Below are 46,209 nucleotides of genomic sequence, written 5' to 3'. Positions count from 1 at the left end.
TTTTTCATTTTCAGTTTCGTCTTTCTTGTCAGTAGAAGACTCTTCTTTAGCGGCATTTTTAAATTCTTTAATACCGCTTCCTAATCCTTTCATTAATTCTGGAATTTTCTTACCTCCAAAAAGTAATAAAACAACTGCTAATATAACTAGGATTTCTGTAACACCAAATCTTCCCATGATTGAATAGTTTATGCCGAAGCAAATTTGTAATAAATCTTATGACAAAGGTAAATAGAATAACTTAAACTGAATTTAATTTAACTATTATTTAATTCAGTTTAAGCAAAAAATGTATTAAATGACACCGACGACAGGATTTAAGTTGAACTAAGAGACCAAAGCACTTTGGTTGACATTAATTATTATATTTGTAGCATAAAGAAAATGTATGTCAGGAAAAAGATTGAAAAGAAAAAAACTGCACCGTAAATTATTCACAAAAAACCGCTTGGTTATTTTAAATGAGGATACTTTTGAAGAAATATTTTCTTTAAAATTAACCTTAATGAATGTTTTTGTTGTGGCGACAGTTGGCGCTATTTTTTTGATTTCAGTCACCACTTTTATAATTGCTTTTACCCCTTTAAGAGAATTTATTCCAGGGTATTCTTCTTCTAAATTAAAAAGGGATGCTACTGAATTAGCTTTAAAGTCAGATTCATTAACCATCGCATTAAAGAAGAACGAGATCTATATTCAATCCATTCAAAAAGTGCTCACCGGAGAATTAGAATACGCAAAATTTAACAAAGATTCCATACTTTCATCCAGTGAAGAAGTTGTGCCGCAATTAAAATTATCGGCATCAGAGGAAGAATTGGAACTAAGAAAAGAAGTTGCAAAAGAAGAAAAAGCCACACTTTCTAAAAAATCGAAATAAATAATAGTACATTGTTATTTTATAAAGAAACAAAAATGTCAATAAAATCTATAGCAGCAAAATTATTTGCACAAAAAATCTATACGAAAACGCAAGCTTGGGCTACCAATCCTGTTAGCAGTCAAAAAGCTGTTTTTGCATCATTAATTAAGGAAGCGAAGAAGACCCAATTTGGACTAGACCATCATTTTGATCAAATAAAAACTTTTGAAGACTTTGCTAAACATGTTCCAGTTCGGGATTATGAAGACTTAAAACCTTATATTGAAAAAGTGGTGAAAGGAGAAGAAAACATTCTTTGGAAAGGAAAACCGCTTTATTTCGCTAAAACATCAGGGACGACTTCTGGAGCAAAATACATCCCGCTTACTAAGGAATCCATGCCCTATCATATCGAAGCGGCTCGAAATGCCATTCTATTGTACATACATGAAACAGGTAAGGCTAATTTTGTGGACGGAAAAATGATTTTTCTGCAAGGAAGCCCGGTTTTAGAGGAAAAACATGGAATAAAATTTGGGCGATTGTCAGGAATTGTAGCTCATTTTATCCCTAAATATTTGCAAAAAAACAGAATGCCTTCTTGGGAAACCAATTGTATTGAAGATTGGGAAACCAAGATAGATGCCATTGTCGAAGAAACCTTTGATGAAAACATGACCGTAATTTCAGGAATTCCTTCTTGGGTACAAATGTACTTTGAGCGTTTGCAACAAAAAGGAGGGAAGACCGTAGGCGAAATATTTAAAAATTTCAATCTCTTTATTTATGGTGGGGTCAATTTTGAGCCTTACAGAGCCAAATTTGAAAATTTAATAGGTAGGAAAGTGGATAGCATTGAGCTATTTCCAGCCTCGGAGGGATTTTTTGCCTACCAAGATTCTCAGAAGGAAAAAGGAATGTTGTTGTTGTTGAATGCTGGAATATTTTATGAATTTGTCAAAAGCGATGAATTTTATTCTGATCCCGAAGGCCCGGGACCTAGACGGTATACCATTGGAGAAGTAGAATTAGGAGTCAATTATGTTTTGATAATTTCCACTAATGCCGGACTTTGGGGTTATAACATCGGGGATACCGTTCAGTTTACTTCATTAAAACCATATCGAATTATCGTTTCAGGAAGAATCAAACATTACATATCCGCTTTTGGGGAACACGTGATTGGGAAGGAAGTAGAATGTGCCTTAAAAGAAGCTATGGAAGGAACTGATGCACGGGTAAATGAGTTTACGGTTGCTCCGCAAATAAGTCCTTTAAGTGGATTGCCTTATCATGAATGGTTTATTGAATTTGAAAATGAACCGAAGGATGACGCCGCTTTTAAAGAAGCGTTAGACAATGCCATGAGAAAGCAAAACATGTATTATGATGACTTGATTGTAGGCAATATTCTGCAAAAAGCGGTGATAACAAAAGTAGTCAAAAACGGCTTTCAAGAGTACATGAAATCGATAGGAAAATTAGGAGGGCAAAATAAGATCCCGCGCCTTTCAGATAACAGAGCTATTGTTGATGTATTAAACATAAAATAAAAAAAGTATATTCGTAAGTTAGAAACTATATAATAATGAAAGAAAATAAAAATATATCTAGATCCCGAGCACAAGAATCATCGGCAGCCATTGAAAAAATGTACATTACAATGCGCCATTTATTCAACAGGGGGTTTTATAAACCAATGGGTATCTCTGGAGATACGTTACGTGAAGCCTTATTAGCGTTACGTCCAGAAATATATGGAAACATTGCAGAAGAAAAAGTAGAGTTAAACGGACTATTGTATGTTATTGAGCGACTGCCTGTAGGAATTGAAGAATGTAGATTTATTAACCTTACTTCTGATGAAGGGTATTCTAAATCTCATTTTCAGGCAATTATTCCCCCTAAGAGGAAAAGAAATTGTTACCGCATAGATGAAGAACAAATGAACGTGGAGATCACGAGAGGCCGTTCAGATATCTATGATATTTTGACCCATTTGACCTTTATTTTCATTGAATCACATAAAATACGAAGTCGAGTTTTGCTTGACGATGCTGGTGAAGTATCGCGTGACTGGATGAAACTGCAGCTGGCCGTTTCGCAGAATAAAAAATTGACGCTTATAGAAAAAGAAAAGGCGATTTCACATGCGGCTAATATCCTTGGAAGAACTTTTGAAGATGTGTTAGACATATATGACGCATTTGGATCAGATGCGGCACCAGATCGTTTTTTACATGTGATTTTTTGGTTAGGAAAATTAGCGATAGAAGAAAGTCTCGACAATCACAAACGTACCATTACGTTCAGTCCTATTTTAAGAGAGCGTTTAGGGCACCACATACATGGTGAAATATGGGCTACAAATATAAAGGAAGTTTTGAAAGCAAATCAGTTATTAGACCGCCCTATTCATGTTATCAGTGCCAATATGCACAGTGTAATGAATTCTATTTTTGCCACCACGGTATTAAAAACCAAGTTTAAAGAAAAATCAGATTTCTTTATTTACGAAGAGTTGAGTAGATCTGGCGCGCATGAAGTGCGAAACAAAGTGGAAGAAGTGGCCCTGAAACACGGGATGATTTCGATACCTGATAAGTCTGGGACTAATATTGACGTGCAAATTTTTGATACTGCAAAAATTAATTGGGCTAACAGCTCTTTTCCATCGGCTAAATTAGGGGATAAAAAACCGGTATTAATTGTAATGGATTATGCTTTTGGAGAGCAAGCCTATGAAACGATTGACGAGTTATTAAAACCATTCAAAAAAGATATTTTATTGAATGTAGAATCGGTTTCTATTATGGGAAAAGCGGGAATTCTTGAAGGAGGGAAAGGAGACATCATGATTCCGAATGCCCATATCAATGAAGGAACAGCCGATAATTATTTTTTCCATAATGAATTAACGGCAAAGATGTTTGAAGGCAATGATATTGCTGTTTTTGCAGGACCTATGGTTACTGTTCTTGGAACCTCACTTCAAAACAGAGATTTATTGAAGTTTTTCCATGAATCAACTTGGGGGGTAATTGGTTTAGAAATGGAAGGATCTTATTATCAAAAAGCCATTCAATCAGCCTCTAAAATAAGAAAAAGTGTTCCCCATGATCTCAAAGTGAGATATGCTTATTATGCTTCAGACAACCCTTTGGAAACCGGAAGCACATTAGCTTCAGGGGGACTGGGAACAACGGGTGTAAAACCTACTTATTTGATTACCATAAAAATATTGGAACAGATTTTCAACGTAAAATAAATTTTTAGGATGAGTACAAACGTACCCCAGAATCAAGAAGATCAGGAAATAGACTTATCACAAATTTTTAAAAAAATAGGCGTGTTTTTTGAAGGGATTGCTACAACAATTTTCAAAGGAATCTTATTTATTAAGAATAACATTTTGACATTTTTACTCTTGTTCGTTATAGGTTTTGGATTGGGTTTTTATTTAGACTGCAACCACAAAAGTTATGAAAGTGAAATTATTGTAATGCCAAACTTTAATTCGAATGACTATTTATACTCTAAAATTAATTTATTAAACTCTAAAATAAAGGAAAATGATACCGTTTTCTTGAAGAAATTGGGATTTGAAGATGTGAATCAAATTAACAGCGTCGAGATTAAACCGATTCTAGACATTTATAAATTTGCCAGTAGCAATGTGCGAAATTTTGAACTTATAAAGTTAATGTCAGAAAAAGGGGATTTAAATAAAATTGTAGAAGCTAATTTGACCAGTAAAAATTACCCTTTTCATGCTGTTAATATTTCTACTTCTAGCATGATAACTTCCGAAGGGCTTATAAATCCTGTGCTTGCTTATTTGAATTCATCAGAGTATTATTCGAAAATTAAGACAGAAAACAGGAATAACATTGAGATTAAAATTAAACAAAGCGACTTAATAATAAATCAAATCGATGGGTTTTTAGCTGCTGCCCAGAACAATACAAGAGGAACAAGTAATAATTTGGTTTATTACAATGAAAACTCGCAATTGAATAATATTATCAAAACTAAAGACTCTTTGATAACAGGACAGGGATATCAAAGAATAGAAAGAATAAATTCTGATAAAGTAATCAAAGATGTCAGCATTGTTACCAATTTAAAGAATACGAAAGGTATTAATGGAAAGCTAAAACTAATTTTGCCGTTGGTTTTAATTTCTTTATTTCTAATTTTTTCAATTTTTATCCGATTTTATAAGAGACAGAAAGTCAAGTTTGAAAATAATATATAATTAGAGGATGAACGTTTTTGCAACTGTTTAGCTCATTACTCTGAAATATTCGAACACAATATCTCAAAAATGCCTGTAAAACTTAACGGATATTATGAAAGAAAAAATTAAGTACAACCTTGAAAGAGCGCTTGCTAATAAAGATCTTGTACAAAGTTTTAAAACGATGTTTTTGCGTGTTTTAGGGGTAGTTGTTCTTTTTGGATTTACTCTTTTTCTAACAAATACTTACGATCCCAAAATAATTGGTCAATATGATTTTATCAGAACTTTTTTGCTCATTACTGGAAGTATCTGCATATTAGGGACTGATCAATCTATTCTGTACTTTACTGGAATGCTGAAGAATCGTCAGCAATTAAGCGATTTAAAGGGGGTGTATATTAAAATGATCTTCTTTATTTTAGGAATGTCATTATTAACGCTGTCGTTACTCTATATTATCGGGCAAGAATTCATTAGTTTTTATTTAAATGACAATAAAATTTACTACGCTATCCTAAAAGCGACATCTGTGTTGTTTTTTTATAGTCTAACGCTATTTAACACAGAGGTTTTAAGGGCTTTAGAGCAGGTCTATATTGCCGAATTATATAGAAACACCTTTAAGTATTTATCAGTTATCATAGGTGCGGTGCTTTTGTTTTACATTAATGAAGAAACCTATTTAGTAGATGCATTTTTGATAGGCTTTGTATTTTTATCCATTTTTTCTACTTTCAGAATTCTTACAGTTTTTGATAAGAGTGCTATCTATAAAAAACCAATATCAAGTTATCAAATATCATATCGCTATATCTTTTCTAAGTCTTATCCGATTGCGATTAGTACGTTAGCTATTTTTTTATTGATGAGTTTTGATGTTATATTTTTAAAAAAATATAAAGGAAACGAGACAGTGGCTTTTTATGCTTTGGCGGTGAAATTAATGACATTACTGCTGGTCGTTATGAATTCAGTGAACATTACTATTTCGCCAAAAATAGCAGAACTTTTCTTCGCTCAAAACATAACAGATTTAAGAAAAACGATGCGTAATAGCGCAAGAATGATTTTTGGTCTTTCTTTACCTATAGTAATTTTATTTTGTTTGTTGTCAAAACAGATTTTAATGCTTTTTGGTAAAGAATACCTAGCCGCAAGAGACCCTTTGTTGATATTATTGATTGGTCAGGGAATTTGCTCTTTTTTTGGGGGAGTTCAAGTGTATATGAATATGACAGGAAGACAAAATATTTTTCAGGTTATCCTCATTTTTGCAGTAGTGTTAAACTTTTTTTTAAACCAAATACTGATACCGATTTATGGTATGAGTGGAGCTGCATTTTCATATGTGATAAGTATGTTTTTTTGGAATTTGATAGCAGCAATCATAATCTTTAAAAAAGATAAAATAGTAGTATTTTTAACATAAAACACATGAGATGCAAAAAGTAATTAAAAAGAACAAGTTTTGGTTTCTGCTACTGTTTAGCGTTTTCTTAGTACTATCAACATTGACTGTTTTTTTATTGCCGGAACGATATTTTAATGATACTTTAATTATAGTATATGATAAGTATAATGAAATTGGTTGGGTAGGTAGTTATCCTTTTGCAATCATGTTCTACAAGATTACAGGTTTGAAGTACTTGCCCTTTTTTCTAATAGCCGTGATTCAGTTTTCAATAACAACTTATATCCTGTACCGAATAGGAATTCCATCTAATTTTCATATTATTAGTGTAAAAAATATAGTTTTTTATATTGCTTTTTTGCTGTTAGGGATATATATGTCAATGCCTACAAAAGAGTTTATTACGTTCCTGATGTTTTCAACAATTCCCTTTATCTTTTTATCCAAAAAATCCAATAGGGAAAAGGTCATTTATGCGTTATTGTTGACCGTTTCTTTTTCTTTTTTCCGAGTGTATTATTTGATAATTCCAATATTTGCTGTAGGGATGTATTTAATTTCTTTTATCCGTTTTAAAAAGAAGGCGTTTACGACTATTTTTACAGGGATTTTGATAGCTGTTTTTGTGTCATTTAGCCATGGTATAGTGAAAGGAGAATTTTTATCAAAATTAACACGTCAAGATTATGCTGAAGAAAAAGCGAACACAGTCAACACGATAATTATGTCTCCAATATCACAAGAAACATGGTATGGTGAAGCATTTGGTATTTTTTATGGCTATTTAGCAGTTAATATCCCGATAGTTCAAGCATTAAAACACTTACTTTCTCCTCAAGTTTTAGCTTTTGTCGCTTGGGAACTGACACTTTTTTATATTTTATTTATTAAGTTAGCGAGATGTTTGAAAGATAGAAAAAAACATTTTTTAGAATTTTGGACTCTACTTATTTTATTTTCCTATTTTTTAGTTCAAGGAATATTCGAGCCTGATTTAGGGACTTCTATTCGCCATAAAATAGGTTTTTTGCCAATTATATATTTTGCGTTATATTATGAAAACTTTAAAAGATAAGCATAGTTTTATAGTTAATTCCTTCCTTTTTTTAATTGCGATTACAATCATATTTCGAAAGCCATGTACGATCATTATAATTGGCTTTTCTTTATACAGTTTGTTTTTTTTAAAAAAAAATGGAATTTCCCAGAAAAGCAATTTATTCGCTGTTGATAATTGCAATTCCTCTCCTATTAGAGATTCTCTTTTTCTGGAATAATGATAGTTTCATTTTAGGAATCAAGTCATTAGAGAAATCACTTTCATTATTGTTATTCCCAATTTTTATTATTGGAAACTACAAGTACATACAATTTTATAATTTGCTCAAGGCATATGCTATTACTACAACAGTAGTGCTATTGTTTTTTTTGATTCGGTATTATTTTGAATTCAACCAGTTTTTCTTGAGTTTTTATTATGGGATGAACATGTGGCAAATGGGATATCATTTTTCGCAGACCATTGGTATGCATGCGCCAGCACTGAATATGCACGTTGCTTTCGTTTCGATATGTAATTTATACTTTTTGATTAGTAATGTAAAAACATCAAAATTCATTCTTTGCAAACTATTGTTTTTGGTTTTGTTTCTTTTATCATTTATTTTTTTGTTGATTATCAATACTAGGATTGCTCTATTAGTAAGTTTACTCTCGTATAGTGTAGTTTTACTATTTCAATTTAGCAAAACACAAGATTTTTCAAAAATGATTAAGACCGCTGTGGTTGTTATTTTGGCGATGCTTTTAATAGTAGCAGTTTTTGTAAAGAACAATCAATTTATGGAAGAAAAATACAATAGATTGATTTTTGACAAGCTCGAAATGGTTGGAAAGTTAGACCAAATAGAAAGGCCGGAGGTAGAGATTTATAGTTCATTAGTCACTCGATTAACGATATGGAAAACAACAATAGATTTAACTAAGGAGCACCTATTTTTTGGTGTTGGTTCGTCAGACAGCAAAAACGAATTGTTTAAATATTACAAACAGACCAATCAATTGTTTTTAACAAAATACCAGCTTCCTGTTCACAACCAGTATCTCGATTTTTTACTCAAGTTCGGCGTTTTAGGACTATTAGGTGTTGTACTTTATATTGGATATATTGGATACATTGGATTTAAGTTAAAAAACAGCATGGTCATTTCATTCTTCATGCTTTTCTTTATTGCTAATCTAACAGATGATTATTTGATTCGGTTTGACGGAATAGCATTTAGTGGTTTTTGGATGTCTGTATTTACGGCATTTTATTTTAGAATAAAGACACAAAAAAAATCCTCCTAATTATTGGGCGATACTACGTTCATCTTTTTTAAAATTTAAACCAGGTAATAATTCACCTACTTCTGGAAACTGTTGTAAAATCTCCACAGCCACATTTTCATCGACATAATCAGGCCCAACGGGTAGCTTTTTTAAATAATTATCTGTGGCTTCAATAGAATTAGTCCTCCATCTACATCCTTCTTTAATTAAATACCATTGCCCTGTTGTAGATTTTACAATTTTACCTTCATAACGATCAACATCTGAAACTTCCACAGTTACAGCCTTTGAGCCTTCTGCAGCTGTTAATTCTTTGTCATTCTTTTTGGAGTCTTTTTTTTCACCACAAGAAACTAATGACATCATAATAAAAGCGGCTGTTAAAAACGATAATTTTTTCATGTTGAATGAGTATGATTATAATATAATAAGCACAAATATCGTTTTTTTCCACATAAAATTATGATGCTCAAACAGAAAAGATATATAAGTCAGAAAATGTAGTACCTATATTTATAATGGCTACTTTAGCAAATATTGAAAATTAGACTAATGAAAAGAATCAAAATTGCTCACATAGCCCACTCTATTGGAGGAGTAGACGTTTATATGAGATTAATTTTAGACAACATTGACAATAATAGATTTTCTAGTATTGTCATTCATGGTTATCACGACACGAATCAATTTTTTTTCGATAAGAATAAAAACAGGGTACAGTCATACAACACTTCTATAGTTAGAGATATTTCACCGGTACACGATTTAAAAGCAATTGTTTCTATATGTAGAGTTTTAAAAAAAGAAAAACCAGACTTAATTCATGCACATAGTGCAAAGGGAGGAATCATAGGACGAATAGTTGGAATGTTACTTGGTATAAAAGTTATATATACACCACATGCTTTTTCCTATTTAAGTACAGAGTCGAAAGCGAAAAGAATGCTTTTTCTTTTTATTGAATGGCTGTTTTCTAAAGGCAATGTTGAACTGTTAGCCACTTCTAAGTCTGAGATGGACCGGGCGATAAAGGAAGTAGGATATAATGAAGTACAGGCATGTAGTATAGATAATTCAATTAATGCAATAGAAGAAATAGCAGAATTAACAATTTCTAAAACGTGGCCTGAAATATATATCTGTACTGTTGGTAGGCCTTCCTATCAAAAGAATATTGAACTGATGATTCAGGTTTTGTATGAAGTGAATAAAAGTCAAAAAATACATTTAGTAGTTATGGGAGTTGGGCCCGTATCTGGACAATTAGAATCTGTGAAAAAGACTATTGATTCCTTAGGAATGGGCGTTAATGTTACACTCCTAAATTGGACGGAAAGATCAGATGTTTTTAATATTATTAGCAAATGCAAATTCTATATTTCTACTGCAAGGTACGAAGGGATGCCTTATTCGATAATCGAAAGTTTAGCGCTTTCAAAGCCTTCTATAGTTACGGATTGTGATGGAAACAGAGACTTGATTGAAGACGGTTATAATGGTTTTGTGGTACAAAATAATGATGTAACTAATTTTAAGAATAAAATCCTAAAGCTATTAATGGATAAAGAACTACTTGATGAGTTTTCTAAAAATGCCTATCAATCATTCGTCGAAAATTATAATATTCAAAATAGTGTTTCTAAATTAGAATCTCTTTATCTAAAACAGGCCAAAAGTTTTTAAATCCGAAAAAAGTCTAATGCTAAAAAAAATAATTCAAAAGGAAAAATTCCACCCGGGAATTTTAAGTTTTTTTATAAATTATAATTTTCTAATAAGGAAATCAATTAATGCTGCAATTAAGAAATATGCTAATCAATTGAGTGGCTCTCTATTGGATTTTGGATGTGGAACAAAACCCTACAAAGCATTATTTTTTAATGTGAACGAATATATTGGAATTGATTATAAAATGGAGGGAAGAAATGACGACTATAGTGCAGTTGATCAATTTTATGACGGGAAAGTAATTCCCTTTGAAAACAATAGATTTGACTCCGTACTATGTACGGAAGTTTTAGAACATGTTTTTAACATTGAAGAGGTTTTAAAGGAGTTTAACAGAGTTTTAAAAATGAATGGAAAAGCATTAATCACAACACCTTTTATGTGGGAAGAACATGAAATGCCATATGATTTTGCCAGATATACAACGCCAGCCTTACTGTTTATATATCAAAAAAATGGTTTTAAAATAAATGATAATTTTAAAACAGGAAACTATATTGAAGTGATATTTCAGTTTTGTCTAAATTATGTCAAGAATATACTACCGAGTAATAAATACATCAGACAAGTTTTTTTAGTTCCATTTATAATTTTCTTTAATTTTTTTGCTACTCTTTTTAGTTTCTTATTACCCGTTGATCAAACGGCCTATTTCAACAACGTTTTTGTTTTAGAAAAAATAGAGGATGTATAATAACGCTCAACTCCCTTTTTTCAAGGAAAGAATATATTTTTATAATACAAATATTGCTGGTTTATTATACCTTGCAATGATAAAATTGAGGTATGAAAAGAATACTTATTACCGGAGCAGCCGGATTTTTAGGATCGCATCTATGTGACCGTTTTATTAAAGAAGGTTATTTCGTAATGGGAATGGATAATCTCATTACTGGAGATTTAAAAAACATAGAACACCTGTTCAAACTCGAAAATTTTGAATTTTATCATCATGATATCACAAAATTTGTCCATGTTCCAGGTCAGTTGGATTATATCTTGCATTTTGCCTCACCAGCTAGTCCCATCGATTATTTAAAAATTCCAATTCAAACACTAAAAGTGGGTTCTTTAGGAACACATAATCTTTTAGGTCTGGCACGAGTTAAAAAAGCCAGAATTCTTATTGCTTCTACTTCTGAAGTCTATGGGGATCCCTTAGTTCACCCACAAACGGAGGAATACTATGGTAATGTAAACACAATAGGACCTAGAGGGGTTTACGACGAGGCTAAGCGATTCCAGGAATCCATAACGATGGCCTATCATACTTTTCACGGAGTAGAGACCAGAATTGTACGCATATTCAACACCTACGGTCCAAGAATGCGACTCAATGACGGAAGAGTTATTCCTGCATTTATCGGTCAGGCGCTGCGTGGTGAAGATCTTACGATTTTTGGTGACGGTAACCAGACACGTTCCTTCTGTTATGTAGACGATCAGGTGGAAGGTATTTTTAGATTGTTGCATTCAGACTATGTCTATCCCGTTAATATTGGAAATCCAGACGAAATAACAATCAAAGATTTTGCAAATGAAATTATAAAGCTGACTGGCACTAACCAAAAAGTGGTTTATTTCCCTTTACCAATTAACGATCCTTTGCAACGCCAACCAGACATTACAAAAGCAAAAGAAATATTAGGATGGGACGCCAAAGTAAGCCGAGGAGAAGGAATGAAAATTACCTATGATTATTTCAGATCAATGTCTAAAGAAGAACTTTCCAAAGAAGAACACAAAGACTTTTCAAAGTATATAAGTTAATGGGCGTACTATCGACTTCGAAAAAAGGTAAATGAGTACAATAGTTTTACTTTATCTAGGACGAGTATTAGTATACAGCGTTTTAAGTAAAATTTGATAGTTGAATTTTATACTATTAGAATTTATAGTGCATTTTGTCTTTTGTATAGTTTTATTATACTATAATTATATTTTAGATATAAAAATTAATAGCATATTTACTATATGATATTTCTACTAGTTATTTTACCCTGAGAAGTTTTTAGTTATTAGAAAGCAAGTTTTAATTAAAGTAGTGCAATCATTATGGTTCTAGTATAGGTAATCGATTAAAATAATTGCAAGCAGTTTACGATGCAATCAAGTGATGACAGGTAGTTTTTTAAAAGTTAATTAGTCAAAAAATAGTATGGAACACAATAGCTAATCATGACAGCATCTAGTATAGGAAGATATTCAAAATACATCAGACCCATTAGTATCTTAGTGGACTTAATGGTTATTTCTATAGTAAGCTTTTATTTATTTGAAAATCAAATTTTTAATATTGGGTTTTATATTATCTATCTCATAATAGGTTGGTGCGTTGTTGCTGTCTTTATCCATTTTTATGATGTGTATCGTTTTACAGCTCCAACTGAAATTATTGCTAAAATAAGTAAGCAAGGCGTTTTATTTCTTTTAATAGTTCTTGCCTTTTTTCCATTTTCAAAGCAGTACGCTTTTAATGAGAAAAATGTAATTTTCTTTATAATTGTCAGTATTGCTCTAATTTCAATTTCGAAATTCGTTCTGTTTTATCTTTTAAAAAAATACAGAATAATAACTGGTAGCAATTTTCGGAATGTCATTATCATTGGATATAGTCCAGAAGCAATTCGGCTAAAAAAAACTTTTTGAATCAAGAAGTGATTATGGCTATCATTTTTTTGGATTTTTTTCAGATCAACAAGATAATATGGAAATCAAAGGAAAGTTGGAAAAGCTGAAATCCTTTGTCATAGAAAATGAAATCGATGAAATTTACTGTTCCTTGAAAGAAGTTTCTAATGTGCAGTTAAACAAAATAATCGCTTTTTCTGATGAGTATAAAAAAACAATTAAATTTATTCCAGACTCGAAAGAGATTTTTTCAAAGCATCTACAAATTGATTATTATGATTCTTTTCCAGTTCTCTCTTTAAAGAAAACAGTCTTAAATGATCCTACAATAAAGATCTTTAAACGTTTATTTGATGTTGTTTTTTCGATTATTGTTATCATTGGGCTATTGTCCTGGTTGATGCCAATTTTGGCAATTTTAATAAAACTGGAATCAAAAGGCCCCGTGTTTTTTAGACAAGGCCGACCTGGGATCGATGAAAATGAATTTTATTGTTACAAGTTTCGATCCATGAGAATTAATGAAATGACAGAAACGGAAGCATCTAAAAATGATCCTAGAGTTACTAAAATAGGAAAGTTAATGCGGAAAAGCAGCATAGACGAAATGCCTCAGTTTTTTAACGTACTCCTTGGTGACATGTCTGTAGTAGGACCGCGTCCTCACCTGTGGTCGCAAAACCTCTCCTATGCAAACAAAATTAAAAAGTATGCAACGCGGCATTGTGTTAAACCCGGCATTACTGGTTTAGCTCAGGTTAGGGGGTTCAGAGGGGAAATTGAAACAGAGCGAGACATGATCAATAGAATAAAATTTGATGTTTTTTATATCGAAAACTGGACATTGATTCTGGATCTAAAAATAATACACCAAACGATAGTTAATATTTATAAAGGAGAAGAAAAAGCATATTAAAAATGGCAACATCCTTAGTATCGATAATAATTCCGACCTTTAATTCTGAAAAGTTTATCTTAGAAACGATCTGTTCTGTTCAAAAACAAACCTACGAAAAATGGGAAATTATTTTGGTTGACGATTGTTCGTCAGACAACACGGTAGCTATCATTTTAGAAATGGTCGAAAAGGATGACCGAATACATTTTTTCCAGCTTGAAAAAAATTCGGGCACTGGTGTTGCCAGAAATAAAGGACTTTCTAATGCTAATGGAAGGTATATTTCTTTTTTGGATGCAGATGATTTATGGCAACCAACTAAGCTGCAAAAACAAATGGAATTCATGAGGTTGAATAATGTACCGTTTACCTTTTCTTTTTATGATTGCATAGACGAAGAGGGGACATCATTAGAAAAACGGGTAGAAGCTCCACTAAACCTGTCATACATACAATTGGTTTTCTGTAATTATGTTGGGAACTTGACTGGCATCTATGATGTCAATTACTTTGGTAAAATACCTATTTCGTCTGTTCGGAAAAGACAAGATTGGATGCTTTGGCTTACAATTCTGAAAAAAATAAAAGTCGCTAAGCCGGTTCCTGAAAGCTTGGCTTTTTACAGGATTCGGGAAAACTCAATTTCCACTTCTAAATTTGATTTGATAAAGTATAATTTTGCAGTTTACAGAAGGTTTCATGGCTTTAACTTCGCGCTGGCGGCTCTTTATATGGCGGTTTTTTTATGCGCACAATTGGCTTTAAAACCACATTATATCAAGAAAATTAAACCATCGACTTAAATTGCTTCAATTTGCCTCGTTTGTTTCTTTTTAAAAAATCTTTTCGGATAAAACGGAATGTTAAATTAGGTTCCAGATACAAGGCGATTGCACTTTCTATTTTTTTAATTTGAGACTGACTTAAAACAGTATCACTTACATATTTAATTTCAAAAGTATCTGTTTTGAGTTGCTTGATTGTGAACTCTTTTACATTTCCATCATCCTCAATAATACTTTTTGTGATGTAATAAAAGGTTAAACCAGGCGCTTTTTTACCGCTGGGTAAAACAGCAATATCATTGCTGCGCCCAATTAATTGCTTCAAAATAGGTTTTTGTACCGTACTTTTTTTATCTAAAACTCCGATATCTCCAATATCATACCGAATAAACGGATGGGCTTTATTAAACAAAGAAGTGATTACAATGCGCCCTCTCGTACCGTAGGGTAGAACAGCACCATCATCATCCAGAATTTCCACAAATAAAGTTTCAGCATTGACTTGCCATTCTTCTTCTGGGTTCTGAAAAGCGATTAAATCTAGTTCTGACGCACCGTATTCGTTGATGATGCGAATTCCCAGCTGTTTTTGTAAAAGTATTTTATCCTCTTCAAAAAGCATTTCAGAGGTAACCATACAGGCTTTTAATGATGGGCATACGTCTTTTAAAACAATGTTTTTTTGCTGTAAAAATTTAGCGAACAAAACGATTGAACTAGTATAACCATTGATGTAATCGAATTTTTTAGTTCGAAAATGTTTTAAGAAACGCTCCAAAATTGGATCAGATAAGTCAAAGATTGGTAATCGAAACCGGTTGCTCAAAAAATCCTTAATCCGTTCTTTTTGGTAACCAATAAAATTCATAGGGATTCCGTAAAAACGAGCTTGATAGGACGTGTTTAAATCAATTCCGAACCCACCATAACGGTAAGCGGTAGAAGCCCAAAATAAGGCATGAGTGTATTTGTCTCTTGCGAAGATAAAAGGATCTCCGCTGGAGCCAGAGGTTGTACCAACATAAATATTTTTAAGAGAATAACCGTGGGAAAGTCTTTCATTTAAAGGCTGCTGTAGATTTTGCTTGTTTAAAATAGGCAGGTCGTTCCAATTGGCAAATGATTTTGCACCAACTAATTTCTGGTAAAAAGGATTGTTGTTTAAATGAAAGCTTACAATTTCTTTTTTCTTATTTTCGATGAAATTCTCTTTTTCGCTTGCTGTAAAAGCGGTGATTTTTTGCAGTTCAGCTTTAGCCTCCTCAATCGGGTAGCCATTAAATTGAAGCGATAAGTCAAAAAGAGGGAGCATTTGTAGTTTTTGTTTATTCAAAAATAAGGCATAAGAACAACTAAACGGGTAGAAGCGACAACTTTTTGGGAATTAATTATTTATTACGTGTAAAAGCAATTATTTTTGCTTCATCCGCTAAAAGGCGGACGAGAAACTAAACAACACAACAGATGACAATTTTACTTTTAGGTTCAGGCGGAAGAGAACATGCATTTGCATGGAAAATGATTCAAAGCCCACTTTGCGATACACTTTTTGTTGCGCCAGGGAATGCTGGAACCGCAGCAATAGCAACAAATGTCAACGTCAGTATCACTGATTTTGACGCCATAAAAGCATTTGTTCTGGCCGAGAAGGTTGAAATGGTTGTTGTGGGGCCCGAAGATCCTTTGGTAAAAGGAATCTATGATTTTTTTATAAACGATGAAGAGTTGAGTCATATCCCGGTTATTGGACCTTCTAAAGTTGGAGCCCAGCTTGAAGGAAGTAAAGAATTTGCTAAAGAATTTTTAGTGAGACATAAGATACCAACTGCCGCTTACGACAGTTTTACTGTCGATACAGTAGAAGAAGGATGTAAATTTCTTGCCACTTTAAAACCTCCTTATGTATTGAAGGCAGACGGATTAGCAGCAGGGAAAGGGGTGTTGATAATTCATGATTTGGCAGAAGCCAAAAAAGAATTAAGAAATATGCTAGTACACCAAAAATTTGGCGCAGCTAGTGCTAAAGTAGTTATTGAAGAATTCCTTGACGGTATAGAATTGAGTTGTTTTGTTCTTACTGATGGGAAAAGTTATAAAATACTTCCAACGGCCAAAGATTACAAACGCATTGGCGAAGGCGATACGGGATTGAATACAGGCGGAATGGGAGCGGTTTCTCCAGTTCCTTATGTTGACGCCGTATTAATGGAAAAAATAGAAACACGCATCGTTAAACCTACAATTGATGGGTTCCAGAAAGACGGTATTCCATACAAAGGTTTTGTGTTTATAGGTTTGATTAACGTAAATAACGAACCCATTGTTATTGAATATAATGTAAGAATGGGAGATCCGGAGACAGAAGTGGTTGTTCCAAGATTAAAAACTGATTTGGTAGAATTATTTTTGGCAGTGGCCAATGAAAAGCTCGACGAAATCACACTTGAAATTGACGAGAGAAGCGCGACAACGGTGATGGTCGTATCTGGAGGATACCCTGAAGATTATGAAAAAGGAAAGATGATCTCTGGACTTGATAAAATTACGGATTCTATTGTTTTTCATGCCGGGACGAAACTACATAATGGAGCTGTTGTCACTAGCGGAGGAAGAGTGTTAGCTATAACGTCTTACGGGAATGACTTTCAAGAGGCCATAAAAAAATCTTATCAAAATATAGACAAGCTACATTTTGATAAGATGAATTTTAGAAAAGATATTGGCAACGATTTATTATAAATAAGTGAAGTGTTGTTTAACCCTAAATTTTATTTGGGGTTAATACTGCCTTCTATTTAAAAAAAGAGTGCGCTGTAGTATCTTGGTTTTCTTCACCATTGTCATCGTGTAATTTCAATTGCATAACCCAGTATACCATTGCTGCTGCACAAATGATCATGAAAAGCCAATTGATAGTATTGGCAACAAACCACGATTCAAGTTCCAATGAACGTAAAAAGTCTAACGGAGTAAATAATATATTTACAAATAGGTACTGAATTCCTTCAAAAAATGATTTCATATCTTTAAAATTATGTTGTTGTTCTTGTAATTTCCAAGGAGTAAAAAATCCTTTTATTAAGAATCTTTTTCAACTTGAGTGTTTCCTTTTTAAACAAGTATTATATTTACAGTTTTAAAGTTACAAAAGTATAAAATATCCTTATGATTACAAGCCTTTTTAAAAAATCTACACCATTAAATTTTTCATTAATGGTGATAGTAATACTGAGTTTTTTTTTGATCTATCAAATTCAGGATTTGGTTTGGATCGATTCCGGTATACTAATTAGTCAAAAGGTTGGAATTTTACTTGTTTTATTAGGATCTATTTTTTTTACAAATTTCATTTCCATAAAGAACGGACTGAGTAAAGACAGTAGTTACACCATCTTCTTTTATTTTTTATTTCTGATTTTTTTTCCTTCGGTATTAGACAATATTAATTTAGTTTTTGCTAATTTATTTATTCTATTAGCGCTTCGCCGATTACTCTCTCTCCAGTCCCTAAAAGCGTCTAGCGAAAAAATATTCGATGCCTCCCTATGGATTTTTGTGGCTGCTTTATTCCATTTTTGGTCAATTCTGTACTTAGTATTGGTCTTTATCTCGATAATGTTCCACGTTTCTCGAGATTATAGAAACTGGATATTACCGTTTATTGCCTTTTTTGCAGTAGGAACTCTTTTTGCGCTTAGTTCGATACTTTTTGACATCAGCGCATTAAAGTATATCAACAGCAGTGTAAAAACCAGTTTTGAAATCAATTATTTTTCTAATAATTATCAAAACGGAGCTTTGTCTATTTATGCAACTGTGGCTTTATTCTTTGTTATTTCAATGTGTGCGACGCTATCCAGCAGACCAATGGTAACTCATGCTTCCTTTAAAAAAATCATTGCTTCCTTTTTTATCGGGGTATTGATTTTCTTAGTCTCTTCAAACAAAAGCAATGATTTGCTGATTTTCACAATCGCTCCATTAGCTATTATGGCAACAAGTCATATTGAAATGCACCAGTTAAAATTGAAACAGGAAATGGTTTTGTTTGTTCTAATTGCCTGCAGCTTATTCGCTTTTTTCTCGCAACTATAATTTAGTTCCGTACGACAAGTCTCCTGCATCGCCTAGTCCCGGTACAATATAACTACGCTCGTCCAGTTTTTCGTCTAAAGAGGCTACCCAAAGATGGCACCTGTCTGGTAAGCATCTTTCCAGATGGGCTATTCCTTCCGGTGCAGCAATTACGACGGCAATATGAATTTCTTTTGCTGCTCCTCTTTCCATCAATCTGTTAAAAACGGCTACGATCGATTGGCCTGTGGCAAGCATTGGGTCTACTAGTAATAAATATTTGTCATTAAAATCAGCAATAGCTTGGTAGTCAACAAGGATTTCAAAGGAATCATCATTATTTGGATGATGTCTGTAGGCAGATATAAAACCGTTTTCGGCAGCGTCAAAATAATTTAAAAAACCCGTATGCATAGGAAAACCTGCACGTAAAATAGAACAGATAACTAATTGATCAGCAATTTCGGTGGTGTTTTTTGTACCTAACGGTGTCTGAATTTCGACCGCTTTATAATGCAATTCTTTACTCAGTTCATAGGCCATTATTTCCCCTATTCTTTCAATATTTCTTCTGAAACGCATGCTATCTTTATGTATATTTACGTTTCTTATTTGACCAAGAAAATGATTAAGAACGCTATTTTTTTCGGAGAGATTGTGAATTTGCATGATGTATGTAATTATTGTTTTTAGTTGCCAAATCAGATTTGATGTTGCGTTTTTGGTTCTAGATTAGTTTTGTGATTTGTAATTTTTTTATAAAAGTATAAAAAGTATCTTTGTAACTATAAAATATAAAATATGTTTTCAAAATTAGCGTACTCCGTATTCGAAAAAAGCATCAAAGATTATCATCAATTTGATAATGTAGACCAGCCTATAAATAACCCTTTTCCTAAAGAGCAATTTGAACATTTATTGTATCTAAAAAACTGGATTGATACTGTTCAATGGCATTTTGAGGATATAATTCGGGATCCAAATATCGATCCTGTTGCTGCTTTGATTTTAAAAAGAAGAATTGACGCTTCTAACCAGGAACGTACTGATATGGTGGAATATATTGATGGTTATTTTTTGCAAAAATACAGCGATGTAAAAGTAAAAGATAATGCAAAAATCAACTCAGAAAGTCCTGCGTGGGCTTTTGACAGATTATCCATCTTAGCATTGAAAATTTTTCATATGAATGAAGAAGCCACTCGTGCAGCAGCTTCTCAGGAGCATAGAGATAAATGTCAGGCAAAATTAAATATCCTGTTAGAACAAAGAACGGACTTGTCTACTGCAATTGATGATTTATTGTCAGATATAGAAAGTGGGGATAAGTTCATGAAAGTGTATAAACAGATGAAGATGTACAATGATGATGAATTAAATCCTGTTTTGTACCAAAATAAAAAATAAGATGGTAAAGACTTCTTTTTTTCAACGGAACCATTGTTTTTTAAGGTCATTTATATCGTTGGATTTTTAGGCGCTTTTTATGTTTTGTACGAAAATAGTTTTCTTGAAAAAGAGAAACAGTCTGGAATTGCTATTTATATGATTGTGTTGTTTGGTTTTTTTTATTTAAGAAGGGCTAATGTTATGTTGAAGCACAGAAAATCACAAAACGATTCAAAAAATACAGAGCAATAGTGGTGGTGAATATTCACACACATATAGCCGTCATGAGACTTTCCGCAATGGGAGACGTCGCCATGGCGGTTCCTGTTTTAAGGGCTTTTGTAAATCAATACCCCAAGGTAAAGCTAACGGTCATATCGCGTCCTTTTTTCAAGCCTTTTTTTGAAGGGATACACAATGTTTCTTTTTTTGCTTTCGATGATAAACACCGACATAAAGGGCCTTTAGGCCTGTTGCGTTTGTTTGAAGACGTTAGAAAACTGGAAATCGACTCTTTTGCTGATTTACATAATGTCTTGCGTTCTAAAATAGTCAGAACATTATTTACATTAAACGGAAAAAAAACAGCCTATACTGACAAAGGTCGTGAAGCGAAAAAAGAATTGACTCGTCGCGAAAACAAGGTTTTTAAGCCCTTGTTTACCGTATTTGAAAGACACGTGAAAGTCTTTGAGGAACTCGGTTTTCCGGTAGATTTGTCTAGTCCGATATTTCCCCAAAAAACCACGTTAGATCAAGAAATAGTAAATTTTATTGGATCTGATCACCAAAAATTAATTGGAATCGCTCCGTTTGCACAATACGAGGCTAAAGTCTATCCCTTAGATTTAATGCAAGAGGTGATTCATCAATTGGCCGAAAATCCAGCACATAAAATCCTTCTTTTTGGAGGAGGAAAGAAAGAAATAGAAACCTTAGATGTGATGTCAGGTTCAAAAGACAATGTAATTAACATGGCTGGAAAAATGAAGTTACAACAAGAGTTGGCACTTATTAGCAATCTGGATGTCATGGTTTCCATGGATTCTGGGAATGCGCATATTGCGGCTATGCTGGGAGTAAAAGTCATCACAATTTGGGGTGGTACGCATCCTTATGCAGGATTTGCACCTTTCAATCAGCCTTTAGAAAATGCTTTACTTTCAGACAGGGAAAAATATCCTATGCTGCCCACCTCCGTTTACGGAAATAAAATTGTTCCCGGTTATGATGAGGCGATGAGAACCATTACGCGAGAAATGGTGGTCTTGCGAGTTCAGAAGCAGTTAGAAGAGTAAGTCGCTTTAATCTTAAAAAAAAATTCCAAATTCCAGTTTTTGAAGTTGGAGTTTGGAATTTTAAATAGGTGATCTTTATTTCCTAGACATCATCATAATCCACATAGATTGTTTCTGATGTAGGATGCGCTTGGCAGGTAAGAACTAGTCCAGAGGCTATTTCACCATCTGTTAGGATAGAGTTTTTTGACATTTCTGCAGTTCCCGATGTTACTCTAGCTAAACAGCTACTACAAATACCTCCCTGACAAGAGTAAGGAGCGTCTAAGCCTTGTTTTAGGGCAGCTTCCAGTAGCGTTTGTTTTTGAGACATTTCAAAAGTGGTTTCCTCGTCATCCACCATAACCGTAATTTTTGTATGTCCTTCTAAATCTTGTATCACATTTTCATGTGAAGACGCAGTAAATAGCTCAAATTTTATAGCTGATTCTTTGACGTTTTTCTCTTTCAAAACGCTCGTAACTACTTCGATCATAGTCTCTGGGCCACACAAGTAGAATTTATCAAATTCTAGCTCCTTGTGTTTGTTGTTCATAATATAATTCACGGTTGACTTTTCGATTCGACCAAATAGAGCATCTTCCACTTTGGCTTGGCTAAAAACACTGTGAATAAAAAAGCGACCCACATGTTGTAGCTGTAAATCATGTAATTCTTTGCTAAACATCACGTCTTCAGGCGTTTTATTACCATAGACTAGTACAAAAGAGCTTTTAGGTTCGCTTGTTAGTACGCTTTTAATGATCGAAAGTACTGGTGTTATACCACTTCCAGATACAAATGCAGCATAATTTTTTTGTCGGTCTGCTTTAGGCTCAAATAGAAACTTTCCTTCTGGTTGTCCTACTTCAAGCGCTTGTCCTACCTTTAGTTTAGTGTTGGCAAACTGAGAGAACACTCCGTTTTTCACTGCTTTTACTGAGATTCGCAATTCACCACTTTCTGGAGAAGAGCAAATAGAATAAGCACGGCGAATTTCTTCACCGTCAAGCGTTAAACGTAAATTGAGGTACTGTCCTGCAATAAAAGCATAATCAGGCTTTAATTCTTCAGGAACATTAAAAAGTATTGAAATCGCGTCCTTAGTTTCGCGTCGGATTTCTTTTATAATTAGTTTTAAAAATGAGGACATAGTTTAATTTTTTTACAAATATACTAAACAGAATAGGTTTCTTAAATTAAAGTCTTTGAATTTTTTTATACATAGAACAGTTATGTATAAGAATCTTATGTATATTTGTTTTTAAAAAGGAGATGGCATAGTGCCTCGCAATGGAAAAAAAATGAAAAATTCACAGTTGTATAAAGGAAGTTTAAATACCATTATCATGAAATTACTAGAGGAAAATGGTAAGATGTATGGGTATGAAATCACTCAAAAAGTAAAAGCGATAACCCAAGGGGAGCTCAATATCACTGAAGGTGCGCTCTATCCTGCTTTGCACAAACTCGAAGCCGAAGGTATTCTAGATGTAGAAATTGAAAAAGTGGATAACCGGATGCGAAAATATTATAAACTTACAGAAGCGGGAACTAAGGAAACCGTGAACCGACTCGCAGAACTGGAAGATTTTATTAGAACGATGCAATCCTTAGTGAACCCAAGTCCTAAATTAGAATTTTAATTTTATGGAAAATAAATTAACAGCAGGACAGGTCGAATATATAGCTGATTACATCGAATCTCGCGACATCAAATGGTATGAATTGCAAGTAGAATTGACGGATCATATGGTTTCTAGTATGGAAGAGTTTTGGGCGAAAGACTCGGAGCTTACTTTTTATCAGGTAAAACAATATGCTGAGGAAAAGTTTGGAAGGAATGGTTTTAAAGCAATTGAAAAGGAGCGAACCGAAATACTAAGAAAAGAGCACAGAAAAGCACAATGGGCGATGGTTGCTGATTATTTAAAGTTTCCAAAAATATTTGCAAGTGCGCTAGCTGTATTTTTAATTTATCAAGGAACTTTTTATTTTGATAACATTGTAGTCTACATGAGGGTTTTATTTGGAATGTTAATTGGTTTTTCTGCACTTTCGATTTTAAATTGGTATCGTTTTAAAAAAATAGACGATAGAGGTTTCTTGGCGCTTGAAACAGCTTATAAAATGAATAATAGCGCTTTACTGCTGTCGTTTTACCCCTTAATATTGGCAAAGCCATTTAAAGAAAATTTTGAGTACAATCATTTATTGTTTATTCCTTTTTGTTGTATTTGGGTGCTGGGGATTTTACTTGTCTTTACGGGTAGACATTTAACAAATAAAGTGGTTTCTGATATTAAACGACAATATCAATTAATTTAGAATTATCAAAACCTACTTTGTCATGCTGAGGAACGAAGCATCTCCATAAAACGGGATATTAAACACGAAAATTGCGATGATAGAATTTCAAGAAGGGTATCATAGTTATTACGTTTATATTTTAACCAATAAAGCTAAAACGGTCTTGTATACTGGCGTTACAAATAATTTAAAAATTCGGCTACAACAACACAAAGAATCCTTGAATCCTAACTCGTTTACAGCCAAATATAATGTTCATTTTTTATTGTATTTTGAAAAATTTACTTGGATACAAATAGCAATCGCTAAAGAAAAAGAAATTAAAGGATGGAAAAAAGACAAGAAAATCACACTAATAAAAACAATTAACCCTGAGTTGAGTTTTCTTAATTACTTGTTTGAATAGCGTTGTAGAGATGCTTCGTTCCTCAGCATGACAAAGTAATTGAGAAGATTAATATTAAAAAAAATATTTCAAATCGTTAAAAAACAACACCAATTTTCATAAAGATAAAACATGAAATTAACCGCCCCACAAATAGCCTTTATCAACGAAACCTTAGTTTTAAACGGTCTTATATACGACGATATAAAACTAGAAGTTATGGATCATATAGCTTCTGAGATTGAAGTTTTAAAAACGCAATCTATTCCGAATAGTAATTAGCATACCAATAGTAACTTGTCATGCTGAGGAACGAAGCATCTCCATAAAACGGGACATTAAACACAAAAATAACATGATAGAATTTCAAGAAGGGTATCATAATTATTACGTTTATATTCTAACCAATAAAGCGAATAAAGTGTTGTATACAGGAGTTTCAAATAATTTAAAAATTCGGCTACAACAAAACAAAGAATCCCTGAATCCTAATTCGTTTACAGCCAAATATAATGTTCATTATTTATTGTATTATGAAAAGTTTACTTGGATACAAATAGCAATTGCTAAAGAAAAAGAAATTAAAGGATGGAAAAAAGACAATAAAATCACACTAATAAAAACAATTAATCCAGATTTGAATTTTCTTAATTACTTGTTTGAATAGCGTTGTAGAGATGCTTCGTTCCTCAACATGACAGAGTAATTGAGAAGATTCATATTAAAAACAAATATTTCAAAACGTTAAAAAAATTACCAATTTTCGCAAAGACAAAACATGAAACTAACTAACCAACAAATAGCCTTTATAGATGAGACTTTAGTTTTAAACAGTCTTACATACGACGATATAAAACTAGAAGTTATGGATCATATAGCTTCTGAGATTGAAGTTTTAAAAACGCAATCTATTCCGAATAGTAATTAGCATACCAATAGTAACTTGTCATGCTGAGGAACGAAGCATCTCCATAAAACGGGACATTAAACACAAAAATAACATGATAGAATTTCAAGAAGGGTATCATAATTATTACGTTTATATTTTAACTAATAGAGCTAAAACAGTGTTATATACCGGAGTTACAAATAATTTAAAAATCAGATTACAGCAGCACAAAGAATCCTTGAATCCTAACTCGTTTACAGCTAAATATAATGTTCATTATTTATTGTATTTTGAAAAGTTTACTTGGATACAAATAGCAATCGCTAAAGAAAAAGAAATTAAAGGATGGAAAAAAGACAAGAAAATCACACTAATAAAAACAATTAATCCAGATTTGAATTTTCTTAATTACATGTTCGAAGAATAGTGTAGAGATGCTTCGTTCCTCAGCATTACAAATAGGGGTCTTTTTCTGTCATTGGTAATTCGTACTAAAAGCAAAAATTAAAAAATAACACCAATTTTCATAAAGATAAAACATGAAATTAACCGCCTCACAAATAGCCTTAATCGACGAAATTTTAGTTTTAAACGGTCTTAAGTATGATGACATAAAACTAGAAGTTACGGATCACATTGCTTCAGAAATTGAAGTTTTAATGGAAGAAAACAGCCTTACATTTCAAGAAAGCACGCAGATGGTTTTTAAAAAATGGAAGCCACAATTAAAACTTACAACCTATGGTTTCTTGTTGGGAAATCATTTTTTCGGGCCTAAGATTGCAATGGATAAATTGGCCGGCGCTGCGATAGGAGAATTGAAATGGGTTAGTGTTTTGGCTTTACTGTTTACTGTCAGTATTTTTACAATGTTCAGGATTAATCATAATATCGATTTTTTAATACTGCTTGGAATAAGTTTTAAAATATTATTTATTATAGGAGCCGTTTTCGCTATTTCAGCAGGAATAGTTCTTTTAAAATCGAAACATAAAACTGTTTTTTCAACTCTGTTTAACAAAAGATTTTTTTTGACTTTATTTTATCCAATTACTATAATGATTGGAACTTCTGACATAACTACTCTTTATAGAAATCTAGAAATTCAGTTGGTTCCTCTAGCGTTTACAATAGTATTTTTGTTGTTCCTCTTGAACAGTTTTCGACTTTTAGTTCAACATTTTAAATTTGTAAAAAAATTAGCCGATTAAAATTATAATTCATGAAACTAACCGCCTCACAAATAGACCATCTTTTCATTTTTACTCGCCAGCATTATGTAGAATGGTATGACTTGCAATCAGAGCTAGTCGATCATTTAGCCAATGCCATCGAAACCCAATGGCAGGAGAATCCCAAGCGTAGTTTTGACGAAGCCTTAAATGTTGAATTTAAGAAGTTTGGCGTTTTTGGATTTATGGATATGGTAGAAAAACGACAGGCAGTTTTAAGTAAAAAGTATAACTCCATCGTTTGGGAGCATTTTAAAGATTTTTTTGGTATCCCAAAGATTGTATTGACGATAGCAATGACTTTGCTCCTATTTAGCATTTTAAAAGTGAGCATTTATAGCGGATGGATTTTTATGGGGCTGTATCTCATTTTGACAGTATTTTCATTTTATAAAATTTTCAAAAACAGGAAAAAAAAGCAGTTGAAAGCGCAGACAAAAGAAAAAATTTGGTTGTTTGAAGAAATAATTAATCAATATGGAAGTATTGCAGGAATCATTGTTTTGCCATTTAATATCTTTAATCAATTAATAGATCAGACTGATAATTTTTTTGGAAATGCCAATTGGGTGCTGGGATTGAGTTTCTTTTCTGTAGTGTTTTCTATACTGATTTTTATCATTTTCAAGATTATTCCCTCTAAGGCCGAAAGTTATTTAATAGCCACCTATCCAGAGTATAAATTAGAAAAGCTGTAACATTTTCTTGTTCTTTATTACTTACTGTAAAACCAAAATAACCAAACTATGATTCAAAAATTCCTTTATCTCGAATGGAAATCCTTTTATAGATCGGCCTCCTTTGCAACTAACTTGGGTTTAAAAATCCTAATGGGATTCATCGCTGCTTATTTTATTCTGGTTTTTTTGGCATTAGGAATTGGGACTTTTTATATTTTGAAAAAAATGAATCTGGATCCTATCGTAACGGTTAATAAATTCATGATTTATTATGTAGTGATGGATTTAATCAGTCGGTTGCTGTTGCAAAAAATACCTGTAATGAACATTCGGCCTTTATTGGTTTTCCCCATAAAAAAAGCCACTATTGTACATTTCTCCTTGGGAAAAACTATTTTGTCATTCTTCAATTTAGTTCATGGTTTTTTCCTTATTCCCTTTAGTATCGTTTTGATGGTAGAAGGATATGATGTGTTGTCTGTAATACTGTGGTACTCTTCGATATTTTCACTGTTGTACATCAACAATTTTATTAATATTATACTCAGTAATAAAGATAATTTATTTACTTTTTTTTGATAGTAGCGGCGGTTTTAGGAGGATTACACTACTATGGATTGTTCAATATCACGGATTATACGGCGCCATTATTTAATGCTATTTTCAATACTTATTGGGTGTTTTCTATTCCAGTTGTAGCTTTAATTGCCCTATACTATGCTACTTTCCAATATTTCAAACGCAATTTATACTTAGATGCTGGATTGTCTAGCAAACACGATATTGCAGAAACGGAGGATTTAACGTGGTTGAATCAATTTGGAACCATAGGAACCTTCTTAAAAAATGACATTAAACTTATAAAAAGAAACAAGCGTTCTAAAACTACCGTTGGATTAAGCGTGATGTTTTTATTTTACGGTCTTCTGTTTTTCTCTACAACTGCCTTTTATGGTCCTGTAATGCATATTTTTGCAGGTATTTTTGTCTCCGGTGGATTCTTAATTACTTTTGGACAATTTGTTCCTAGTTGGGATAGCGCTTATTACCAGTTAATGATGACGCAAAATATTCCATATCGAGGGTATTTGAGTAGTAAATGGTGGCTAATGGTAATCGCTACCATACTAACAACAACTATTGCCTCGTTTTATCTCTATTTTGGATGGCAGATATATTTAACCATAGTAGTTGGTGCAATTTATAACATTGGAGTTAATTCGCATTTGGTTTTGCTAGGTGGCGCATACACAAAAACACCTATCGATTTGAGTTCAGGAAAAGGCGCTTTTGGAGATAAAAAAGCATTCAATATAAAAATTATGCTCATATCGATTCCGCAATTAGCTTTGCCTGTATTATTGTATTGGTTAGGTTCAAGATATGTGAGCGCTAATGTGGGTTTAGCACTTGTAGCATCAGCAGGTGTGATAGGTTTTGCATTTAAAGAGAAAGCGTTCTCCTTGATTGAGAAAATATACAAATCAGAGAAATACGCCACCATTGCAGCTTATAAACAAAAAGGATAATTAAAAATCAGATTAACGAAATAACCAGTTAAACGATTAAAATTTTAAAAAATGATACAAGTAAATAACCTTTCAAAAACATACAACGGAACAACCGTATTAAAAATAGATACTTTAGAAATAAAAAAAGGCGAAAGCTTTGGATTAGTAGGTAATAACGGAGCTGGAAAAACTACTTTTTTCAGCCTTTTATTGGATTTAATCCAACCTTCCACAGGGAATATTTTCAATCAGGATGTACAAGTGAATATCAGTGAAGCTTGGAAACCATTTACGGCCTCTTTTCTGGACGAAAGCTTCTTGATAGGTTATCTGACGCCAGAAGAGTATTTTTATTTCATTGGCGATTTACGCGGTCAAAACAAGGCAGATATTGATACTATTTTAGAAAAACATGAAGAGTTTTTTAATGGGGAAATTCTGAAAAATAAAAAATATCTGCGTGATTTATCCAAAGGCAACCAGAAGAAAGTCGGCATAATTGCAACCCTGATCGGAAATCCGGAAGTGATTATTCTGGATGAGCCTTTTGCTAATTTAGACCCTACAAGCGTTAATCGGTTGAAAAAAGTACTTAAAGAATTAGCTGAAAATAAGGAGGTCACGATCTTAGTTTCAAGTCATGATTTGCAACACACTGTAGAGGTTTGTGATCGAATAGTAGCTTTAAATAAAGGAGAAATCGTAAAAGATATTCAGACCTCTGAGGAAACGCTGCAGGAGTTAGAGCTATTTTTTGCGGTTTAAACCTCCATATTTCAAAAAGAAACGTATTTTTACAAGTTACAATACTAAAAAGCTTTTTTAAAAGTTTAATGATAAAAACGTTAGCCATTGAAAACCAATATATTAAAATATTCAATTCCATTAGGGTTTCTGTATTTTTTGGTAGCCTGTTCTGCAAGGAACAATAGCTTTTTATCTAGAAATTCTCATGCGCTTAGTACGAAATATAATATTTTGTACAACGGTGAAATTGGTTTAGACAAAGGCATTCTAGCGATAGAAGCCAATAGCAAAGACAATTTCTGGAAACGTTTGCCTATCGAAAGGATGCAAATCACGGATGAAGTTAGTTCAGAAGAAAAAGCAAAAAATGCTGATTTTGAATTAGCCGAAACTAAAGCAACCAAAGCGATTCAGAAGCATTCTATGAATATTGATGGAAGAGAAAGAAACTTTCAAATAGATGAAGCGTACTTGCTTTTGGGTAAAGCCAGATATTACGATCAAAGGTTTATTCCCGCAATAGACGCATTCAATTACATTTTATATAAATACCCAAACAGCAGCAAGATTTATGAAGCTAAAATTTGGCGAGGAAAAACGAATATGCGTTTGGGTAACGATGCTTTGGTTGTAAAAAACATGACGACTCTTTTGAAGGAGCAAAAACTTAAAAAACAGGTTGTTTCTAATGTCAATGCTCTTTTATCTGAAGCGTACTTGAACTTGGAAGAAAAAGACTCTGCTCTGATTAAATTAAAGGTAGCTGAAAAATTCACTAAACAAAACAAAGAAAAAGCGAGATATCGATTTATACTCGGTCAACTTTATGAAGAGTTAGGTAAGAAAGACAGCGCTATTTACCGCTATGAGTCGGTAATAGAAATGAATAGAAAATCCGAAAGGAAATATGTTATTCAAGCACAAGCCAGAAAAGCGCAGTTGTTTGACTATCAAAACGGGGACACTACTGCTTTTTTGAAAACGTATAGAAAATTAATCGCTGACAGAGAGAATAGGCCGTTCCTGGATGTTTTAAATCATCAAATGGGTGTTTTCTACGACAAACAGGGCAATCAGAAAAAAGCGTTGGACTTTTATACTGTTTCTCTTAAAAAAGCATCTGCCGACCAGTATTTAATAGCTTCGAATTACAGGAATATGGGAAATATGTATTTTAGAAATGCAGCGTATCCAGTTGCCGCAAAGTATTACGACAGCACATTAGTAAATCTTGACCTTAAAACCAGAGAGTTTATTCACATTGCAAAGATCAGAAAAGATTTAGACGATGTAATTCTTTTTGAAGCTATCGCTTCGAGAAATGATAGTATTTTACAGGTTGTTTCTATGTCAGAAGAAGGCAAGGTTAGCTATTTCGAAAACTATATCGACACCTTAAAAAAGAAAGATGAAGCTAAAAGAATTTTAGAAGAGAAACTAAAAGAAAAGCAAGAGAATATAGATAGAAACAGTAGTATAGCATCAATTGACCCTGCTTTTTCTGCTCAAAATTTAGGAAAGCCAACGCGCAATTCGCCGATTTCCCCCCCTTCAATGACTGCCTCAAATACAATGGCAAGTGTTTTCTATTTTTATAACCCCACGACTGTTTCTTTTGGGAAATTAGAATTCAAAAGAACATGGGGAAATCGAACTTCAGTAGGCAATTGGAGGCTGTCGTCAATAATCAAGGCTAACGCGATTTCACAAGACACTTTGGATGTCAATGGGGAGCAGCTGGAAGACCGCTTAAAAGAGGAAGAGAATAATGTAGTTGAAGAATATACTGCTGATTTTTATTTAAAACAACTCCCAACTTCGCAAGGGGCAATTGATAGCATAGGACAGGAACGCAATAAAGCCTATTATCAACTTGGGGTAATTTACAAGGAAAAGTTCAAAGAATATGAATTGGCAACCAAAAAGTTGGAGCAATTATTAGAAAATAATCCGGACGAAAAATTAATTCTTCCTGCCATGTATAATTTATACAAGATATACCAAATTACAAATAGTAGCAAAGCGCAAGCGATGAAAGACAGGATTAATTTCCAATTTCCAGATTCTCGCTATGCTCAGATAATAAACAATAAAAATCCGGAGGGAACGGTATTGAAGGACACTCCCGAAGGCGCTTACGATGCCTTATACAAACAATACAATGAGGAACAGTTTATTACTATTTTAGAACAAGCTGACGGGCTGATTAATCAGTTTTCAGGGGATGAAATAGTTTCAAAGTTTGAATTGCTGAAAGCGAATACGATTGGAAAGTTGAAAGGGCTAGCCGCCTATAAAAATGCATTGCATTTTGTGGCAGACAATTATCCTACTACGGAAGAGGGTAAAAAAGCGCAGGACATTTTGAAGAACCAAGTTCCTTTTTTAGAAAAACTAGATTTTACGACAACGGACACTAAAAACTGGAGAGTGCTTTACAAAGTTTTGGTATCAGAAGAAAAGAGCACGAAAACAATAGAAGAAAAGATTAAAAAATTGATGACCGGTGCTACTTTTCAGGATTTAAATTATTCCTTAGATGGGTATAGCGATACGGAAAGTTTTATTGCTATTAAGGGAATAAACTCGGAGGCATATGCGCGAAATATCAGTACAATTCTAAAAGATGATAAGGATTTTAAAGTAGTGATACCTGCTATTATCCTTACTAATGAAAATTATAAAGTGGTTCAAATTAAAAAAAATCTTGCTATTTATTTAGGATTAAAAAAAGAATAAAAATGTTTAATAGAAAAGCAAAGCCCTATACAGAGCTTTTAGGAAAAACGAATAGAATTGTAGAAGGAACTATTATAAAAGGAGACATCGTGTCCCAAGCTGATTTTAGGCTTGACGGAGAATTGATTGGGAACTTTTACTCTACTGGAAAATTAGTGGTAGGTCCTGCTGGCAGTATAACAGGAGATGTTAACTGTAAAAATGCAGATATCGAAGGTAAATTTGAAGGAATCATTCAAGTTGCTGAAATACTAAACGTAAAAGCTCAAGCCGTTATCAACGGTAAAGTTACGGTAGGGAAACTTTCCGTAGAACCTGGAGCTAATTTTAGTGCGTCCTGCGTTATGAAAATTAATGAAGAAAAGTTATTAATAACGGATGGAAAAGAAACCCAACAAAAAACAATCTAACAAATGGATTGCCTTAATTAATATACCCATTCAGAGTGGGGGTTATCTATTTTTTTGTTTGCTTATGGAGGAAACTGGCTCGATGAAAACTATCCCAATCCTCAAGTATATTACAATAAAATTTTAGTCATGGTTGGAGTCGCCTTGGCTTTGTACAATGTGATTCGACAAGTGAACGAAATCAACAAATCTCAATAAACTTTTAAGTAATAAAAGTAAAAAAGCTCCCAGTATTTCTGTCGTGTGGAGCAAACAAACACAGTATGAATTTTAAAAATCAAAAGCCTCTTATCAGCTTAGCACTATTTTCTGGTCTAGCGTACTTATTACACAAATTTAGTTTTTATTTATTAAAAATTAGTGTCGCTTCTTTTCAGTATTCAATCGAAGTACTTTATCTATTGTTTTTTGGTATGTCCACCCTGATATTCATCGTCTTATTAAAAGTGAAAGAAAAAAGCTTCGACAATGTTGGGATGTCTTTTCTTTTGGGAACAAGTATCAAAATGGTGTTTTGTTATTTAATATTAAAACCTATCTTGCACATCGTGACTTACGATAATACAATTGAAAAAGTTAATTTTTTTGGGATGTTTATTCTTTTTTTGTTAATAGAGACTGTTTTAACAATACGAATATTGAAAGAAAAACAATAAATCAGTAAATACATCAGAGAATTGAAAAAAATAAGTTTTTATACTCTTTTGAATAATAATAAAAAATGTACATTTGCACCAAATTTCAGAAACGTAAAAAATTAAGATATTTAACAGTTATGGTGATTTCAAATAGACCACTTAGATTTATAATAGCGACTTTAGTAGCCTGTCTTCCTTTAATGAGTTTTGCAAATCCTCAGGTGGATTCTGTGAAAGTTCAGACTGAAGTTGCACACGAAACTACTGAAAAAAGCCACGAAGGAGCTCATGCTGAACCTACAGATGTAAAATCTAAAATTAAAGCATACATTGGTCATCACGTGTTAGATTCTCATGATTTTACTTTTTTCTCTGATGACGTAGAAGGGGAACATTATGGTTTTTCTTTACCAGTAATTCTGTGGGATAACGGGATACACTTTTTCTCCTCTGCTAAATTTGAACACGGAGAAGCGGTTGCCGAATCTAATGGTAATTTCTACGCGATAAACCATCACGATGGGAAAATATACACGACGGATGCTTCTGGTACAATATCGGAGGGTGCAGATGGTTTTCCAACGAATGATCGTCCAATTGACTTTTCAATTACAAAAACAGTATTTTCTATATTTATTGCCTCTTTTTTAATGATTTTGCTGTTCGCAGGTTTAGCAAGAACTTATTCTAAAAATGGAGGAATCGCTAAAGGCGGAGGAAGAATATTTGAACCAGTGGTATTGTTTATACGGGACGAAATCGCTATTCCGAACATAGGAGAGAAACATTACAAGAAATACATGAGTTACTTATTAACTATCTTTTTCTTCGTGTTATTCTTAAATATTTTTGGGTTGATGCCTTTTGGAATAAATGTTACAGGTAATTTAACCATTACGTTTGCATTGGCCATCATGACTTTCTTAATAACGAATCTGACAGCTAATAAAAACTATTGGGGTCATATTTTCTGGATGCCAGGAGTGCCAAAATTGATGCGTATTGTATTAGCGCCAATTGAGTTGTTAGGAGTCTTCATTAAGCCATTTTCATTAATGATTCGTTTGTATGCAAACATTTTTGCTGGGCACATTGTTTTAATGAGTATCATCGGTTTAATGTTTATTTTCAAGAGTTGGATTGGTAGTACGTTATCATTTGGATTGTCATTTGCACTTTCTATCTTAGAGATATTGGTTGCATTTTTACAGGCCTATATTTTCACATTGCTATCAGCGCTTTATTTTGGCGCTGCTGTAGAAGAGCCTCACCACGAGGAGGCACATTAATAAATTGAGTGTTTAATTTTTAATTATATATATTATGGAAGGTTTAAATTATGTAGGAGCTGGATTGATCGTAATCGGAGCGGCTTTAGGGATTGGTAGAATTGGTGGTTCAGCAATGGACGCTATTGCTCGTCAGCCAGAAGCTTCAGGAAAAATCCAAACTGCTATGCTTATCGCAGCTGCATTAATTGAAGGAATTGGTTTCGCTGCATTGTTTGCTGCTTAATTAAAATTCAAAAAAACAATAGTTACAACGGTTGGTTGTAACTATTGTTTTTATTATTAAATTAAATATTATTATAGGTACATAACATGGAAAAGTTAATAAATCAGTTTGAGTTAGGTTTGTTTGTTTGGCAAGTATTGATCTTTGTTGGATTAATTTTCTTATTGAAAAAATTTGCTTGGAAGCCCATTCTTGATGCAGTAAATGATAGAGAAGAAGGAATTAAAAATGCCTTGCTTTCTGCTGAAAATGCAAGAAAAGAAATGCAAAACCTTCAAGCCGACAACCAACGTATTTTACAGGAAGCAAGAATGGAACGTGATAACATGCTAAAAGATGCACGTGAAATTAAAGAAAAAATGATTGCTGATTCTAAAGAGGAAGCGCAGGCTCAAGGTTTGAAAATGATCGAACAAGCAAAAGCAGCAATTGAAGGTGAAAAAAATGCAGCTATGGCTGAATTGAAACTACAAGTTTCTACTTTGTCATTGACTATTGCAGAAAAATTATTGAAAGACGAATTATCTAATAAAGAAGCTCAAACTAAATTGGTTGAGAAAATGTTAGGTGACGTAAAGCTAAACTAATATTATGGCAAGTACAAGAGCAGCAATTCGTTATGCAAAAGCAATTTTAGAGATCGCAGAATCTAAAGGAGTGGCTTTAACAGTTAGTAAGGATATGAACTTTATCGCTTCTACTATAGGTGGAAATATAGAATTAAGCACTTTTATTCAAAACCCCACTTTAAGAGTAGAAGTTAAGGAGAGTGCCTTACTAGAAGTTTTTGCAGATACTAATGGCGTAACAAAGAGTTTATTTCATTTGTTATTTGTAAACAAGAGATTTGAAATCTTGGAGACTGTTGCAGTAGAATATAGCAAATTATTCGATATCATGAATGGTGTGGAAGTAGCGCAGGTTACTACGGCTATTGCTATGGATGCAGTTTTAGAAGCTAAGGTATTAGCTAAAATCGCTTCATTATCAGATAAGAAAATTACAATAGAAAATCACGTAGACGCTTCGATTATTGGAGGGTTTATCTTGAGAATAGGTGACAAGCAATACAATGCTTCAATAGCCAATAGATTACAAGTATTAAAAAAGGAATTAAGTAACTAATTTTATTGCACATTTAAGTGTCTAAATTATAAATTAAGATGGCGGAAATCAAACCTGCTGAAATTTCAGCAATATTAAGAAAGCAAGTAGAAGGTTTTGAATCTGGCGCTACGCTAGAGGAAGTAGGAACAGTACTTCAAGTTGGAGATGGTATTGCTCGTGTTTACGGGCTTTCTAATGTTCAATACGGTGAGTTAGTAGAATTTGACAATGGTTTAGAAGCTATTGTATTGAATCTTGAAGAAGACAATGTTGGTGTGGTACTTTTAGGCCCATCAGTTGGAATCAAAGAGGGTTCTATTGCAAAAAGAACACAGCGTATTGCCTCTCTTAAAGTGGGAGAGCAAATGGTAGGACGTGTAGTCAACACCCTTGGTTTTCCAATTGATGGAAAAGGACCAATCGGTGGGGAGTTATACCAAATGCCTTTGGAAAGAAAGGCTCCTGGAGTTATCTTCCGTCAGCCAGTAACGGAGCCATTACAAACAGGGATAAAAGCAGTAGATGCTATGATACCAGTTGGTCGTGGACAACGTGAATTGGTTATTGGTGACCGTCAAACAGGTAAATCAACTGTCTGTATTGACACTATCTTAAATCAAAAAGAATTTTACGATGCAGGAAAACCTGTATTTTGTATATATGTTGCAATTGGACAAAAAGCGTCGACTGTAGCAGGAATCGCTAAAATGTTAGAAGAAAAAGGAGCAATGGCTTATACCATTATTGTTGCTGCTAATGCTTCTGATCCAGCTCCTATGCAAGTTTATGCTCCTTTTGCAGGTGCAGCTATTGGAGAATACTTTAGAGATTCAGGTCGTCCTGCTTTGATTGTTTATGATGATCTATCTAAACAAGCTGTTGCTTACCGTGAGGTTTCTCTTTTATTAAGAAGACCACCAGGGCGGGAAGCATATCCTGGAGATGTATTTTACTTGCACAGTCGTTTATTAGAGCGTGCTTGTAAAGTAATTGCTGATGATGGAATTGCTAAAAACATGAACGATTTACCAGATTCATTGAAACCAATTGTAAAAGGTGGTGGTTCATTAACGGCATTGCCAATTATCGAAACACAAGCTGGTGATGTTTCTGCGTATATTCCAACAAATGTAATTTCGATTACAGATGGTCAAATTTTCCTTGATGGAGATTTGTTTAATTCTGGAGTACGTCCTGCAATTAACGTCGGTATCTCGGTATCTCGTGTTGGAGGAAATGCACAAATTAAGTCAATGAAGAAAGTGGCAGGTACTTTGAAACTAGATCAAGCGCAATTCCGTGAATTGGAAGCGTTCGCTAAATTTGGTTCTGATCTAGATGCAGTTACTTTAAACGTAATTGAAAAAGGTAGAAGAAACGTCGAGATCTTGAAACAAGGTTTGAATGATCCTTACACAGTAGAAGATCAAGTTGCGATTATTTATGCGGGTTCAAAAAATCTTTTGAGAAACGTTCCTGTGAATAAGGTGAAAGAATTTGAGAAAGACTTCTTGGAGTTCCTGAACAACAAACACAGAGCAACTTTAGATGCTTTGAAAGCAGGAAAGTTAACAGACGAGATTACAGATGTAATCCAAACTGTAGCAAAAGAAATTTCAGCAAAATATAACTAATAGAAGTGATAAGTGATTAGTAACTAGTGAAGATCTAATTACTAATCACTATTTACTAATTACTAAAAATACAATGGCAAATTTAAAGGAAATACGTAATAGAATTACTTCCGTTTCATCTACGATGCAAATCACGTCAGCGATGAAAATGGTGTCTGCAGCAAAGCTAAAGAAAGCACAAGATGCGATTACAGCGATGCGTCCTTATGCCGAAAAATTAACTGAACTATTACAAAATCTTTCTGCAACACTAGAAGGAGATGTGGGAGGAGAGTATACAACACAGCGGGAGGTAAAAAAAGTATTAGTTGTTGCTATCACTTCAAATAGAGGTTTGTGTGGTGCATTTAATTCGAATGTAATTAAGGCATCCAAAAGCCGTTTTGGGTTTTATACAGGAAAACAAGTGGACGTTTTTGCGATAGGCAAGAAAGGAAATGATGTTTTAGTTAAGACAAGTGTAGTAATTGATAATCAAAGCGCAGTTTATGATGATTTGACCTTTGATAATGTAGCTGTGATTGCAGATGCGTTGATGGAGAAATTCATTTCTGGAGAATATGATAAAATTGAATTGATCTACAATCAATTTAAAAATGCCGCAACGCAAATTGTTCAAACGGAGCAATTCTTGCCTCTGGCGCCAGTGCAATCAGATTTGACAGCTTCGGTTGGAGATTATATTTTTGAACCGTCAAAAGAGGAGATTATCCTGACATTGATTCCTAAATCGTTGAAGACACAGTTGTACAAAGCGATTAGAGATTCATTCGCTTCTGAACATGGTGCTCGTATGACTGCTATGCACAAAGCAACAGATAATGCGACCGACTTGAGAAACGAATTAAAATTAACTTACAATAAAGCGCGTCAGGCTTCAATTACTAATGAAATCCTAGAGATCGTTGGTGGAGCTGAAGCATTAAACGGATAAATATTTATTCATCTTATTAGAGAAGCCTCGCGTGTGCGAGGCTTTTTTTTATTAATTTTAGACTGTATATTAACAACGGTAATACCATGCAACTGTATCTCAAAGAACTCACCACCGTGACTGAAATGCTTAAGAATATTGAATTGATGCGCTTTTTGTATCCAGATTTTCCATTGGAAAAATACGAATCGTATCTTAAAGAAATGGTGCCACATAATTACAAACAACTTGCGGTATTTGAAAACGAGATGTGTGTGTCCGTAACTGGGTTTTGGACAGGAACAAAATTATGGTCGGGCAAATACATTGAGATCGATAATTTTATTGTTCATCCAGAACATCGATCTAAGGGACTTGGTAAAATGATGACGGACTACATAGATATAAAGGCAAAAGAAGAGGGCTGTAGTATGATTGTGCTGGATGCTTTTACAGGAAACTTCACCGCACATCGGTTTTACTACAATCAAGGCTACGGCCCTAAAGGCTTGCATTTCGTAAAAATTATTAATGAAGAGGGATTATCTTAAATCATTTTACAATGGGTCGTATAAAAAAAATAGTGGTCTTGTATTTTGATCGTAGGAAGTCTCTCTTTTTGTGCTTCTAAACAGAATAATAAAATGGATTTTCCACAAGAAATGACGGCGGTGTATTTCCAAAAAATAGATGCGCAAGAAGGACAAACTAAAACCGGAATCTCTTTTTATATCGTACTCGATAAACCACTTAAGAAAGAAATTATGTTGGATAAGATCTATTTTCAAAATCAGGTCGCTATCCTTGAAAAAGAAAATGATAGGACTTTTGTAGCTCACTTTTATGAATTTCCAATGAATCAAGATTTGATTTTAGACAGTGACCTCTTAAAAGAATACGGCAATAAACTCCCCGTGATTGCGAAGCCACGATTTGATTTACAATCCAATGAGGCGGTATTGGAATATAGAAACCATAATAAAACTATGTTTTATACGATCGAGGCAATAAAAGAAAGACCAATGATTGCAGATCCAGCAGATAATAAACCAGAGAATTAGTTATTTTTGTTCTTTAAATATAAATAAGAGGTACTATTTTGGGATTATATAAAAAGCTTTTTAAACAGACTGCCATTTACGGACTCGCTACAGTATTGCCGAGGATGTTCAGTTTTTTCTTAGTTCCGCTTTATACCGATTTGCTTCCAAAAGCGGAGTACGGGAAGGTTTCCGTCGTTTTTGCTTGGATGATATTTTTTAATGTTATTTTGGCTTATGGTATGGAAACGGCCTTCTTCAGGTTTTATAATAAGGAACCCAATAAAAAAGTAGTAGAGGAGACGTCGATGGTGTCGATCTTTTGGTACTACCATTTTTTTTTAGTTATAGCACTTTTGTTTCGGAATAATTTAGCGAATTGGTCGGGAATTGATTCCCAATATATAACCTATACGATTTGGATTCTGGCCTTAGACGCCTTGGTTATAATTCCTTTTTCAAAATTAAGAGTCAATCAGAAACCAATTATGTATGGTGCAATAAAGGTTGGAAATGTTCTGGTTAACCTGATTTTAACCTTTGTTTTTCTAGTATCTATACCCATGTTTATCGAGGCAAATCCCCAAGGTTTTTTGCGTTCGGTTTATGTGGATAATTTTCAAATAGGGTACATATTCTTAGCCAATATTATTGCTAGTTTATTGACCTTTGTGGCCCTTTTTCCTAATTACGTGTATTTGAATTGGAAGGTGGATACAGATTTGTGGAAACGAATGATGCGTTATGGAATGCCCATTATGGTGGCGGGAATCGCCTTCGCGATAAATGAACAATTCGATAAAATTCTTCTGTCAAAATTGCTGCCAGCCAATATTGCAGAAGCTGAAGTAGGGGTCTATTCTGCTTGTTATAAACTGGGATTGTTTATGGTTTTGTACAGGACTGCCTATACCTTAGGTATTGAACCTTTCTTTTTTAGCCATGCTGGTGATAAAAACGCACCACAAACTTATGCGATGGTAACTAAATATTTTGTCATCTTCGGGTCTTTTATATTATTGTCCGTAATCGTTTTTGCCGATCTTTTTAAACTGCTGATGATTCGCGATAGCTCTTATTGGGAAGCGATGAAAGTAGTGCCGTTGATTATTTTGGCTAATTTCTTTTTGGGAATTTACACTAATCTTTCCGTTTGGTACAAACTAATTGACAAGACCTACATCGGTGCTTATATTTCCATAGTAGGTGCGGTAATTACTTTAGTTCTTAATTTTTTACTGATTCCCACGATGAGTTATTATGGTTCGGCCATAGCGACAATTGCCGCTTACGGTAGCATGATGACAATTTCCTATTATCTGGGAAATAAATATTATCCTATTCCGTACGATTTAAAAAAAATAGGGGGCTATCTCTCTATATCCATACTTTTTTCAGCGGTCTCCTTTTACGGTTTCAGAGAGAATTATTATGTTGGAGTCGGTTTATTAATCGTGTTTTTATATTTCATCTACCACAATGAAAAGGTAACATTGTTGAAAATTATAAAAAAATAAAAATAATCAGGAGCTATTTCCTGCCATTCGCTATATCTTTTTATCCTGATAAAAATCAGGATAAAAAGGATGCTGCTGCTGTCAGGGCTAAAAAAAAGAACATTTTTGCCAACTCACGATTGGTGTCATAAAAACAAATAAAAATGAAAATAAACATTATCAATAAATCACAACATGCCTTACCTAACTATGAAACTATAGCTTCAGCAGGAATGGATTTAAGAGCAAACATTACAGAAGCTGTAACATTGCAACCTTTAGGTCGCGCAGTGGTTAAGACCGGTCTTTTTATCGAATTACCGATAGGCTATGAAGCACAAGTAAGACCAAGAAGCGGGCTGGCTTTCAAAAATGGAATAACGGTACTGAATAGTCCTGGAACAGTTGATGCCGATTATCGTGGTGAAATTGGTGTGATTTTAGTAAATTTATCCAATGAACCGTTTGTAATCCAAAACGGAGAACGCATAGCACAACTGATTATCGCTAAGCACGAGCGCGCCGACTGGATTGAAGTTCAAGAATTATCGGAAACTTCCCGCGGAGAAGGCGGATTCGGAAGCACGGGAGTGAAATAGTTTTCGGACTCAGTATTCCGTTTATAGAATCAATTGTACAGCTCTAAAAATAACAGAATAAAGAAATAAATATACTTTGTGAACTTTGCGAAAGCTTTGTGAACTTTGTGGTTAAAACAATAAAACATGAAAATAATAGTACCAATGGCCGGACGTGGTTCCCGCCTTCGCCCTCATACTTTAACCATTCCAAAACCATTAATTCCTATTGCAGGAAAACCAATTTTACATCGATTAGTTGAAGATATTACCAAAATATTAGATGAGCCTATTGATGAAATCGCCTTCATTTTAGGTGATCCCGCTTTTTTTGGAGAAGATCTTGTCAAAAGTTTAGAAGAATTGGCGCAAAGTCTAGGTGCCAAAGCATCTATTTACCGCCAGTTGGAACCTTTAGGAACAGGTCATGCCATTATGTGTGCCAAAGATTCACTTTCTGGACCAGCTGTAATTGCTTATGCAGATACACTTATTAGAGCTGATTTTGATCTTGATCCTGAAGCAGACGCTGTTATATGGGTGAAGCAAGTAGATCAGCCGGAAGCCTATGGTGTAGTAAAACTAAATGAGGCTGATGAAATTGTAGAATTAGTTGAAAAACCGCAAGACTTTGTGAGTGATCTTGCCGTTATTGGTATTTATTATTTTAAAGAGGTAAATGATTTAAAAGAGGAGTTGCAAAATGTTTTAGACAACAACATTCAAAATGGTGGTGAGTACCAAATTAATGATGGGATTAAAGCAATGATGGCAAAAGGGAAAGTCTTTAAAACAGGTCACGTAGACGAGTGGATGGACTGTGGCAACAAGAACGTAACTGTGGAAACAAATTCCAGAATGCTAGGTTTTTTACAAAAGGAAGAGGCAGCATTAGTGGCAGTAAATGTAAGAATAGACAATTCAACAATCATTCCACCATGTTATATTGGAGAGGATGTGTTTTTAATTAACGCGACCGTAGGACCCAATGTTTCTCTGGGAAAAGGGTGCCACGTCACGGGCAGTGTCATTAAGAATAGCTTGATTCAGACACACGCACACATCAGTAATGCTAATTTAGACAATGCCATGATAGGAAATCATGTTCATTTTGATGGTGATTTTACTAGTATAAGTATTGGTGATTATTCGGTATTAGAATAACACTTTTTTTAGTGTTGTCTGGCACTTTGTATGGAACTCATAAATAAATTTCTGCAAGAGCTTTGCACCAGCTGTTGCGTTTAAAAAAGAGTCAATGAAAAAGTCGGCTTTATATATTCTATTTCTTGTTTTGCTAAGCAATTCGGCATCACTATTGGCGCAAACGGAACCAGAAGAAATAAAGTTAAATAGTGATAAATTCACGGATTATTTTTTTGAATCCTTAAAGCAAAAAGCAATTGAAAACTACGATAAAGCGATTGTGGCTTTAGAACAATGTTTAAAAATTGAACCGGAGAATGCCACTATTCATTTTGAATTAGGTAAAAATCATTTGGCCTTAAAAGACTATAGAAAGGCGTACAGCTCCTTTGAGCATGCCACACAAATTGACCCCACAAACAAATGGTTTTGGGTAGGAATGTACGACGTCGATTATCAAACTAAAGACTATGTCAACGCCATAAAAACAATCAATAAACTCATTCCGTTCGACACTAAATTCAAAGAAGACCTAACGTCACTTTACATGAGTACGAGTCAATTTGACAAAGCATTGGATCTTATAAATGAACTCAATGAATCATCTGGAAAATCAGAACGAAGAGAATCTTATAAAACACAGATTTTATCCCAAGGGAAATATCAAAACGCAGAAATCAGCAATTTAATTGATCAAATCAAAAAGTACCCCAAAGAGGAATCCAACTATATTTCGCTGATTTACTTGTATTCTAAAAACAATGAAACCGATAAAGTGTTGGAAACGGCACGAAAATTGGAAACAGAATTACCTACATCCGAATGGGCACAAGTGTCTTTGTTTAAATACCATCTGGAGAATAATGAAGGAGAAAAAGCTATAAATGCAATGAATATCGCTTTGGCTAGTGGTAAGATCGATTCCAAAATAAAACACCGAATTCTGAACGAATTTCTGATTTATGTAGGTGCAAATCCGCAGTTTGCTTACGCCTTAGAAAAAGCTACTGGTTATTTTGATGACGATCCGGAAGTGAATGTGGCTAAGGAAATAGGGAAGTTTTATCAGAATAAAAAACAATGGTACAAAGCAATTGGATATTATGAAAAAGCGATTGCTAAAAGTACGGAGATCGATATTGAAACGAATTTACTTCTGCTACAGTCCTACACGGAGACAAAAGAGTTTATAAAGGCGGCAAAAAAAGCCTCGGATATGGTAGACGTGTTTCCAGCGCAACCACAGTTTTATTATTATTCTGGCCTAGCATACAATCAATTGGGCCAATTTAAAAGAGCAACGGAAATGTTGGAAATGGGACTGGATTATCTCGTAGACAACAAGGCATTAGAAATAAACTTCAACATACAGCTTGGTGAAGCGTATCATGGTTTAGGAGACGAAAAGAAAAAAGATTTCTATTTTACTAAAGCCAATCAATTATTAAAACAATAAAATTACAATGAATAAATTTTTAGCAGTATTGGCAGTTGTTGTCCTACTATTTTCGTGCAAGTCAAAAGCGATTGTGACAGAAGCCACCGTTCCGGTCACTTACTTAAAATCAAGTAAAATAATAGCGAATCATTACAACAATAAAACGGAGTTTTCTACATTATATATAAAGGCTAATGCCAAATATTCAGATGACCGATCGGCACAGAACGTTACCGCCGAAATTAAAATTAAGAAAGACGAACAAATTTTAGTAAGCATTCGTTTTCTTGGAATTACAATGGCTAAAGCCAGCATAACACCAACATCGGTGCGCTATTATGAAAAGATAAAAGGCACGTATTTTGAAGGTGATTTTAGTGCTTTGAGCCAATGGCTAGGGACAGATTTGGATTTTAAAAAGATTCAAAACATGTTGCTAGGGGAGGCTTTGGACGATTTGTCAAAAGGAAAATACAAAGAATCATTAGTGGGGCAGTTGTATCGATTAGATGACTTATCAAATGGCAATACTAAAAAAACATTCTATATCAGCGCGACAGATTTTAGTGTTCAAAAACAAGAAATTACACAAACAGCTGAAGACCGGATGATTCAGGTTAACTATTCGAACATCATGAAGTACAAAGAAACGATGTTGCCAGGAAATTTGGTGATCAATACTTTTCAACCCAAAGGGAAATCAGAAATTGAATTAGAGTACAATTCGGTGACATTTAATGAAGATCTTTCTTTTCCATATAGTGTTCCAAATGGTTACAATAGAATTATAATTAAGTAAATTCGCAAAAATATATTTTTAAGATGCCAAAATTTCTCCTTAACCTACTGTTTATGTGTATGACCTCTATGATGTGGAGTCAGTCTTCGCAACAAGAAAAGTTAGAACAACGTAAAGTCGAAATCCAACGAGAGATTAGAGAAAATGAAAAAATGTTGAAAAACGTTAAGTCAAAGGAAAAATCGGCAATGAATGTATTTTTGATCCAAAAAAACAAAATCAAACTAAAAGAAACCTTGATTAATACTACCGAAAAGCAAACTAAGCTTTTGGCGAATGATATGTATATTAATCAAATGAAAATCAACAAACTCAACAAGGAACTTTTAGTCCTTAAAGAAGATTATGCTAAGATGATCGTTAAGTCCTACAAAAGCCGATCAGAACAAAGTCGGGCAATGTTTATACTTTCGGCAGAGAATTTCCTACAAGCTTATAAAAGAGCACAATATTTGAAACAATATACCAGTTTCAGAAAAAACCAAGGGGAAGAAATAAAAACCAAGTCAACCCAACTGGTTAACTACAACGATAAATTGAAGCTTCAGAAAGTAGCCAAACAAAAGCTCTTAGTAGAAAATAAGAAAGAAAAAGAGACGCTCGTAAAAGAAAAGCAAGAACAGGAGAAATTAGTCAACTCCATTAAGAAAGATAAGAACAGAATTGTATCTGACATTCGAAAAAAACAGCGGGAGTCTAAAACAATCGACAAACAAATTGATCGTTTGATTCGGGAGGCAATCGCTGAAGCAAACAGAAAAGCAGCATTAGAAAAAGCAAAAGCGAGAGCCTTAGCGTCGAAATCTAATGCAAGTCCGAAAGAAGTGGCCGCTGCGGTAGCTAAAGAGCCTGTGTCCTCTTCTAGAATAGAATTGACACCAGAAGATAAGTTGATTGCAGACAACTTTAAAGCAAATAGGGGGAGTCTTCCTTGGCCTGTCGAGAAAGGATTTATATCATTAGGGTACGGAGACCAGGCACACCCTATTTACAATACTTTAGTAATTCATAATAGCGGTGTTGAAATCACTACTAATGAAGGCGCTAATGCGAGAGCAGTTTTTGGCGGAGAAGTAGCTAGTATTATGGTGTTATCACCGGTAAATAAAGCAGTCATGATACAACACGGGGACTATTTCACCATCTATCAAAACTTAAGTTCGGTGTCTGTGAATAAAGGCGATAAAATAAGCATCAAGCAAAGTTTGGGTAGAGTGAGAACGAATGGAGATACGGGTAAAACGGTAATTAAATTTTTACTTTTACAAAATACCACTTATACGAATCCGCAGTCTTGGTTGTCTAATAAATAATTATCAGGCTATTGAATAACTCATAACAAAACAAGCGAATCGGATGATTCGCTTGTTTTG

General features: G+C 33.8%; 48 protein-coding genes and 2 pseudogenes. 44 read left to right on the top strand and 6 right to left on the bottom strand.

The window, feature by feature from the left end:
* A partial coding sequence (gene tatA / locus A3SG_RS0105270) for a twin-arginine translocase TatA/TatE family subunit (RefSeq protein WP_016988977.1) occupies positions 1-177 on the bottom strand: 177 nt, incomplete at its 3' end.
* A gap of 211 nt (positions 178-388) precedes the next feature.
* On the opposite strand from tatA, the gene A3SG_RS0105265 reads away from it, so the two are divergent.
* The 7 genes from A3SG_RS0105265 to A3SG_RS0105230 all read left to right on the top strand — a co-directional run bounded on the left by A3SG_RS0105265 (position 389) and on the right by A3SG_RS0105230 (position 8,865).
* Positions 389-880, top strand: a complete 492-nt coding sequence (locus A3SG_RS0105265) for a hypothetical protein (RefSeq protein ID WP_016988976.1) — start codon at positions 389-391, stop codon at positions 878-880.
* A gap of 35 nt (positions 881-915) precedes the next feature.
* Entirely contained in the window at positions 916-2,415 is a 1,500-nt protein-coding gene (locus tag A3SG_RS0105260) for a GH3 auxin-responsive promoter family protein (RefSeq protein WP_016988975.1), read from the top strand.
* A 35-nt stretch (positions 2,416-2,450) separates the two neighbouring features.
* A complete protein-coding gene (locus A3SG_RS0105255; protein WP_016988974.1) occupies positions 2,451-4,130 on the top strand; it encodes a DUF6909 family protein in 1,680 nt (559 codons plus the stop codon).
* Positions 4,131-4,139: 9 nt separating this feature from the next.
* Positions 4,140-5,120, top strand: coding sequence for a hypothetical protein (locus A3SG_RS0105250; RefSeq protein WP_016988973.1), 981 nt, complete (start codon positions 4,140-4,142; stop codon positions 5,118-5,120).
* Between the two features lie 94 nt (positions 5,121-5,214).
* Positions 5,215-6,534: an MATE family efflux transporter gene (locus A3SG_RS0105245; RefSeq protein WP_016988972.1), complete on the top strand. Its 1,320-nt coding sequence runs from the start codon at positions 5,215-5,217 to the stop codon at positions 6,532-6,534.
* A 10-nt stretch (positions 6,535-6,544) separates the two neighbouring features.
* Complete coding sequence (locus A3SG_RS0105240) at positions 6,545-7,591, top strand: hypothetical protein (RefSeq protein ID WP_016988971.1); 1,047 nt, start codon at positions 6,545-6,547, stop codon at positions 7,589-7,591.
* Between the two features lie 119 nt (positions 7,592-7,710).
* Entirely contained in the window at positions 7,711-8,865 is a 1,155-nt protein-coding gene (locus A3SG_RS0105230) for an O-antigen ligase family protein (protein ID WP_016988970.1), read from the top strand.
* On the opposite strand, the gene A3SG_RS0105225 is transcribed toward A3SG_RS0105230, so the two are convergent.
* Entirely contained in the window at positions 8,866-9,249 is a 384-nt protein-coding gene (locus A3SG_RS0105225; RefSeq protein WP_016988969.1) for a hypothetical protein, read from the bottom strand.
* A 150-nt stretch (positions 9,250-9,399) separates the two neighbouring features.
* Between A3SG_RS0105225 and A3SG_RS0105220 the strand changes: the two genes are divergently transcribed.
* The 6 genes and pseudogenes from A3SG_RS0105220 (at position 9,400) to A3SG_RS0105200 (ending at position 14,907) form a co-directional block, all read left to right on the top strand.
* Positions 9,400-10,530 (top strand): glycosyltransferase, encoded by a 1,131-nt coding sequence (locus tag A3SG_RS0105220; RefSeq protein ID WP_016988968.1) that lies wholly within the window; start codon positions 9,400-9,402, stop codon positions 10,528-10,530.
* 16 nt (positions 10,531-10,546) lie between these two features.
* Positions 10,547-11,269: a class I SAM-dependent methyltransferase gene (locus A3SG_RS0105215; protein ID WP_016988967.1), complete on the top strand. Its 723-nt coding sequence runs from the start codon at positions 10,547-10,549 to the stop codon at positions 11,267-11,269.
* 92 nt (positions 11,270-11,361) lie between these two features.
* Positions 11,362-12,345, top strand: coding sequence for a UDP-glucuronic acid decarboxylase family protein (locus A3SG_RS0105210; RefSeq protein WP_016988966.1), 984 nt, complete (start codon positions 11,362-11,364; stop codon positions 12,343-12,345).
* Positions 12,346-12,753: 408 nt separating this feature from the next.
* The gene (locus A3SG_RS22900) at positions 12,754-13,224 is read left to right on the top strand and encodes a hypothetical protein (RefSeq protein WP_316945179.1); all 471 of its coding nucleotides are present in this window, start codon (positions 12,754-12,756) and stop codon (positions 13,222-13,224) included.
* 55 nt (positions 13,225-13,279) lie between these two features.
* A pseudogene (locus tag A3SG_RS22895) lies at positions 13,280-14,122 on the top strand (exopolysaccharide biosynthesis polyprenyl glycosylphosphotransferase); the annotation flags it as partial.
* Positions 14,123-14,124: 2 nt separating this feature from the next.
* Entirely contained in the window at positions 14,125-14,907 is a 783-nt protein-coding gene (locus tag A3SG_RS0105200; protein WP_016988965.1) for a glycosyltransferase family 2 protein, read from the top strand.
* Here the strand turns inward: A3SG_RS0105200 and A3SG_RS0105195 are convergent.
* Positions 14,891-16,201 carry a phenylacetate--CoA ligase family protein gene (locus A3SG_RS0105195; protein ID WP_016988964.1) on the bottom strand — a complete coding sequence of 437 codons (1,311 nt, stop codon included), beginning with the start codon at positions 16,199-16,201 and terminating at the stop codon, positions 14,891-14,893. The genes A3SG_RS0105200 and A3SG_RS0105195 overlap by 17 nt on opposite strands.
* 152 nt (positions 16,202-16,353) lie before the next feature.
* On the opposite strand from A3SG_RS0105195, the gene purD reads away from it, so the two are divergent.
* Complete coding sequence (gene purD / locus A3SG_RS0105190; protein WP_016988963.1) at positions 16,354-17,628, top strand: phosphoribosylamine--glycine ligase; 1,275 nt, start codon at positions 16,354-16,356, stop codon at positions 17,626-17,628.
* A 52-nt stretch (positions 17,629-17,680) separates the two neighbouring features.
* Here the strand turns inward: purD and A3SG_RS22230 are convergent, their stop codons facing one another.
* Complete coding sequence (locus tag A3SG_RS22230) at positions 17,681-17,911, bottom strand: DUF6341 family protein (protein ID WP_016988962.1); 231 nt, start codon at positions 17,909-17,911, stop codon at positions 17,681-17,683.
* A 143-nt stretch (positions 17,912-18,054) separates the two neighbouring features.
* On the opposite strand from A3SG_RS22230, the gene A3SG_RS0105180 reads away from it, so the two are divergent.
* On the top strand, positions 18,055-18,984 hold the full coding sequence (locus A3SG_RS0105180) for a DUF6427 family protein (RefSeq protein ID WP_016988961.1): 930 nt from the start codon (positions 18,055-18,057) through the stop codon (positions 18,982-18,984).
* On the opposite strand, the gene upp is transcribed toward A3SG_RS0105180, so the two are convergent.
* Positions 18,979-19,632: a uracil phosphoribosyltransferase gene (gene upp / locus A3SG_RS0105175; protein WP_016988960.1), complete on the bottom strand. Its 654-nt coding sequence runs from the start codon at positions 19,630-19,632 to the stop codon at positions 18,979-18,981. The genes A3SG_RS0105180 and upp overlap by 6 nt on opposite strands.
* Positions 19,633-19,764: 132 nt before the next feature.
* Between upp and A3SG_RS0105170 the strand changes: the two genes are divergently transcribed.
* Both A3SG_RS0105170 and A3SG_RS0105160 read left to right on the top strand, forming a co-directional pair.
* Positions 19,765-20,370, top strand: coding sequence for a DUF4254 domain-containing protein (locus A3SG_RS0105170; RefSeq protein WP_016988959.1), 606 nt, complete (start codon positions 19,765-19,767; stop codon positions 20,368-20,370).
* Between the two features lie 266 nt (positions 20,371-20,636).
* Positions 20,637-21,650 carry a glycosyltransferase family 9 protein gene (locus A3SG_RS0105160; protein WP_029596621.1) on the top strand — a complete coding sequence of 338 codons (1,014 nt, stop codon included), beginning with the start codon at positions 20,637-20,639 and terminating at the stop codon, positions 21,648-21,650.
* A gap of 82 nt (positions 21,651-21,732) precedes the next feature.
* Here A3SG_RS0105160 and A3SG_RS0105155 read toward each other — a convergent pair whose 3' ends face one another.
* Positions 21,733-22,782 (bottom strand): ferredoxin--NADP reductase, encoded by a 1,050-nt coding sequence (locus tag A3SG_RS0105155; RefSeq protein ID WP_016988956.1) that lies wholly within the window; start codon positions 22,780-22,782, stop codon positions 21,733-21,735.
* 151 nt (positions 22,783-22,933) lie between these two features.
* Between A3SG_RS0105155 and A3SG_RS0105150 the strand changes: the two genes are divergently transcribed.
* The 27 genes and pseudogenes from A3SG_RS0105150 (at position 22,934) to A3SG_RS0105010 (ending at position 46,149) form a co-directional block, all read left to right on the top strand.
* The gene (locus tag A3SG_RS0105150; RefSeq protein ID WP_029596620.1) at positions 22,934-23,275 is read left to right on the top strand and encodes a PadR family transcriptional regulator; all 342 of its coding nucleotides are present in this window, start codon (positions 22,934-22,936) and stop codon (positions 23,273-23,275) included.
* A gap of 4 nt (positions 23,276-23,279) precedes the next feature.
* Positions 23,280-23,957, top strand: a complete 678-nt coding sequence (locus tag A3SG_RS0105145; protein ID WP_016988954.1) for a hypothetical protein — start codon at positions 23,280-23,282, stop codon at positions 23,955-23,957.
* A gap of 76 nt (positions 23,958-24,033) precedes the next feature.
* The gene (locus A3SG_RS0105140; RefSeq protein ID WP_016988953.1) at positions 24,034-24,345 is read left to right on the top strand and encodes a GIY-YIG nuclease family protein; all 312 of its coding nucleotides are present in this window, start codon (positions 24,034-24,036) and stop codon (positions 24,343-24,345) included.
* Positions 24,346-24,456: 111 nt separating this feature from the next.
* A complete protein-coding gene (locus A3SG_RS21840) occupies positions 24,457-24,606 on the top strand; it encodes a hypothetical protein (protein ID WP_016988952.1) in 150 nt (49 codons plus the stop codon).
* Positions 24,607-24,679: 73 nt separating this feature from the next.
* On the top strand, positions 24,680-24,991 hold the full coding sequence (locus A3SG_RS0105130) for a GIY-YIG nuclease family protein (protein WP_016988951.1): 312 nt from the start codon (positions 24,680-24,682) through the stop codon (positions 24,989-24,991).
* A gap of 334 nt (positions 24,992-25,325) precedes the next feature.
* Positions 25,326-25,640, top strand: a complete 315-nt coding sequence (locus tag A3SG_RS0105120; protein WP_016988949.1) for a GIY-YIG nuclease family protein — start codon at positions 25,326-25,328, stop codon at positions 25,638-25,640.
* A 112-nt stretch (positions 25,641-25,752) separates the two neighbouring features.
* A complete protein-coding gene (locus tag A3SG_RS0105115; protein ID WP_016988948.1) occupies positions 25,753-26,424 on the top strand; it encodes a hypothetical protein in 672 nt (223 codons plus the stop codon).
* Positions 26,425-26,435: 11 nt separating this feature from the next.
* A complete protein-coding gene (locus tag A3SG_RS0105110) occupies positions 26,436-27,143 on the top strand; it encodes a hypothetical protein (protein WP_016988947.1) in 708 nt (235 codons plus the stop codon).
* A 48-nt stretch (positions 27,144-27,191) separates the two neighbouring features.
* Positions 27,192-28,654, top strand: a pseudogene (locus A3SG_RS19175) (DUF5687 family protein).
* A gap of 51 nt (positions 28,655-28,705) precedes the next feature.
* Positions 28,706-29,401, top strand: coding sequence for an ABC transporter ATP-binding protein (locus A3SG_RS0105100; RefSeq protein ID WP_016988946.1), 696 nt, complete (start codon positions 28,706-28,708; stop codon positions 29,399-29,401).
* Positions 29,402-29,488: 87 nt separating this feature from the next.
* A complete protein-coding gene (locus A3SG_RS0105095; protein WP_016988945.1) occupies positions 29,489-32,122 on the top strand; it encodes a tetratricopeptide repeat protein in 2,634 nt (877 codons plus the stop codon).
* Between the two features lie 2 nt (positions 32,123-32,124).
* Entirely contained in the window at positions 32,125-32,532 is a 408-nt protein-coding gene (locus A3SG_RS0105090) for a polymer-forming cytoskeletal protein (protein WP_016988944.1), read from the top strand.
* 54 nt (positions 32,533-32,586) lie between these two features.
* Positions 32,587-32,730, top strand: a complete 144-nt coding sequence (locus A3SG_RS23065; RefSeq protein WP_410500987.1) for an AtpZ/AtpI family protein — start codon at positions 32,587-32,589, stop codon at positions 32,728-32,730.
* A 577-nt stretch (positions 32,731-33,307) separates the two neighbouring features.
* A complete protein-coding gene (atpB, locus tag A3SG_RS0105075) occupies positions 33,308-34,459 on the top strand; it encodes a F0F1 ATP synthase subunit A (protein ID WP_029596619.1) in 1,152 nt (383 codons plus the stop codon).
* Positions 34,460-34,493: 34 nt separating this feature from the next.
* Positions 34,494-34,685, top strand: a complete 192-nt coding sequence (gene atpE / locus A3SG_RS0105070) for an ATP synthase F0 subunit C (RefSeq protein ID WP_016988941.1) — start codon at positions 34,494-34,496, stop codon at positions 34,683-34,685.
* Positions 34,686-34,771: 86 nt separating this feature from the next.
* On the top strand, positions 34,772-35,272 hold the full coding sequence (locus tag A3SG_RS0105065; protein ID WP_016988940.1) for a F0F1 ATP synthase subunit B: 501 nt from the start codon (positions 34,772-34,774) through the stop codon (positions 35,270-35,272).
* A 4-nt stretch (positions 35,273-35,276) separates the two neighbouring features.
* Positions 35,277-35,810: an ATP synthase F1 subunit delta gene (atpH, locus tag A3SG_RS0105060; RefSeq protein ID WP_016988939.1), complete on the top strand. Its 534-nt coding sequence runs from the start codon at positions 35,277-35,279 to the stop codon at positions 35,808-35,810.
* 38 nt (positions 35,811-35,848) lie between these two features.
* Entirely contained in the window at positions 35,849-37,426 is a 1,578-nt protein-coding gene (atpA, locus tag A3SG_RS0105055) for a F0F1 ATP synthase subunit alpha (RefSeq protein WP_016988938.1), read from the top strand.
* Between the two features lie 73 nt (positions 37,427-37,499).
* On the top strand, positions 37,500-38,360 hold the full coding sequence (gene atpG, locus A3SG_RS0105050) for an ATP synthase F1 subunit gamma (protein WP_016988937.1): 861 nt from the start codon (positions 37,500-37,502) through the stop codon (positions 38,358-38,360).
* Positions 38,361-38,446: 86 nt separating this feature from the next.
* Positions 38,447-38,890, top strand: a complete 444-nt coding sequence (locus A3SG_RS0105045; protein WP_016988936.1) for a GNAT family N-acetyltransferase — start codon at positions 38,447-38,449, stop codon at positions 38,888-38,890.
* 93 nt (positions 38,891-38,983) lie between these two features.
* A complete protein-coding gene (locus A3SG_RS0105040) occupies positions 38,984-39,400 on the top strand; it encodes a hypothetical protein (RefSeq protein WP_016988935.1) in 417 nt (138 codons plus the stop codon).
* Between the two features lie 38 nt (positions 39,401-39,438).
* Complete coding sequence (locus tag A3SG_RS0105035) at positions 39,439-40,896, top strand: lipopolysaccharide biosynthesis protein (RefSeq protein ID WP_029596618.1); 1,458 nt, start codon at positions 39,439-39,441, stop codon at positions 40,894-40,896.
* A 143-nt stretch (positions 40,897-41,039) separates the two neighbouring features.
* The gene (gene dut / locus A3SG_RS0105030; RefSeq protein WP_016988933.1) at positions 41,040-41,474 is read left to right on the top strand and encodes a dUTP diphosphatase; all 435 of its coding nucleotides are present in this window, start codon (positions 41,040-41,042) and stop codon (positions 41,472-41,474) included.
* Between the two features lie 126 nt (positions 41,475-41,600).
* Positions 41,601-42,617 (top strand): sugar phosphate nucleotidyltransferase, encoded by a 1,017-nt coding sequence (locus A3SG_RS0105025; protein ID WP_016988932.1) that lies wholly within the window; start codon positions 41,601-41,603, stop codon positions 42,615-42,617.
* A 94-nt stretch (positions 42,618-42,711) separates the two neighbouring features.
* Positions 42,712-44,055, top strand: a complete 1,344-nt coding sequence (locus tag A3SG_RS0105020) for a tetratricopeptide repeat protein (protein WP_016988931.1) — start codon at positions 42,712-42,714, stop codon at positions 44,053-44,055.
* A 7-nt stretch (positions 44,056-44,062) separates the two neighbouring features.
* A complete protein-coding gene (locus A3SG_RS0105015) occupies positions 44,063-44,836 on the top strand; it encodes a DUF4292 domain-containing protein (RefSeq protein WP_016988930.1) in 774 nt (257 codons plus the stop codon).
* A 23-nt stretch (positions 44,837-44,859) separates the two neighbouring features.
* Positions 44,860-46,149 (top strand): murein hydrolase activator EnvC family protein, encoded by a 1,290-nt coding sequence (locus A3SG_RS0105010; protein WP_029596617.1) that lies wholly within the window; start codon positions 44,860-44,862, stop codon positions 46,147-46,149.
* The last annotated feature ends 60 nt before the right edge of the window (positions 46,150-46,209 follow it).

This window comes from Flavobacterium sp. ACAM 123 (assembly GCF_000264055.1).
GTDB lineage: Bacteria > Bacteroidota > Bacteroidia > Flavobacteriales > Flavobacteriaceae > Flavobacterium.
This window is presented reverse-complemented; position numbering and strand designations above follow the sequence as displayed.

Bases quoted from the DNA above. Each gene is read 5' to 3' on its own strand.
- A3SG_RS0105025 (WP_016988932.1), top strand. From the start codon at position 41,601: ATGAAAATAATAGTACCAATGGCCGGACGTGGTTCCCGCCTTCGCCCT.
- A3SG_RS0105145 (WP_016988954.1), top strand. From the start codon at position 23,280: ATGGAAAATAAATTAACAGCAGGACAGGTCGAATATATAGCTGATTAC.
- A3SG_RS0105255 (WP_016988974.1), top strand. From the start codon at position 2,451: ATGAAAGAAAATAAAAATATATCTAGATCCCGAGCACAAGAATCATCG.
- A3SG_RS0105100 (WP_016988946.1), top strand. From the start codon at position 28,706: ATGATACAAGTAAATAACCTTTCAAAAACATACAACGGAACAACCGTA.
- A3SG_RS0105040 (WP_016988935.1), top strand. From the start codon at position 38,984: ATGGATTTTCCACAAGAAATGACGGCGGTGTATTTCCAAAAAATAGAT.
- upp (WP_016988960.1), bottom strand. From the start codon at position 19,632: ATGCAAATTCACAATCTCTCCGAAAAAAATAGCGTTCTTAATCATTTT.
- A3SG_RS21840 (WP_016988952.1), top strand. From the start codon at position 24,457: ATGAAATTAACCGCCCCACAAATAGCCTTTATCAACGAAACCTTAGTT.
- A3SG_RS0105150 (WP_029596620.1), top strand. From the start codon at position 22,934: ATGAAAAATTCACAGTTGTATAAAGGAAGTTTAAATACCATTATCATG.
- dut (WP_016988933.1), top strand. From the start codon at position 41,040: ATGAAAATAAACATTATCAATAAATCACAACATGCCTTACCTAACTAT.
- A3SG_RS0105170 (WP_016988959.1), top strand. From the start codon at position 19,765: ATGTTTTCAAAATTAGCGTACTCCGTATTCGAAAAAAGCATCAAAGAT.
- A3SG_RS0105250 (WP_016988973.1), top strand. From the start codon at position 4,140: ATGAGTACAAACGTACCCCAGAATCAAGAAGATCAGGAAATAGACTTA.
- A3SG_RS22900 (WP_316945179.1), top strand. From the start codon at position 12,754: ATGACAGCATCTAGTATAGGAAGATATTCAAAATACATCAGACCCATT.
- A3SG_RS0105045 (WP_016988936.1), top strand. From the start codon at position 38,447: ATGCAACTGTATCTCAAAGAACTCACCACCGTGACTGAAATGCTTAAG.
- A3SG_RS0105155 (WP_016988956.1), bottom strand. From the start codon at position 22,782: ATGTCCTCATTTTTAAAACTAATTATAAAAGAAATCCGACGCGAAACT.
- A3SG_RS0105160 (WP_029596621.1), top strand. From the start codon at position 20,637: ATGAGACTTTCCGCAATGGGAGACGTCGCCATGGCGGTTCCTGTTTTA.
- A3SG_RS0105180 (WP_016988961.1), top strand. From the start codon at position 18,055: ATGATTACAAGCCTTTTTAAAAAATCTACACCATTAAATTTTTCATTA.
- A3SG_RS0105120 (WP_016988949.1), top strand. From the start codon at position 25,326: ATGATAGAATTTCAAGAAGGGTATCATAATTATTACGTTTATATTTTA.
- A3SG_RS0105225 (WP_016988969.1), bottom strand. From the start codon at position 9,249: ATGAAAAAATTATCGTTTTTAACAGCCGCTTTTATTATGATGTCATTA.
- A3SG_RS0105110 (WP_016988947.1), top strand. From the start codon at position 26,436: ATGAAACTAACCGCCTCACAAATAGACCATCTTTTCATTTTTACTCGC.
- A3SG_RS0105015 (WP_016988930.1), top strand. From the start codon at position 44,063: ATGAATAAATTTTTAGCAGTATTGGCAGTTGTTGTCCTACTATTTTCG.
- atpB (WP_029596619.1), top strand. From the start codon at position 33,308: ATGGTGATTTCAAATAGACCACTTAGATTTATAATAGCGACTTTAGTA.
- A3SG_RS22230 (WP_016988962.1), bottom strand. From the start codon at position 17,911: ATGAAATCATTTTTTGAAGGAATTCAGTACCTATTTGTAAATATATTA.
- atpA (WP_016988938.1), top strand. From the start codon at position 35,849: ATGGCGGAAATCAAACCTGCTGAAATTTCAGCAATATTAAGAAAGCAA.
- A3SG_RS0105090 (WP_016988944.1), top strand. From the start codon at position 32,125: ATGTTTAATAGAAAAGCAAAGCCCTATACAGAGCTTTTAGGAAAAACG.
- A3SG_RS0105215 (WP_016988967.1), top strand. From the start codon at position 10,547: ATGCTAAAAAAAATAATTCAAAAGGAAAAATTCCACCCGGGAATTTTA.
- A3SG_RS0105065 (WP_016988940.1), top strand. From the start codon at position 34,772: ATGGAAAAGTTAATAAATCAGTTTGAGTTAGGTTTGTTTGTTTGGCAA.
- purD (WP_016988963.1), top strand. From the start codon at position 16,354: ATGACAATTTTACTTTTAGGTTCAGGCGGAAGAGAACATGCATTTGCA.
- A3SG_RS0105200 (WP_016988965.1), top strand. From the start codon at position 14,125: ATGGCAACATCCTTAGTATCGATAATAATTCCGACCTTTAATTCTGAA.
- A3SG_RS0105210 (WP_016988966.1), top strand. From the start codon at position 11,362: ATGAAAAGAATACTTATTACCGGAGCAGCCGGATTTTTAGGATCGCAT.
- A3SG_RS0105195 (WP_016988964.1), bottom strand. From the start codon at position 16,201: ATGCTCCCTCTTTTTGACTTATCGCTTCAATTTAATGGCTACCCGATT.
- A3SG_RS0105265 (WP_016988976.1), top strand. From the start codon at position 389: ATGTCAGGAAAAAGATTGAAAAGAAAAAAACTGCACCGTAAATTATTC.
- atpG (WP_016988937.1), top strand. From the start codon at position 37,500: ATGGCAAATTTAAAGGAAATACGTAATAGAATTACTTCCGTTTCATCT.
- A3SG_RS0105220 (WP_016988968.1), top strand. From the start codon at position 9,400: ATGAAAAGAATCAAAATTGCTCACATAGCCCACTCTATTGGAGGAGTA.
- A3SG_RS0105130 (WP_016988951.1), top strand. From the start codon at position 24,680: ATGATAGAATTTCAAGAAGGGTATCATAATTATTACGTTTATATTCTA.
- A3SG_RS0105010 (WP_029596617.1), top strand. From the start codon at position 44,860: ATGCCAAAATTTCTCCTTAACCTACTGTTTATGTGTATGACCTCTATG.
- A3SG_RS0105240 (WP_016988971.1), top strand. From the start codon at position 6,545: ATGCAAAAAGTAATTAAAAAGAACAAGTTTTGGTTTCTGCTACTGTTT.
- A3SG_RS0105245 (WP_016988972.1), top strand. From the start codon at position 5,215: ATGAAAGAAAAAATTAAGTACAACCTTGAAAGAGCGCTTGCTAATAAA.
- atpE (WP_016988941.1), top strand. From the start codon at position 34,494: ATGGAAGGTTTAAATTATGTAGGAGCTGGATTGATCGTAATCGGAGCG.
- A3SG_RS0105115 (WP_016988948.1), top strand. From the start codon at position 25,753: ATGAAATTAACCGCCTCACAAATAGCCTTAATCGACGAAATTTTAGTT.
- atpH (WP_016988939.1), top strand. From the start codon at position 35,277: ATGGCAAGTACAAGAGCAGCAATTCGTTATGCAAAAGCAATTTTAGAG.
- A3SG_RS0105140 (WP_016988953.1), top strand. From the start codon at position 24,034: ATGATAGAATTTCAAGAAGGGTATCATAGTTATTACGTTTATATTTTA.
- A3SG_RS0105020 (WP_016988931.1), top strand. From the start codon at position 42,712: ATGAAAAAGTCGGCTTTATATATTCTATTTCTTGTTTTGCTAAGCAAT.
- A3SG_RS0105230 (WP_016988970.1), top strand. From the start codon at position 7,711: ATGGAATTTCCCAGAAAAGCAATTTATTCGCTGTTGATAATTGCAATT.
- A3SG_RS0105260 (WP_016988975.1), top strand. From the start codon at position 916: ATGTCAATAAAATCTATAGCAGCAAAATTATTTGCACAAAAAATCTAT.